We start from the raw sequence: 57,671 nt of genomic DNA on the forward strand, positions 1-57,671 counted from the left end.
ACAAGGCAGAGTTTGAAGTCACTATGGGCTATGGAGCAGAAGAACAAAAAGCATCAGTTCAAAAAACAGTGATTGTTTTTGGTGCTAATCCTAAAGCATATGTCACGGTTGCTCAGTATGATACGTTGGAATTTGACTATCCTCCGAAGAATTTATTTTCAAAATTTCAAACGCTTGACAATGGGACTGGAGAAAGCGCTACTTACCAATTTGTTGATGAAAATGGAAATGAGATAGACACTTTTGATACAACGGTAGTTGGTTTTCAATGGGCGTATGTAAAAATGACGGAGTCTAACGATGAATCGATTTCAACGATCATCAAGGTTCCAATCAATGTAACCAGTGAAGATACGACAGCGTTGTTAAAAAATAAAGTCATGGTCAAATCGGACGCTAAGGTTCTTTTTTACCCAGATGAAACACAAGGTAAAAGCAAAGAAGAAATACTTGAGATGATTAAATACAGGGTAGAGTTGAGTGCTTGGAATATGAGTACAGGAGAAGAAATTCCAGCGTCCTTCGTTGATACGACTACTGTTAATAATTCTGTGGGCTCCTATACTGGAACCATTAGAGTCGAACTAAACGGAGAATCTGCAACTACAACGCGAAAAGTGATTGTCTTTGGTGCTAATTCACAACCATATGTAACGATTGGTCAAGATGAGTATTTAGAATTAATTCCGACCAATCTATTTAAAAAAATTCAAACAGTTAATGACGAAAGTGAAGCAAATGCTTATTTTGAATTTGTTAACGAAAATGGTGAATATATAGGAAATGTTGATACGCAGACTGTGGGTTTTCAATGGGCCTATGTAAAAATGACTCAAGTAGATGACGATAACGTCTCAACGATCATCCAAGTTCCCATCAATGTAACGAGTGAAGATACGACAGCGTTGTTAAAAAATAAAGTGATGGTCGAATCAGATACGCAGACTCTCTTTTTTCAGCATGAAACAAAAGGAAAAAGCAAAGATGAACTGATTGACTTGGTAAAGTCACGAGTACATGCAAATGCTTGGAATATGAGTACAGGTGAAATGGTTCCAGCTTCGGTTACGGAAACGACTATGGTCAATAATTCAGTGGGAACATATACTATAACAATTAAAGTGGAACTAGATGGAGAAGTTGAGACTACAACACGGCAGATTACAGTTTTTGGTGCTGACTTGAAATCACCTTATTATGCTAAAGTAGAGCAAAATGAATTGTTGGATATGGGGAACAATGCTAGTAACCTATTTTCAAAATATCAATCGGAGACAAGCAATACTGCTGATTCCGCTTATTTTGAATGGGTCAATGAATCTGGTGAACCAACTGAAGATGGTAATTTTGATAGCAGACAAGTGGGATTTCAATGGGGTTATATTAAAATGTCAGAAATGTATAACGATGAAATCTCAACGATTATTCCAATTCCGATTACTGTGACTTTTGAAAAACAAACAGTTATTGTAGAATCAAAAGCAGGGCTTAGTTTTGAAAAGAACAGACCGTTTACTCCAAATGAATTTAAAGATAAAACAGACCAAGAAATCAACGAAGTATTAACAAAAGCGTTATCGCCAAAAGCGTGGGATTTGACTTCAGGAGAGAAACTAGAAGCTCGGATTACCCAAACAATGATTGATGAGTCTAGTTCAGGTTCTGTAGAGGTATCTGCAAAGGTTACATTGAATAATCAACAGTTAACGTATAACTTTAAGATCTATATTATTCCTGCTCAAATATTTGAAGATGACGAGATCGATAGTTGGACAAGTATCCAACTAGGTTCCATTGAAGGTGTGATTACTAATCCAATAAACGGCTCTCAAATGGGGTTTCCCAAAAGAGGTATCTCGACAAATTCAGAAGAAGAGGCCGAGCATGGATTCATCATCAAAGATGCCAATAATGTCGGCTACGTTTTTAGTGGTGGTGAAGGACGGGTCTCAGATATCCCGGGAGTGAATAATAAAGCTTTATATAATAGTGGCAGCGAGTGGTCTACTTGGGATGGCTTAGGACAAGCGGGAATTACTCCGCATATAACCTTTAGCTACTACCTACGAAAAGACAATAAACTAAAGCAAATTTTATTGGACGAAAAAAATGAGATTCTCTATGTGTATGATTTATCTTTGAATAGAAACTTGAATTTTAGTATTCATTTGAATATGTATAACATGGGGGATAAAGCAAAAAAATTTTCAATGCTAGAGTCTGTAGATACAGATTATTATACGGATAGTGTGCCGATATACGCTTTGGAAAATAATAGCGGTTTTTATATGGAACCGTCATCTGAATCAAGGTTTTCAATTAAATTAAAAGATTCTAACGGTAACTGGTTATCTGGCTATACAAAATATATAGTTGGAGGCTATAGTAGTATTGGTGTAGCTGGTTCAACTAATTATTTTGGAAATGATTTTATGAAAACAGGTGATGAAAGTCAAAATTACGCGGCAGGAGAAGTTATTATATCTGGTGTCGATTCTGCTTATCAATTGGGTGCACCTTGGAAAAATATTGCCCCTAAAAAGGCACTTGAAGCAGGATATGAGGTTTTTGCTGGTGATGAAATTCCTTATATGCAGATGAAAGCGAATCCTGAGGTCTTTACTGTTTATCAAGACCACAACACAGATTTTGATATTAAGTACAAGTTAAGTGAGATTCCTTATGTTGGTGATCGTGGTACCGTCTATATAACGTATCCTAACGGTAAAGAAGTGACAATGCCATTTACTGCAAATAGTAATAAAGAATTTAATGGGAAATTTAAGATACCAAGAGCTGAATTGCCAGAGAAACTAAATGAAGAACCAGGCACAATAAAAAGTTATAAAACTGGATTGCTAGCGATTAATGATACGGAAGGCTCCTATAAAGGACTTCCATCACAAGACTATTCCATTACAATCAAAGCATATAACCTTGGTGCAAAACCAGTTCCCCAGATTATTCAAAAAGGGGAAGAATTTAAGAAAAAAGCATCAGAATTAATACAGAATGCGGTTATACTACCTGGTCATACCCCTTCATATGAATACGAAGGAGATATGCCGGATACTTCCGTTACTGGTTTAACAAGTGTAACTGTGCGGATGACCGATAGGGATCAACCAGAAAAAACAACTTTAATCAAAGTGCCGATACAAGTAATAGATAAAACGCCCCCAACTAGTGGGCTTTATCTAGTGGCAAATGATTTCAGCAGTAGTGGAGAAAGTTTTCAAGAATTGCCAGAGAGCGAGCGAGACGAGTTGATTCTTAAAAAATCAGAAGCGATAGCTTGGGACATAGAAACTGGCTCAATGGATAAAATCAAGCTGTCTGTCGAATCAACGACTCTTCCAGTGAATCCTGCACAAGGAAGCTACAAGGCAACGATTAAAGCAACTAAAGACACAGAAACAATTAAAAAGACGATTACGATCGACATTCAAAGCAATCAGAAAGTCAATGTTGAATTTGTGGATGAAACAGGAGAGTCTTTACATGACAAAATTACGTTCGATAAAACGATTGGTACGACGATTGATTTAACGAAAGAAAAAGAAGTCCAAAAAGCACTTGAAACGATTCTGGCTAAAAACTATCAATTAGTGAAAAAGCCAGATAATGAGACACAAATTCCTGTCACAAGTGAAGAAAGTACCGTTCAATATCAATTTAAAGGCATGTTATATATACAGTCTTCCCCAAATTTTCTAAACTTTGGACGTAAATCATTAGGACTCCCATTTATAAAAGTAGAAAAAGCGAAATATGACAAACCACTAATTGTTTGGGATAATCGCAAAAATGGCGGCGCTTGGGATTTAACAGCAACACTAAAGAAACCATTGACGAGCCAAGAAGATCAAAGTAAAATTCTACCTTCTGCTATTCGTTACAAGGTCAGTGATTCGGAAACGATTATCTTATCCGAGAATACAACACAATCTATAGCGGAAAGAACACATGAATCCAAAGGACAGTATAACGTTAGTAATGAGTGGGATAAAAATGAAACCGGCTTATTATTAGAAGTACCTTCTGGTGAAGTGTTACAAGCTGGAGGATATAGGGCAACAATTCTTTGGCAAGTGCAATCTACACCATAATAAGCTAAAAAGAGACTTCCCTAATCGTAAGTAAAGTTGCGATTGGGGAAGTTAGTTGTTTTTAATCAATAAAACCAGAATTATTTACTGGAAAGAGTGGCTTTCAGTCGGAAGTTTCTATTATTTAAAAAGAAGATTGGAAATATTAAAATTACGTCAGCTATAAGCAAAATAACCTAAAAATTCCTCACGACCCTGTATAATAAGTTTATCGATTTATTAAGGGGGATGATCATGAAAGACGGTTTGTACTACGCAACACAATTTCGCGAGAAAAAACTGAGTGTGACAGAATGGATCGATGAGCGAGCGCAACAAGTAAAAAAGCTAAATCCTGAACTAAATGCATTTGTGGATTGGGATGCTGAATCAGCTAAAAAACAATATGAAACTAGAGGAGCAGAAAGTGGTCCTTTTTTTGGCTTGCCTATTCCTTTGAAGATGTTAGGACAAGATAAAGCAGGCATGAAATCAACGTCTGGTTCTCGTTTATTCACAGAAAATCGAGCTGCTTCTACGGATAATTTTGTAAAAGGTTTAGAGAAGTTAGGCTTAATACCATTAGGAAAAACCAATGCGCCTGAGTTTGGGTTTAAAAATATTTCCGATCCAACGATTTATGGCCCCACTAGAAATCCGTGGAATCTTGAGTATTCGCCTGGTGGTTCTAGTGGCGGTGCAGCAGCGGCGGTTGCTAGTGGTTTGTTTCCGATTGCTGGGGCAAGTGATGGCGGCGGTTCGATTCGGATTCCTGCATCGTTCAGCGGTTTGATCGGATTAAAACCAACACGTGGTAGTATGCCAGTTGGACCTGATGGCTGGCGTGGTTGGCAAGGCGCTTCGATCGATTTTGCATTGACTGTTTCGATGCGCGATACAGAAACGCTGTTCTATCATTTACGCGGAACGGAAAAAGCAGCACCGTATCAAGCACCAAAAGCTGAGTGGAGCCATCAATCAGCAGCAGATAAAAAAGTCTTAAAAATCGCTTTTTTGACAGAGTCTCCAGTTGGGACACCTGTTTCAGTAGAGGCGGTAAAAGCGACGCACAATGCAGCACATTTTTTAGAACAACAAGGACATGAAGTAACTGAAATTCCTTATCCAGTAAATGGTCGTCAATTGATCGACAGCTATTATTTAATGAATGGAGCAGAAACAGCTGCCATGTTTGAAGGGATTCAACAAGTTATTCAGCGACCTGTTACTAAAACAGATATGGAATTAATGACTTGGGGCATTTACCAATATGGGGTACAGATACCAGCGAGTCAGTATACACGTTCCCTGCAACTGTGGGATCAAGCGGCGTATAAAATGGAGCAATTATTTGAAGAATATGATGTATTGTTATCGCCGACAGCAGCGAATATCGCATCTAAAATAGATGCGGAGTTACAAAGTAATCAAATTCGTAAAGATTTGGCACAAGCAGATTCGTTATCGATTTTACAATTAAAAGATTTAATCTATGATATGTTTGAAAAAAGTTTGACGATCACCCCCTTTACTCAGCTTGCAAATTTAACAGGACAGCCGGCAATCAGTTTACCTACTCATGTAGCAGAATCTGGTTTACCGCTAGGTATTCAATTTATGGCATCAAAAGGCAGAGAAGATCTACTTTTCCAAGTCGGAAAGTTATTTGAACAAGAGCAGAAATTTTTACTACCAAAATATTATCGTGAATCATAGGAGGTTCAAATGAAGAAAGTATTAGCTAGTTTTAGTATTGTTGCATTAAGTTTAATGTTAGTTGCGTGTGGTGGAACTCAAGATAAGTCAGCTGGAAAAGATGAAAGCTGGAAAAAAGTAGAGGAGACGAAGAAGTTAACTGTTGCCACTTCTGGAACGTTATTTCCGTCATCTTATTATAATGATAAAAATGAATTGACTGGTTATGATGTGGATATCATCAAAGAAGTAGGCAAACGTTTAGAGCTTGATGTTGAGTTTAAAGAATACAATGTCGATGGGCAAATCACTTCAGTGGATAAAGGGGAATCGGATTTAGCGGCCAATGATTTCGGTTTATCTGGTGATAGAGGGAAAAAATTTATCTTATCTTCGCCGATCAAGTATTCTTTTGACAGTATGATCGTCAGAAAAAGCGATGACTCTGGGATTGCTTCTCTTGAGGATTTAAAAGGAAAGAAAGCAGCTGGAGAGCCAAATACAAACTATATGAAAATAGCCGAAAAATATGGTGCTAAGCTAGTAACCTACGATAACGCGACAAATGATCAATATTTGACAGATGTAGCGAATGGGCGGACAGATGTTATTTTAAATGATTATTATTTACAAAAAATGTCAGTAGGTGCATTGCCAGATATTCCAGTCAAGATTTTAGAGGGTGTCTACTTTAACGCGAACTTCACTGGATTTTTAATGAGAAAAGATAGTGTGGCATTAAGTAAAAAAATTGATGAAACACTAAAAGAAATGCAAAACGATGGGGCAATGAAAAAAATCTCTGAGAAGTATTTCCAAACAGATGTTTCAGTTGAACCAAAGGAAAAAGTGACAGAAAGTGTGTCAGCAGAATAGATGTATATACCAAAAATCGATGTTCAGTTAATGATTGATTCTATTCCCTTTCTTTTGACTGGTTTGCCGTATACCTTAGGCATCAGCTTAGTGACGTTTTTGATGGGGAATGTTTTAGGCATTCTTTTGACTATCTTAGGAATGTTGCCTTCAAAAGTCATCAAAGGATTTGTGCGTTTTTATATTTCTTTTTTACGAGGCGTTCCTGGTTTGGTGTTGTTGTTTCTTTTGTATTTTGGTTTGCCGTATCAATTAAGTGCGTTGACTGCAGCCTGTATTTGTTTTAGCTTGACGAGTAGCGCTTTTATTGCTGAAATTTATCGAGGTTCGATTGCAGGTGTTGAAGCAGGTCAGTGGGATGCGGCTTATGCGTTAGGATTACCGTTTGGAAAAGTGATGCGTAAAATTATTTTGCCACAAGCGTTTCGGATTTCGATCCCAGCACTAGGGAATGTTGCAATGGATTTGCTAAAGGGAACATCGTTAGCTGCGATGATTACCATTCCCGATATTTTTCAAAAAGCCAAAATCGTCGGAGGAAGAACGTTTGACTATATGACGATGTATATATTAGTGGCAGTGATTTATTGGCTGCTTTGTGTGGCAATCGGTTGGGGGCAAGGGCGGTTAGAGCAACATTATGCTAACCGTTATAAAATCAAGCCTGAAGTGAAAGTGTAAATGATTCTGTGTAAGTAGCCGAGTATTTTAAAGCTGCTTATACAGTTTTTTTTATCGTCATAATGTCTACTTATCATTCTTTTATTCTTAAAAACGAGTATAATCAATAGAAAGGGATTTACGAAGACAAAAAAGAAAGTAGGAAAGAAAATGGATATGAAAGACATAGAAGAAACAAGTCAGTTTTTAGTGACGGAGTATAAGGATAGTCTTATCAATGGGTTCGTTGAAACGCCAAGTCAATTTATGATACGAATGAATGTAGAACCAAAAGTTGAAAACTATCTACGGCCATTATTAGATCAAGTAGAACAAAGATATAAAAAAAGTTCGAAATAATAGAGCATTATTTTGAAAAGAGAAAAGAAGCTATTGGTTTATAGTTGCTATCAGTGGGAGTATCTAGAATCACTCCATGATTTGCTGAGATAGTTTGAACCAGAGTATCATGATCCCTTTTTCCTTTGATATGTGTTTTATTTGGCATATTTGTAAGTTCATTTAAAACGGCATCATTTTCTGAACTCGAACAAAAAGTATCTTCAAAATAGCTTACACGAATATCCTGAATATGTGAGTTTGTTAAAGCAATACCCAGAATAAATTCTAAGGGAATGTCGTGAAATAAAATAAGTGAGACATAACATGACGAGTTATATCTCACTTATTTTGGTGAAGTGCCAATCCCAATTCACTAGAAATAGTCAAAAAGGAAAACAAAAACTTGCTGGAACATTAGTGAGTTTTTGTTATTTTTTAGGATTTCTCATAAATTTTAATAATGATCAAAGGAATTGAGTGGCCGTAGTAATAGATTACAAGGTATAATTGAAGTAGTATTAAAATACATGGTAACTTCTATACGGAGTTAAAAGGAGAATGAAATTATGAGTTGGAGTGAGTTGAAAAAGAAAGCTCAAAGACATCTGCATGGTTATTATGGAAACTGGAGTTTGTTTGTTATTATTCCAAGTGCGGCCTTATTTATCTATTTTTTTTGTATAATGATTCTGTTTCAAGTAGTAAATAGTACGGTAGATAATTCAAATAATTATCAATCTTGGCAAAATGATTATTCGCAAAATTCCAATCGTTCTAATAATGAGTATCAAAAGGGATACGATGATGGTTATTTTGATGGCTATGATGAAGGGTATGATGATGGTCTTTATGAAGATGATTCATATGAGGATGATGATTTTGGTGGAAAAAATCTGGATTCTATTTCTCACAAGTCGATCCTCTCGCCAGTGAAAAATACGAATCGAACCGTTACGTATACGCAGACAACAACAATAGAAACTCGTTTTAGTGGTTTTTATGCCTTTTTATTTGGTCTGTTGCTAGTGATCGTGACTATTTTATATCGTGGTATGGTACAATGGGCCGCTATTGAGAATGTGGAAGGACGTCATTTTAATTTGAAGTCAATTTTTACATCCTTTATTAAAGAAAATGGTAAGCGGACAGTGAGTGCGAATCTATTGGTAACGATGTATACTGTTTTATGGTCATTATTGTTTGTTATTCCTGGTGTGATTAAACAATTGTCATATGGTATGACGAATTATTTATTGAAAAAAGATTCTGAATTAACCCCTAAAGAAGCGATGGAGCTTAGTCAGACATTGATGCAAGGCTACAAATTGGAATATTGGTTATTTTCGTACTCATTTATTTTTTGGCAGTTTGCTACAATGTTTAGTTTTGGTCTAGCAGGAATTTATGTTATTCCTTATTATAATGTGTCTGAAGTGTTATTTTTCGATCAGATTATTGCGGAAAAGCATCATTTGTTTTCTCAAGAAAAAGAAGCGGGATTTGCGGATTTTTAGAAGAATAAAGAGAAGTGAGTGGGACTTAGCTAGAATAGTTATGTCCCACTCGCTTCTCTTTATGAACCTGTACTAACAAAAGGGCTGATCAAACCAGCTAATCCTTCAATGTTTCTTGTTTGGATCATGATTGTGCCTGTACCATGAAATTCATTTACAACACCTTCACCTGTTGTAAAACCGAAAATACCAGAAGCCACTTTAATGTTGTAATCTAACGATTCTGACCAAGCGACAACGTGTTGATTGTCTACGACAAATGGCTTGGTTCCATCTAGTTGGATTTCCACGATGTCCCCGTAGCTATTGATCAATAATGATCCGGAACCGGCTGTTTCCATTACGAATAATCCACCAGTGCCACCAAAAATCGCCCCACTTAGTTTTTGACGTTTCATATTATAAGAGACACTTGCATCACACGCTAAAAACGCGCCAGTATTTAATCGCCAATGTTCACTTCCTACTTGAAGTTCTTTGATAGCTCCTGGTGTTGCTGGTGCTAAAGCGACTTTGGCTGTATCTGTTAGACCAGATGCTTTTGTGATAAAGAAGCTTTCTCCACTAGACATTGAACGACCGAGGGCACGAATTGCCCCGCCTAAGCCAGATTTTCCATTGCTATTCATTTTTCCTTCAAGAGTGATCTCACCATTGTGATAGACCATTGCACCGCTTTCTAATTGAATGCTTTCACCTGTACGTAAATCCACTTCTACTAATGGAAAAACGGTATTTTCTGTCATCTTGTATTGCATATTGCAAACCTCCTTTGTTATTTCATTTACTAGTATACCTTATCAGGAGAATGATTTCTTAGAAGTTTTTGATTTTTATACTCTTCTACTAAGGAATCGTTCTTAGTATGAGGTGTAGGTCAAATAAACGTAAGAAATAGTAAAATAATAATTGACTTGTTGAAAGGATGTTCTATAATAGAATAAAAGTTGTTGCTAAAAAATATTTTTTAGTGTTGAATATTTTTTAGTTAAGGTGATAATCAATGTGAGGTGTTTCATGAAAAAGCAGATAACCAACTGTACCGCAGTTGTATTGTGCGGTGGGAAAAGTTCACGAATGGGGTTTGATAAGTCTTTGTTGCAGGTGGACGGAGAATTTGTGCTATTAAAAACGGTGAAGCAGTTGAGAAAGCTCTTCTCAGAACTTCTGTTGATCACAAATAAACGAAGTAAATTTCCAGCCCCTTTTTCTCAAGTCGAAATACTAGAAGATCATTATCCAGAAAAAGGCCCTCTTGGTGGTTTAGTCACAGCATTAGAAATGAGTAAAACAGAGTATGTATTTTTACTTGCATGTGATATTCCGAACTTGCCTATTGATCTGATACAAGAAATGGCCAAATTTATTGGGACGCATGATGTTGTTATTTGTAAAAAAAATCATCGTTTTGAACCTTTATTTGCTTTTTATCATCGTTCTTGTTTACCTATTTTGCAGCAGCAGCTTCAGACAAATGACTGGCGTATTAGAAAAGAATTTGCTCGATTTTCAGTAAAGACGGTAGAGCTGGATGCAACTAGTGCATTAGAAAATGTGAACGCACCAAAAGAATTAACGTTATGGAAACAGCAAGAATCAACTAGATGAAAGGAGTTTCAGATGGATTTTGAAAGTAGTCAAGATGTTGTCACAAGTTTAGGAGATAAAGCAGTAGCTAAAAGTCAATTATCGTTTGTTACGCTGAGTGTATTAGGAATTATGGCAGGTTTTTTTATCGCTTTAGGGTATGTATCGTTTATTAGAATTTCAGGAACTGTACCTAAAAGTTGGGGCTCGTTCTCAACGTTTTTGGGTGGTTGTTTGTTTCCAATTGGATTGATAGCGCTTACTTTTGTTGGTGGAGAATTGGCTACAGGAAATATGATGGTCATGACGTTAGGTCTGTTACAAAAAAAAATCAACGGTCAAAGCTTAGCCTATAATTGGTTGGTCGTTTTGATCACAAATTGTATCGGTGGTATTTTAGTTGCTTATCTCTTTGGTCATATCGTTGGGCTAACGGAAGGTGCATTTTTAGAAAAGACCCTTTCGGTTGCAAAAGCAAAAATCGCAGATCCACCGCTTGTGGCCTTTGTTTCAGGGATTGGTTGTAATATTTTTGTTTGTTTAGCTGTTTATTTAGGTGCAATGGGAAAAACATATCTTGGCAAAATGTTTGGTCTGTGGTTTCCAGTGATGGTTTTTGTCGTTTGTGGTTTTCAACACGTGGTCGCAAATGCATTTATCATACCAGCTGCCATTTTTTCAAATGTTAGCGGGATTCAATGGTCTGATTATCTTATGAATACAGTATTCGTCTTTTTAGGAAATGCGGTTGGAGGTAGTTTATTTTTGGCGGTTCCATTGATGTTTGTGACGGCGGAGAAGAAGGAAGCGAGTGAGCCAGATGGTATTTACGAAAAGTATTGAGGTTCATAATATGGTTCAAATTGGTTCTACTGGACGCAATAGTGGAAAAACAACGATTGCGAAAAGAATCATTGCTGAAAATCAGGAACGTTTCACGATTTATGGGTTAAAGATCATTACGATTAGCGGTGCTCGTGGCAAATGTCAGCGGGGAGAAACTGGTTGCGGTATTTGTACGAGTATTGACGAAGGCTATGAATTGATTGAAGAACGCAATTGTAATGGAGTAAAAGATACGATGCAATTATTAAAAGCGGGATGTAAGAAGGTTTATTTACTAAAGGTATTCCATGATCATCTATTAGAAGGGTTTTTGTCTTTTCTTCAATTTGTTCCTAGAGATACATTGATTGTTTGTGAGTCAAATTCTATTCGTGAAGTTGTTAAACCAGGCTTGTTTTTGATGATGAACAATCAAAAAAGTCTTAAAAAAACCGCAGCTAATGTGATTGATCAGGCAGATATTATTTTGGAAACATCTAAGTTAGCCAATACGTTTAACCTTATCAAAACTAAAAACGGTATTCGTTTTTCAGAGAATAGCGTAGAAAATAGGAGAGTAAAAATATGAGTTCATTAAGTTTAGCAGAAAAGGAAGCGATTATTTTAGAAAATGATTCAGACCCACAACGTATTTTGAACATGTTGATTGCCATGCAATTTGCCTCTGAAGAAGGATATATCGATGAGGAAACAGCCCAATTAGTGGCAGATCGATTGCATTTGTCTCTAGCCAGAGTCTATGAGATTCTAAGTTTTTATGCCATTTTGAAAACAGAACCGCAAGCAAAATATGTACTTAAAATCTGCAATAGTACGCCATGTCTGTTTACTGGTGGGGATATGTTGTCAGAAGTGTTAGAAACGATTTTGGAAGTACCTGCAGATCAACCAACACCAGATGGTCTATTTATGTATCATAGTATTCCATGTATCGGAGCTTGTGACAAAGGACCCGTAATCAAAATCAAAGATACTGTATTTGCTGATTTGACGGAAGCGAAAGTTTATCAATTGATCGATGACCTCCAGCACGGATGTTATCAAGAGCTATAGGAGGAAGAAAAATGATCAAACGAAATCAACCAGTTTTATTAGAACGTATCAGCAAAATGAAACAGGCAACAGATGTTGAAGAGTACCAGAAATACAATGGATTTTCAGGTTTGTTGAAGGCGACAGAGATGGATAAAGAAGCTATTTTGTCAGAATTGGATTTAGCCCATTTGCGCGGTCGTGGTGGAGCCGCTTTTCCGTTGGGGAAAAAATGGCGGCATTTATATGGTGCTAAAGGGGACACGAAATACATTGTGTGTAATGCCGATGAAGGAGAGCCTGGAACGTTTAAAGACAAAGCGCTACTGGAACATGATCCGTTGAGTGTGATCGAAGGTATGGTGATTGCTGGATATCTTTTTTCAGCTAAAGCAGGTTATATCTATATGCGCGGAGAATATCGCAGAATTCAGAAAATTTTTCAAGAAGCATTGGATAATGCAGAAAAAGCTGGTTTCTTAGGAGAAAATATTCTAGGTATTCAAGGCTTCAATTATAAAATCACAATTATTTCTGGTGCTGGTGCATATGTTTGTGGTGAGAATTCAGCACTTTTAAATTCAATCGAAGGCAAAACTGGCAGACCAAGAGTAAAACCACCACACTTAGCAGATGTTGGGTTGTATTTGCAACCTACCTTAGTAAACAACGTAGAATCATTTGCAGGGATTCCAGTTATTTTACGTGAAGGAGGACAAGCGTATCGTGATCTTGGCACCGAAGATGGGGGTGGTACAAAATTGATTTGTTTATCTGGTCATATTAAAAATCGTGGATTGTATGAAGTGAATCTTGGCACCTCGCTACAAGAGATTCTTTATTCAGAAGAATACGGTGGTGGCTCATCTACTGGACGTCCATTAAAGTTTATTCATTTCGGTGGACAATCTGGACCAATCGGAGCCGTTCAAAATCTGGAAGACTGTGTCTATTCTTATGAAGGGTTGTGGGATAAAGGATTATCTATCGGTTCTGGAGCAATCGTTGTGATGGATGACCAGGTAAGTATCGTTGACTATCTAGTGAACGTAGCAGCTTTTTTTGCACATGAATCTTGTGGAAAATGTACCCCATGCCGTTTAGGAACAACACGAATTTTAGAACTTTTGACAAAATTTAATACCCAAACCGCTGTTGAGGGAGATATTGAACGTTTGGAAAACATGTTGACACATGTGACAAACCTTTCTGCTTGTGGGTTAGGCCAATCAGTTGCCAATCCAATGAAAAGTGGATTAGTTTATTTTTCTGAGGAATTTGAAGAGGGGATTCGTGAGACGGTAGCACCAGTAAAAGGGGGGCTTTGGTAAGATGGAAACAACAATAAAAACAGCAACGGTAACAATGTCGATCGATGATCAGTCGATCACTGTACCAAAAGGAACAACAATATTAGAAGCTGCCACAATGTTAAACATTGATATCCCAACACTTTGCCATCTAAAAGAACTGGCGCCGGATGGGTCATGCCGGATGTGTACGATTGAAGTCGAAGGCGGCCGAAAAGGTGGTTTGACCACAGCTTGTACAGCTCATTGTCAAGAGGGAATGGTAGTTTATACAGCTTCACCAAGAGTCAAGGATTCTCGTCGCTTCGTTTTAGACTTATTACTAAGTAACCACAAATTAGACTGCTTCTCTTGTGGTAAAAATGGCGATTGTAAGCTTCAAGACTATTGTTTGGATTATGAAATTGAAGAGACCAGCTTTAAGGATGGGAAACGGATGCCTTGTCATCAAGAAGATACGAGTAATCCCTTTTTTGATTATGATCCAGAAAAGTGTATTATGTGTAGGCGTTGTTCCAAAGTGTGCCAATTACGTCAAGGGCGAGATGTGATCAGCATTTCTAGACGTGGTTTTGATACGAAAATGACACCAAGTTATGGAGCAACTTTTGATCAGTCACTTTGTGAGTCTTGTGGAAATTGTGTTTCTGCTTGTCCCACAGGTGCCTTGGTTAGTAAAGACCATAAAGCATATCGAGAATGGGAGACGAAAAAAATTCCAACAACCTGCCCTCATTGTGGGACAGGTTGTCAAATGAATCTCGTTGTAAAAAACAATAAATTAGTTGGAGTAGAGCCGATCAATGGTGCTGCAAATAAAAATCTTTTATGTGTTAAAGGTAAATTTGCTTCTTATAAATTCGTTGGCTCAGGCGACCGATTGACTGAACCGTTGATTAAACGTAATGGTATTTTTGAACCTGCGACTTGGGACGAAGCGTTGACCTTAGTGGCAGAGAAATTTAGTCAACTGAAAGCGGATCATGGTTCGGATTCCTTAGCTGGATTCTCTTGTTCTCGGTCAATCAATGAAGATAATTATGTCTTCCAAAAAATGATACGGGCAGCCTTTGGGACTAATAATGTAGATAATTGTGCTCGTGTTTGTCATTCTGCTTCTGTGCATGGTTTAGCTCATACACTGGGATCTGGGGCCATGACTAATCCAATCGCTGATATTACGACCGATGTCGATGTGATTTTATTAGTTGGGTCAAACCCAGAAGAAGCTCATCCTGTGATCGGTTCACAAATTCGTCAAGCGATGCAGCGTGGTACGAAAGTAATTGTCGTTGATCCTCGTAAAATCGATTTGGTGAAAAACTGTGAACTTCACTTACAAATTCAAGCTGGAACGAACGTAGCATTCGCCAACGGCATGATGCATGTGATATTAAAAGAAGGGTTAGCTGATCGTACTTTTATCGAAGAGAAAACGGAAGGTTTTGAAGCACTAGAACAAATTGTCGCAGATTATCCTCCTGAAAAAGTAGCTGAAATTTGTCATATCGAAGCAGAAGATTTGATTAAAGCAGCCAGATTATATGCGAAAGCTGAAAAAGCACCAATCATCTATTGTCTAGGGGTAACAGAACATTCTACAGGAACTGAAGGTGTTATGAGCATGTCGAACATGGCAATGCTAGTTGGAAAACTCGGTAAGCCAGGTTGCGGAGTTAATCCATTGCGTGGACAAAATAATGTACAAGGTGCTTGTGATATGGGCTGTATGCCGTATGATTTTCCAGGTTATCAAAAAGTGGCCAATCCAGAAGTGATGAAGAAGTTTGAAGAAGCGTGGGGCGTTACGTTAAATAAAAATGTAGGCATGACTTCCACACAAGTCTTACCTGCTGCTGCCAAAGGAAAGATTAAAGGCCTGTATATTTTTGGTGAAGATCCGATCGTAACGGATCCTGATACGAATCATGTACGTAAAGCGTTAGAGCATTTGGAATTTTTTGTCGTTCAAGAATTATTCATGACTGAAACAGCGGCATATGCGGATGTGGTGCTGCCAGGAATCAGTTATGCTGAAAAAGACGGAACCTTTACGAATACGGAAAGACGAGTTCAACGAGTGCGGAAAGCGATTGAGCCAAGAGGTGAGGCAAGAGAGGATTTCGATATTTTCTGTGATGTAATGACCCGCCTAGGTTATCCCTGTCATTATGATTCAGCCAAAGAAATCATGGATGAAATTGCAGCCGTTACCCCAACCTTTGGTGGAATTAATTATGATCGATTAGAAGAAACCGGAGGGCTGCAGTGGCCTTGTCGAACAACAGAAGACCCTGGGACACCGATCATGCATGTTGGTGAATTTACCCGAGGAAAAGGCTTGTTTATGGCGATTCCATATAAGAAAGCGAGAGAGCTACCCGATGAGAGCTACCCATATTTAATGTCTACGGGCAGGATGCTCTATCATTACAATACTCGAGCGATGACAGGTCGAACAGAAGGAATCAATCAAATTGCTAATCGTTCGTATATTGAGATCAATACAATAGACGCTAATCGGCTAGGGATTCAAGAAGGCGACAAAGTCACTGTTAAATCTAGAAGAGGAACGATTGAAACCTATGCTGCTGTTGGGAATCGGGTCTTTCCACAAGAAGTCTTCATGACCTTCCATTTTCCAGATGGAAATGTCAATGAATTGACCAATGCTGAATTTGACGACATCGCAATTATTCCTGAATACAAGGTATGCGCTGTTGATATTACACCTATTAGGTAAAGGGAGTTGGTTCAATGATCGAAGTGGAAGAAGCCAGAGAAAGAATTCAACAAGTTTTGGCTCGACAAAAAGAAGTAGAATCTGTTTCTATTTTAGAAGCAGCGGGACGAATATGTGCTGAACCTGTTTATGCAAAAGTAGCGGTACCCCATTTTCCAAGGGCTGGAATGGATGGCTATGCGGTTGTTGCTAGTGAGACGCATGGGGCTAGTTTAGAAAAACCTATTAGTTTAAACGTAATCCATTCTATTTTTGCTGGAGACCCAGAACAAGAGAGCACAAAAATGCCTGGTACAGCTGTTAGAATCATGACAGGAGCATTGATTCCAGCACCTTATGATGCAGTAATCAAACAAGAATGGACAGATTGCGGCAAAACAGAAGTCAAAATTTATCGAGAAATCATGGCAGGACGGAATTACGGTATTATAGGAGAAGATGTCCATGCCGATCAGAAAATCTTTCCAAAATATCAGTTGATCAACAGTCGTGTGGTTGGTATTTTGGCTGCCCAAGGAATTGAAACAATCAAGGTTTTAGTGCCGATGAAAATTGGCATTTTAGCGACTGGCAGCGAATTGATTTCTTTAGGAACTACTCTTACTTCAGGTAAAATTTATGACAGTAATTTGTATACTCTGGCTTCTTTCATTCAATCAAGTGGTAGTAAAATCATTTTTAAAGAGCATTGTTCAGATGACAAGCAGGAGATTTCCCGGATTATTCGAGACAGAATAACTGAAGTGGACGTATTGATTACTACGGGAGGTGTTTCGGTAGGGGAAAAAGATTATGTTCCTCAAGTAATCAACGATATAGGAGGAACGCTACTGTTTCATTTTGTGAATATGAAACCAGGAACGCCGATCATGGCAAATGTTTATCAAAATAAGGTTATTTTAAGCTTGTCAGGGAATCCTTTTGCAGCTGTAGTCAATCTTCATTTGTTTTATTGGTCACTATTGGCTCATTTTATGAATTGCCCTGAATTAAATCTAAAAAAACGTAAAGTTCAATTAATGGAAGAGTTAAAGCTATCAAATATTCGTCGATTTATTCGGGCGTACGAGGAAAATGGTGTTGTTTCTTTAAACACAAAAGTACATTATTCTTCAGCATTCCATAACACTCTTGAAACAAATTGCATAATTGATCAACCAGCTAAAAAGAAATTGAAAAAAGGCGATTATGTGACGGTTTACTATTGGAAATTTTAGTCAGTTAATAAAAAATATGATAGGATTGAAGTGCTTAAATCAGAGAACCGAGAAGGTACGGTGGAACATCTATTCATACTTTGTTGTGTTTTACAGCAATAGGAGGGAAGCCACAAAAATCATTTTTTTAATTTTAGCATACTTCTAAAGAGAGGGTTCTGCTTCTCTGAGATTGGAACGTGACTCGTAGAGTTGTGTTTCAGTCTCTTTTTTTTGACTAAAAAAAATTATTTATATCAGATTGTTTTTTTTTAGTTAGAGTGCTAAACTTAAAGGAAAGATCGTGAATTTTATAACTATCTAGTTGAAAATGAAAGCGTTTTAAGGAGGGCTTAAATGAAGGAAACGTTGCAATTTACCCACATCACTGACCAAGGGCAGGCTCGTATGGTAGATGTTTCAAAAAAAGAAGCGACTGAAAGAACAGCTATAGCTTATGGAGAAATTCATATGAATAAAGAGGTCGCATTAGAAATTAGAAATCAGACAATAAAAAAAGGGGAAGTACTGCAAGTCGCTAGGATTGCTGGGATTATGGCGGCAAAAAAGACCTTTGAACTGATTCCACTTTGTCACGTATTAGCTTTGACGAAATGTGAGGTAGATTTCAATTGGAAAACGGATCAGATTTTATCTGTACATTGTGTAACAAAAACAGTAGGACCTACAGGCGTTGAGATGGAAGCTTTGACTGGAGTAAATATTGCTCTTTTGACGGTTTATGATATGTGTAAAGCAATGGATCGTGAGATGAACGTCACGAATATCCGTTTAGTCGAAAAATCTGGAGGTAAAAGCGGACATTTTATTTCAACAAATCAAGACATTGACTAATGTTACAGGAAAGGCGGATTTAAAATGAAGGACTCTTTTAATCGTGAAATTGATTATGTACGTCTATCTGTAACAGATCGTTGTGATCTTCGGTGTACTTATTGTATGCCAGCGACAGGCATGCGTTTTCTAAAAAAGGAGGCTGTTTTAAGCTTTGATGAGATTTTATTTTTGATCAAGACTTTGGCAACACAGGGAATCAAAAAAGTGAAAATCACTGGTGGTGAACCGTTAACAAGAAATGATACGGTTGCTTTGATCAAGGCAATTAAAGAAATCAAAGGAATTGAAAAAGTAACCATAACAACTAATGGGATTCAACTGGCAAAGTATGCAAATGCGTTAAAAGAGGCCAAGTTAGATGGTATCAATATCAGTATTGACACGCTGGATCCAGAAGAGTTTCGTACGATTACCAGAGTTGGTGAGTTGAAACGAGTGCTATCAGGATTGGAAAAAGCAGTTGAAGTAGGTTTACCTAATATCAAAGTTAATACAGTATCTAGAGGAGAGCTTACAGAAGAGGCTATTTATAAAATTGCGGCACTTGCTAAAACAAATCCGATTCATGTCCGTTTTATTGAGTTGATGCCGATTGGTTTAGGAAAAGGGTGTCCAGGAAAAACGCAAGAAGACATTTTTTCTGTACTGGAATCAAGGTATGGAAAGCTTGATCCATTCGAACAACGCTTAGGAAATGGCCCAGCAAGTTATTATTCTTTAGCAGGGTTTAAAGGGAAGGTTGGGTTCATCAGCGCTATAGGTCACTGTTTTTGTGCTCAGTGCGACAGGATTCGGATAACAGCAGATGGATGCTTAAAAACCTGCCTACATATGGATGGAGGGTGCGATTTAAAAGCTGCTTTACAGACAAAAGACGAGGAACTATTATTACAACAAATTTTTTCAGCGATACAGCAAAAACCAGAGAAACATCATTTTCTAGAGAATCAGGGTGATTCTCGATTGATGTCACAAATTGGAGGGTAATCATTATGGCAGTAGGAGAAATTATTGGAATCAATATTAGTGAACGACGAGGAACACAGAAAAAAGAAATATCAGAAGTGGATTTAGTCAAAGGTTTTGGGCTAGAAAATGATGCTCATGGTGGAAATTGGCACCGCCAGGTCAGCTTACTATCTTTTGAAAAAATCACAGAGTTTAATGAACGAGGTGCTCGTGTAGGCAATGGTGCTTTCGGTGAAAATATCATTGTCTCTGGGGTAGATTTACGCCAATTACCTGTTGGCAGCCAAATTCGTATTGGGCAGGCAGAATTAGTTGTTACTCAAATCGGGAAAGAGTGTCATAAACATTGTCAAATATATGCTCGTGTGGGGGACTGCATTATGCCAAGAGAAGGGATTTTTGCAGTTGTCGTAGTAGCAGGACATATCAAAAAAGGGGATAAATTAGAAGTTGTATAAAGTAGGGATCGTCACATTAAGTGATTCAGGATATCAAGGTTTACGGGAAGATGAATCTGGACAAATCATAAAGCAATTGATTCAAGATCAATTTCAAGTGGTGAAGCAAACGATCTTACCAGATGAGATGGCTCAATTAAGTTCATTGCTGATTGAATGGTGTTCAGTTTGTGATTTAATCCTAACAACAGGTGGGACCGGACTAGGAATTCGTGATATTACGCCAGAAACGACGTTAAAAATAAGCGAAAAAGAGATTCCGGGTATTAGTGAAGGAATGCGCATGCAAAGTATTCAAAAAACGCCATTCGCTATGTTAAGTAGAGGGGTCGCAGTACAACGTGGGCAAACTCTGATCATCAATTTACCAGGCAGCCCTAAAGGTGTGACTGAAAATTTAACCTATTTACGCCCGATTTTGCCTCATGCCTTAGATATTTTAACAAATCGAAAAACGGAGCATTAAGTGGAGGAAACCAAATTGAACATTATAAAAACAGTTGATGCTGAAGGGGTAATCTTGTGTCAAGATATTACTAAAATTGTAAAAGGTGAGTTCAAAGGGGCACTTTTTTCAAAAGGACATCAGGTTAAGGCAGAAGATATACCAGTGCTGCTTAGGTTAGGGAAAGAGCACCTATTTTTGAGCTCGGAAGAGTCTGAAATGATCCATGAAAATGAAGCGGCCGACTTTTTATATCATTTGATTGCAGACAAATTTATGCAGCCAACACCTATTTCGGAAGGGAAAATTGAAGTAGTGGCTAAAGTAGAGGGATTATTGAAAGTCGATCAAGACTTGTTACTGGCGCTAAACTCGATTGAAAAAATTGCTGTTGCGACTCTGAAAAGCAATCAAAAGGTTTGTGCAGGACAAACAGTAGCAGGGACACGAATCATCCCTTTAGAAATTGCACCAGAAACGTTATTTCAAGCGGAAAAGTTGGTTGGGCATCAAACGGTTTTATCATTGATTCCGTTTAAGCCAGTAACAATAGGGATTGTTACGACTGGAAGTGAGGTGTTTAATGGATTGATCACAGATTCTTTCACCCCAGTTGTTAAAGATAAGTTGTCTGATTATCCAACAGTTTCGATCAAATTTCATGAAGTCGTCAATGATGATCCAGTCTTGATTACAAAAGCAATCGAAAAAATGTTAGCAGCAGGTGCAGATATTGTTTTTTGTACTGGTGGGATGAGTGTGGATCCAGATGATCGTACACCCTTAGCGATAAAACAAACGGGAGCGGATATTATTTCTCATGGCACCCCAGTTATGCCAGGTTCGATGCTGTTGCTCGCTTATTTGGACGGAAAAACAATTGTAGGATTACCAGGTGGAGTCTTGTTCTGTGAGCGTACAGTTTTTGATATATTATTGCCACGCATCGTTGCGCAAGACACGATTACGAAACAAGAAATTGCGGCTTTGGGATATGGCGGTTATTTATAAAATAATGGTGAAGGAGAAGCAACGATGAAACTAAATCACAAAATGGCAATCATAGGACTGGTGTTACTGACATTTTTGTTGCTAACAGCATGTGCATTGAATAAACAAGGTACAACAGTTTCTTCTAGTTCAAAGGCGCAAACGGAAAAGCATCATTTATTGATCGCAGCAGCAGCCAGTTTGGAATCAGTCATGGAAGAACACATCATCCCAGCTTTTGTTAAAAAATATCCAGAAGTTACAATTGAAGGGAATTATGATAGTTCTGGAAAGTTACAAATACAAATTGAAAAAGGCTTAGAAGCAGATGTATTCTTTTCAGCATCAACGCAACAGATGGATGCCTTAGTTTCACAAAATTTAATTGCTAAAAAAAGTGTCGAACCATTAGTACAAAATCAACTAGTAATGATCATTCCGAGTTCCTCAGACGTTGATTGGAAAGATTTTAGTGATTTAGAGAAAGCGGAAATGATCGCAGTAGGAGATCCAGCAAGTGTTCCAGCAGGACAATATGCTGAGAAGGCCTTGAAAGCTTTAGGCAATTGGGCGTATGTAAAAAAACACGCTAGTTTCGGAACGAATGTTACTGAAGTCTTAAATTGGGTAGCTGAAGGCAGCGCTCAAGTAGGATTAGTTTATGCAACAGATGCTGCATCAAATGACAAAGTAAACGTTGTGGCTACTTTACCAGAAGGTACTTTGAACGATCCAATTATTTATCCAGTTGGTTTGGTTGAAAAATCGAAAGAAAAAGCAATAGCAGAAGAATTCATCGCCTTTTTAAAAAGCGATGAAGGGGCAAAATACTTTGAAAATGCCGGTTTTATTCTAAAGAAGTAGGTGATGTTAATGGATTTGAGTCCAATTATTATTTCGTTTCAAACAGCAATCGTTGCAATCCTGTTTACCTTTTTTTGTGGCACATTCATCGCTTACCTTGTATTTCGTTTGAAAAATCAAGGACTTAAAATCTTCTTCAACAGTTTATTGACCTTACCGCTGGTATTACCACCAACGGTTTTTGGTTTTTTTTTACTGGATATATTTGGCGTTCAGCAACCAATAGGTAAATTTTTATTGGATTTTTTTGCTGTGAAGGTCGTTTTTTCTTGGGTAGCCACGGTAATTGCTGCACTTGCCGTATCGTTTCCTTTGATGTATCGTTCCGCGATTGCTGCATTTGAGCAAATTGATCCAGATTTATTGGCTGCAGCTCAAACATTGGGTTTTTCAGAAAGAAAAATTTTTTTCAAAATTGCATTACCCTTAGCAATCAATGGGCTTTTAGCAGGAGGCGTGCTAGCTTTTGCTCGAGGCTTGGGGGAATTTGGTGCAACAACAATGTTAGCAGGGAATATTGCTGGAAAAACCCGAACACTCCCATTAGCAATTTATTCAGCAGTGGCCGCTGGTAATTGGTCCTTGGCACAAAAATATGTTGCAATCATTGTGATGATTTGTTTACTGATTTTATGTTTGATGGAACTATTTAGTCGAAAATCTCGGAGGATGTAAGGATGAAACTTTTTGTGGATATTCAAAAAAAATTACGAGATCATCAGCTAAAGGTAAAATTTGAAATCGAATCGACTACATTCGGGATTTTAGGCGCATCTGGTTGTGGGAAAAGTATGTTGCTTAAATGTATCGCTGGTATCGAAACACCTGATTCAGGTCGGATATATCTAGGGGATCGAGTGTTGTTTGACAAAGAAAAAAAAATTGATTTGCCACCTCAACAACGTAAAGTAGGGTTACTATTTCAGCAATATGCGCTGTTCCCGCATTTAACGGTGTATAAAAATTTGAGCAGTGTGACAAAAAATCATGCCTTGATTCTAGAATTGCTAGCTATATTTCATTTAGAAAATGTTAAGGACAGTTACCCCAGACAGCTTTCTGGGGGACAAAAACAACGAGTTGCTTTAGCTCGAATCTTGGCATCCGATCCTGAGTTACTGTTATTAGACGAGCCTTTTTCTGCTTTGGATACTTCTTTAAAAGAAGAACTTCAACTAGAAGTTCAAAAACGCTTATCCAACTTTAAAGGAAACGTATTGATTGTTAGTCATAGTCTAGATGAACTTTATCGACTTTGTCCGCTACTTGGTATCATGACCGAATCAGGTCTTGTAAAAGGGGAAACTACAGACTTGTTCAAGCAACCTCAAACGGTTGAAGCTGCTCGATTGACTGGTTGTAAAAATATTTTTCCTATTAAACGAATCGATTCTCACACAGTGCAAGTTTATGGGGTGAAAACGCCTTTGATCGTTACGGCAGAAGTTCCTGTGGCGTGTCGTTATATTGGCATTAGAGCACATGATATGTTAGTGAATGATAGTGGAGTCAATCGATTGGACGTAAAGTTTGTTAGTAGTCAGAAAACGCCTTTTGAACAAAATGCTTGGTTTGTTTGGAATGAACTTGATCTTTGGTGGAAGGGAAGCAAACAGATTGAAGCGAATACCATTAAGCATTTCAGTCTTTCACCAGAGGCAATTATGGTATTGAAATAAGGAAATAATTTGTTATTTAAAGTGTAAGTGGTTTTGTATCTATCTATTTTACGTTACAGCTGACCAGTTGGGTCTTTACTCTATTTAGTCAAGACAACCTTCTAACTTTATTCATATATTGTTCATTGAAATGACAAGTCTAAGACTCCCCCTTAATGATAAAATAGTAGATGGAAGATTGTGGAAATACAGAGCAATCAAGAAAAATAGGAGAACAATAAATATGGGGACAATTTTAGAAATAACGGGAGTGACCAAATGTTTTGGTGAGCAGAAAGTTTTAGATGAACTTGATTTTTCGTTGAATGAACCTAAAGTTATTGCCTTAGTGGCACCAAATGGTACAGGGAAAACAACGTTATTAAATAGCATTGCAAATATTGATCAGATAGATTCAGGGGCGATTCAAATATTTGAACAGCCAAATACAGAGTATTCTTTGTTTTATAGAATGTCGTATTTACAGGATGCCTCTATTTTATATGATCATTTAACTGGTTGGGATCATTTGGAATTTGTCCGTAAAGAACAAAAAAAATCCAAAGAAGAACTTCAGCGATTGGTTGTAGAGCTGGAAATTGCAGATTTCCTGAAAAAGAAAGTTAAACATTATTCGTTAGGAATGAAGCAACACTTACTATTAGCGATATCTTTGATCAATCAGCCTGAGTTAGTTTTAATGGACGAACCGTTAAATGGTTTAGAGCCAGATAGGATTATCAAAGTGCAAAATAGTATTCGAGCGTTGGCTGATAAGGGTGTGACGGTGATCATTTCTTCTCATAATCTTGAGGAAATAGAAAAAGTGGCGGACCAGGTGCTCTTTCTTTATAAAGGAAAATTGATTGGGAAAGAAGAGAGCATGATCGATGCGATAGAATATACAATCGTTTTAAAAGATATCGAAAAAGTACTTTCTTTTTTATCGAGAATCGATGTTTTATGTACAAAACTATCTGAATACAAATTAGTTGGAACATTTTCCAAACAACAATTTACTGTTTTTCAATCTTTTTGCAAAGAGCAGGATATAGAATTATTTGATTGTCAGATGACAAATAATCAGTTAAAATCGATTTATTTTAATTTGTATGGGCAAAAACAGCGAGGCTCACTATGATTTTTGAATGGAAAAAATGGATCAAAAATCCTAAGAATGCTATTTTAATAGGATTTATGCTCCTGTCCGTTGTTGTTTCCTTAACGAATCTTTATTATAAGAACTTAGGAGAAGAGCAGTCGGTTTTTGAACACTTAAAAGCAATCAATGATGAAATCAAGCCACCTCAAGGTTATTCTGGACCACGGGAAAAGTATAAATTATTGATGGTTTTAGATGAAAATGGAAAGCTGGCCTCTAACAAAGAACAACAGCTGCATAAAATTTTGGTCGATATCATGTATCTGTTAGAAGAGGAACGTACCGCCCAACTGGAGAAAAATTGGTTTGAAAAAAATAAGATTCAATTAGAGCGCTTAACCTTGCAACAGAACTATCTAGATCTGGGTGGTGAACCATGGCGCAATGAATCCCATATTGTCGAACAGATAGCTCGAAATCAGTGGCTTCTTGAACAAAAAATTCCTACTACAAACTTAGAAGCCGGACAACAAGGTTTTTATGTTGTCTATCATTTGCTAAGTTATTGGATGAATTTTTTTATTGTGATTATGATTGGTTTGTTCTTTTTCGACTTTTTAACGAGAGAATATGAACAGAAACATTATTTATTTATGGCGGTTCAGCCAATCAATGGTAAACAATTTTTTCAGCGTAAATATGTTGTAGCTGTCAGTATTTTTATCGGTGGTTTGACGACAGTACTCGTTTTCTCTTTTATTGTGGCAAGTATCTTACATGGGACAGGCTCATTGATGTATCCAATCATAATTTATCAAGGAACAACCTTTAAATTGATTCCGTTATGGAACTTTTTAGTCAAAACGATCAGTTTACAGTTGCTCTTTATCTTATTTTCAATCAGTTTCCTACTGCTTTTATCGAAGTGGTTGAAAAAATCCTTAGCAGTATTAGGAGTATTCCTAGTGATTATGCTTGTTCCATCTATTTTAGAATCATTGATCCCAAAGATTCAGAGAATCAGTGTTGTTCTACCTTTTTTCTATATGGATACGAATACTAAAGTAGCGGAATTTAGTGACCGTTTTTTCACCTCTTATTTGATTCAATTGCTCGTTTTAATGAGCTGGAATCTGGTTTTGGCTCTGATTTGGCGGTTGAGCTGGAAGTAAAAAACTAGTAGGCGTATAAAACGTATTTATTTTTACTGTTAAGTCTTTTTTGACCATGACTTTATTTTTAGTTAATGAACCTTTAGGACAAAAAAGAGCTTATGAGTAATTATTTAGCAGGGAGTGAGTAGTTAGTGAATGAGGAAGAGTTTATTTATTATGTTACTGTAGCACTTAAAAATTTAGGGTATAACAAAGCGGGGATTTTTAATGTTGAAGGAGAAATCAAGAGACTTATCAAATTATATTCTACTGAAGAGATCAAGGCAAAAGTAGCAAAAATGAAATGAATGAGGTGCTGATTCCAGCATTTATTTAGATTTAGAGCCCGAAGCAAAACTGATTTTTAGTTTTGACTTGGGCTCATTTTTTTGTCTTAATTTGTACGGATAGCATAAGAATCTAACAGGATTCTTGCCATGACAGAGAGCGGTAAGCGGGAACGAACTTCGTATTCTGGAAAATAAGAACCTTCTGATTTAAATCCCGTGAAGACGATTTCAGATAATTGTGCTAAAGAACTACTTGAATTAGCCGTTAACGTGATTGTACTAACTTCGTTTTTTAGACAATTTTTTACTGCTGTGACTAATTCTGCTGTTTCACCATTTAAAGAAATTAGAAGTACAATATCATTTTTGGTGATTTTTTTACTCATACTCGTGATAATATTTGGGTCTGCATGCAGTTCACAATATTTTCCTAAAAGTTGAAATTTTACTGTCATTTCTTGGGCAATTAGTTCAGAAAAACCACGGGCAAAAATAACAATTTTTTGAGCAGCTTTGATTTTTTGAATCGCATCTTCGATACTCCCACTATCCAACCGATTAATCGTACGAATGACCTCTTGTTCATTTTTTAAAATCGCTCGTTTGATTTCTGCATCTATTTTTTCAACACCAGAAAAATTGATAGTCGTATTTGATTGGTCTTTTAGATAATGTTTAAACGAAGTAAAGCCTTCATACCCCTTCTTTTTCATGGCGCGAACGATCGTTGCAGTAGAAACATTGGCTTTTTCGCTTAATTTGACGATAGAATAATTTGGGATATCAACAAGATGTTTGTCGATAAAATCCCATAAATATTTTTCCGATTCACTTAGCGCTTTTTCCATGATAATAAATCCCCCAATCTACTCCTATTCTTCTTATCATCTTACCATTTTTACGACAGATAAATAAAGATTGTATCGTTTTTCAGAGGATTCTTATGATTATGAAAACATTTACATATAAAAATGTCCGATAATACAAGTGTGATGAAAGGGGGAGCAAAATGGTTCAACTTTATACTTGTACGATGAATTTAGCAATTGATTTATTTATTGAAACAGATGAAATGAAACCTCATGTGGTCAACCGTACGATTGAAGATGATATCCAAGCAAACGGGAAAGGAGTCAATGTCTCATTGATTCTAAAAAAATTGAAAACGGATAGCACAGCCCTTGGCTTTAGTGGAGGATTCACGGGTCGATACATTGAGGATTATCTACATGAACAAGGAATCGCTACACAGTTTATTCATGTGTCAGAAAACACGCGAATCAATGTTTTTACTCAAGTGAATCAGGAACAAACAGAATATAAACTTGTCAATAAAGGTCCGAAAATCCCTAGTGAAAAAGTCCGCGAATTATTAAATAGGATCACAGAAATTGAAGCTGGTTCTTATCTCTGTGTTTCTGGCAGCTTACCACAAGGAATTGCTGAAACAATTTTAGTTGAAATAAGTCAAATTGCGCAGAAAAATAAAATCAATTTAATTGTGGATAGCAGTTATAACAGTGTGATGGATTGTTTGAAGTATCATCCTTATCTGCTTAAGCCAAATGAAGATGAATTGGCTAACTGGTTTGGTCAAAAAGAAATTTCTTTAGAGGAAAGTCCAAAGTATTTACAGCGTTTGATCAATCAAGGAGCGCAAAGAGTCTTACTATCGTTTGGCGGAAAAGGGTGTTTTTATGCAGATAAGGACAGAATTATTTATGGGAATGCTCCTAGAGGAAAAGTGGTAAACACAGCTTGTGCTGGCGATACACTACTCGGTACTTTTCTTAGTGGTTTATTAAAAAATGAAGCATTGGATGTGTGTTTGAGACACAGCATTGCTGCGGGCAGCTCGACTGCTTTTAGAAAAGGACTAACCGATTTTAGTGATATAGCTGTTTTAGAAAAACAAATTCAAATTCAAACAATAGAAGGGAAGAGCTAATATGACAAAGTACCAATTGATTGCGGCAACTGGTTGCCCTACAGGAATTGCACACACCTATATGGCGCAAGAAGCTTTAGAGCAAGCTGCAAAAGCCAAAGGCATCACGATCAAGGTTGAAACGCACGGACAGATCGGTATTGAAAATGAATTGACAAAAGCCGAGATTGAAGCAGCGGATGCAGTAATTATCGCAGCGGATAAAGATGTCCATTCAGAGCGGTTTACAGGAAAGAGAGTGATCGAAGTACCTGTCAGTAAAGGGATCAAAGAAGCTGGGCAATTGATCGATGATGCATTAGCGGGCAAGGGAAAAATTCTTGGTGGTAATCAATCGCTCGATGTAGATTCGCTAGAGGAAAAAGAGAGTGAAGTAAAAGGGATTGGACATAGTATTTATAAAAATTTGATGAATGGTGTTTCTCATATGCTGCCTTTTGTTGTAAGTGGTGGGGTACTGATTGCTATTTCATTTTTATGGGGGATTTATTCAGCTGATCCAGAAAGTGCGCAGTTTAATCAATTTGCAGCGACTTTAAAAGAAATCGGTGGATTAGCGATGGGCATGATGGTACCGATTTTATCAGCCTATATTGCAGAAGGGATCGCAAAACGCCCAGGTTTAGTAGTTGGATTTGTGGGTGGATTAGTGGCAAGTAATGGTGGGACAGGCTTTTTAGGTGGAATCGTTTCAGGTTTTTTGGCTGGATATATCGTTTTAGGATTAGTGAAAATATTTAAAGTTTTACCAAAATCGTTAGATGGTTTAAAGGCAATCTTTTTATACCCAGTTTTGGGTGTTGCAATCACTGGATTGATCATGTACGGAATTGCAGGACCAATGTCAGCAATCAACGAAGGCATGATGGATTTTCTTGCAGGTTTTGAAAACTCAAGTCCTTTAGTTTTAGGAATCATTGTTGGGTGTATGTGTGCATTCGATATGGGTGGTCCTGTGAATAAGGCGGCATATGTTACCGGAACAGCACTTTTAGCGCAAGGAAATACCAGCTTTATGGCTGGCGTTTCAGCAGCTTGTATCGCACCGCCATTGATTACAGGCTTTGCAGTTTTATTTTTCCGCAAGTATTTTGATACAAACGAACAAAATGCAGGACTAGTCAATTTCATTTTAGGTTCGACCCATATTACAGAAGGAGCAATTCCCTTTGCAGCAAAAGATCCATTACGGGTCTTACCAACGATGATGTTAGGGTCATCAATTGCGGCTGTTTTGACTTATCTGTTTAAAGTTCAAGTGCCAGCTCCGCACGGTGGATTTTTAGTCTTACCTGTTGTGACGCATGGCTTGCTTTGGGTACTCGCAATATTAGCTGGTTCGATCATTGGCGGCTGTTTATTAGGACTCATCCAAAAACGCCGAATCACAAAAATAAACGCAACAATTTAATTGATAGAAAGAGGTTGGAGCGAAATGGTTTTAGTAAGTGCACAACATGTTTTTATAGAAGTAGCATTGGATACAAAAACAAGTGCTCTGCAATTTTTAGCAGAATCTGCAAGGAAATTGCAGCTCACAACAGATAGTTCAGCTGTACTAACAAGTTTTAATGATCGTGAAAAAGAAGGTAGTACAGGCATGATGGATGGTTTCGCAATTCCACACGCAAAAAATCCAACCATTAAAGAAGCAAGTGTATTGATCGTAAAAGCTAAAAAGCCAATCGAATGGGATAGTTTAGATGGTCAGTTAACAGAAGTAATCATTGCCTTATTGATTCCTGAACATGAGGCAGGAACGATACACCTTAAACTATTATCAAAAGTTGCTCGTTTATTGATGAAAACTGAATTTAAACAACAATTGAAACACCTAGAATCGAGTGCGGAAATCGCAACATATGTAAATCAACAATTAATTGAGGAGTGATGAATGACAATGAAAAAAATGACAGAATCCAAATTAGCTTCAATGAAACGAATGTGTAATGAAGCTGGGATCATCGGGGCACTTGCGATCGATCAACGAGGCTCTCTAAAAAAAATGATTGAAAGTGCTAGTGCATCAGAAGTTGGAGAAGAAGCCATTATCTCCTTTAAGGAAATTGTTTCTCGTGAGCTTACACCGTATGCTTCCGCAATTCTTTTAGATCCTGAATATGGACTACCAGCTGCAAAAGTTAGAGATAAAGAAGCCGGTTTATTAGTTGCATATGAAAAAACTGGTTATGATGCCAGTCAACCAGGTCGGTTACCTGATTTATTAAGTGAGTGGTCAGTTAAACGTCTGAAAGAAGCTGGTGCAGATGCTGTGAAATTTTTATTGTATTATGATGTGGACGAACATAACGTGATCAATGAACAAAAACATGCTTTTATAGAACGAATTGGTTCAGAATGTGAGACTGAAGGATTGCCCTTTTTCTTAGAATTAGTTTCTTATGATGCGGTAATAACAGATGGATCAAGTAAAGAATATGCCAAAATAAAACCGCATAAAGTCATTGAAATGATGAAAGAATTTGGTAAACCACGATATAATGTCGATGTTCTAAAAGTAGAAGTTCCTGTAAATATGTCCTTTGTAGAAGGCTTTGGAGAAGAAACGTGTTATTCAAAGGAGATGGCTCAACAACTATTTAAAGAACAAAGTGAAGCAACGGATCTGCCGTTTATTTTTCTAAGTGCAGGAGTTAGTAGTGAATTGTTTCAAAAAACACTATATTTTGCAAAAGAAGCAGGTTCGACATTTAATGGTGTCTTATGTGGAAGAGCAACTTGGAAAGATGGCGTAATACCATTTGCTCAAAACGGAAAAACGGCTGCTGAACATTGGATGAAAACAGTAGGAAAAGAAAACATCGAATCGTTGAATCAGGTATTGAAAGAAACAGCAACACCTTGGATGGACAGATAACATTAATTTAGGTAAAAAAACGAGCCGATACACTCGCGGCTCGTTTTTTTGCCTAAATCAGTTGTAAATAATCAAAAGTTTGATAAAGTAAATGGTAAGAGGAACACTTGGAGGCAAAATATGAGCATGTATTTAGAACGACCAGAATTTGAAGGGAATCTTCTTTTTAGAGCGTTTACGAATGATGGGATGACGATCGTTTATCCTCATTGGCATAAAGAAGTTGAAATCATTTATTCAATACGTGGAACGGTCAATATCGGCGTAGGTGATGAAATTCTACATGTAGCAGAAGGAGAAATCTATTTTTTTGCCAGTGGGGAACCACATTATTTTTTAGCTTCTCCCGATAGTGAACGCATCGTTTATCAGTTTGATTTAAGTCTGTTTGACGAGAAAAATTTGAAATTAGCGAAAGATTGTTCATTGATCGAATTATTCGAAACAGGGGAAAAACACAGTTTAAAATGGTCAAAGTCTTTAATAATAGATACGAAGAAACTACTACAACAATTATTTGAGGAATATGGGAATCAACACGTGGGAAAGAACTATGCGCTTTTTAGCTTGTTATTTCAGTTGGTCACAACCTTTTATAGAAGACTTCCGCAAACGCAAACGAAAGTTAAAAAAGGGGCCAAAGCTTCTACTATAAAGTATAAAGAAAATTTAGAACAGCTAGATCGGATTTTTACCTACGTTGAAAATCATTATGAAGAATCGATTACATTAGAAGAAATCTCAAAATATAGTGGCTTTAGCTCTTATTATTTTACTCGTTTTTTCAAAGCGAATACAGGTACAACTTTTATGAGCTTTTTGGCAGAGTACCGAATCAATCAAGCAAAATTTATTTTAGCGAATGAAAAAGTTCCTATGATCGAAGTGGCTGAAAAATCTGGTTTTGCTAGTGTGAAGACGTTTCATCATGTGTTTAAAGAGCAAGTGGGGATTTCACCTCTGAAGTATCGAAATAAAATTATAGAATAAAAACAACCGATAGACGGATTATTTAGTCTATCGGTTGTTTACTTTTTGATGATCTATTGCGTTATAGGGTAAGTAGGGCTAAAAAATGATTTCCACTAGACTGAAGGGAAAAATCGGTTTCGTCATACTGATGAACGATTTTTATTACCGTGCTAAGACCGTTTTCTTTATAGTATTTTTTGGGAATTTTTAATGGTTCAGTCACTTTTGCTACTTTATTTTCAGGCTGAGTTGTATTTGTTAATTCAATATAAAGTACATTAACTTCTTTTTTTATGATCATATATAAACTTTTTTCTTTGCCGTTTTTGGTTTCTTTCACAGCAAAATCAGATAAGTCTGATAGACAGTGGAGAAAATCAATCAAGCGAATCGAAATGTCATGTTCTTGAATTATATCAGGTACGACAAGATGAAGTTTGATTTGTTCTTTATTACACATTTCAATGAGATAAAGCAACAAGCCTTGCACGGATGGGATAGGTATATTTCCCAGATCTTCATAAGAATCATCATCTAAAAAATTTCTCGAATAATCAGTGATTGAAGCAATGTAGTTAAGGGCTTTTTTATTTTCACCTTGCTCAATATAATCGGATAAACTCAAAAGAATATTTCGATAATCATGTCTAAATTCATCTGAAATAGTAATTTTTTCCAATTCCTGATTATACTGTTCAAATAAAACTTCTTTTTTTAATTGTTCTTGATAGTACTTACTATATAAATAAGCAGTACTATAAACAATAAGATTTAAAGTGAGCAGTAAAATGGTCAGGTAAAAAAAAGATTCTACAAAAAAATGAGTAACGGCAATTTGTTTAAGTAAAGCAAAAATAGCCAGAAAGAATAAAGCAATCATTGATTGTAGCTTGTAGCTTTTGCGAATATGCAAAATAGAATCAGAAATCATATATTTTTTATCGACCTTTTTAACCACTATGATTAATGAAAAAAGACATACTTGTTGAGCAAGCAGTGAAAATGGAACCAAAAACTGTCGTTGAACTGCATCGATATAATGTAATTGAAACATAATATCCAACAAGTTATAAGTAAATAGCCATGAAATAATGACTAATGAATTAATCAAAAAAGGAGTGAGGGCCATCAAGATCCAACTGCCTGTACGTTGTACAATAAAAATTGCTGAGGTGGCAAAAAAAGTGAACAGTAGTAAAAAGACATACGGCGTTCTAATAAAAAAACTAATAATGATGACTAAAATCAATAGACAAGATAATAGAATCGATTGTTTTTTATCAATATATTTTTTATTTAGAAGAGCCCAAACAATTTGAAGATAATTTATAGCATATAATTCTGTTGCTAAGTAAGTTTCCATAAATTTGTATGCTCCTTTTAGTAGAAAAAACATAGCTTTGTATTATCATATCAAAAAGTATTAAAAGGCACAATTTATAGCTAGTATAATGAAAAAATATTCTTTTTTTTGTAATTTTAGACGATAAAGATATGAAAAAAAGAGAGTGTAACATAACTCTTCGAGTCATATCACACTCACTTGTAATCCAGATAAACGATAGCATCAAAAACAATTCTCTCTTATTTTCCAGAGCTCAGCACTTTTGTTTCATCTTCTTTTTTTAGTAAAGAATTGTTGTTTTTTAGTTTGGGCACTGAAAAACTGGCGATAAAATAGTTGTCTTTTTTAGCGACTTGATAACTGGCTTTTTTGTATTTATCAATCAATTTTGCCAGAATAAATAATCCTTTTCCCTGGTGATTTTCTTTGGTTGAAAAATTATTTTGCAAAAGTGACTGAAAAGAGATATTACGATCATCCTTATACGTATTTTTAACCGTTAATTTTACAAACTGTGAATCACCAGTAATAGTAATCTCAATCAGTTGCAAATCGGATTCTTGAACTGCTTCATACGCATTATCTAATAGAATAGAGAAGCAACGAATAAAATCAACGATGTTCATATCAATATCTGTAAGCTTTTCAGTTATTTGAATTTTTGGCTGGATATTTATTTCTGAACATCTTTTAAGAAAGCTAGTCAAAAGACCTTGAATCGGAGGATTATGAATCACAGCGATTGTTTTATACAGATTAGGTGTAAGCAGTGAGTTTGAATAATCAATAATCGAATGAAGCAAACCAAGAGCTTGTTTCGTATCGTTTGTCTCTAAATATGAAGTCAGTCCAATCAAAAGCTGTTTATAATCATGACGAAACTCATTGGAACGTTCAATTTTTTCTCGCTCTTGCTCATACTTTTCTTTAAGGATACTGATATATTGTTGTTCATTTTGCCGCTTAACGACAAGCAAAATATTCCAGCTAAGAAAAGCTGTAAAGCAAATAATCATGAAGGTACTATAAAAAAAAGAAGCTGAGAATCCTTCTAAAACACTAAGTTGCTGTAATCCAACCGTAAAAAATAAGAAAAATAGAAGTAAAACAGATACAAATCGATATTTCTTAGGTAAAAGATGAAGAGTAGCTGTCACACCAAATCGCTTATTTAAATAGTTAGCAAAAATCACAAGTAAATAAAAAACGAATTGCTGCAAAAAAATCACAAATTTTAAGTATGTCGAGTGCGTTTCAGCTGTTATCCAATGATTGATAAACAAAATATCCCAAAAATCTAATGTCAAAAGCCAAGAGAGCAACACGATCGCATTTTCAAAGCTTAAAAATAGAGCTGGTGTCAACCAATTTTGGACTCTTTTTACAGGGAATGAAAATTGCAAAAGAAAAAAAGGAATCAACAGTAAAATCACAAAATGATCATCAGTCAATGTACCTACGACAAACTGGATAATCAAAATAATGCTTAATAACATGGTTTCTCGAAAAGACAATATCTTTTTATAGGCGAATAGCCAAAGAAGTTGTAGTAAATTTAGTGATAGTAAAGAAATGAAGAATGGTCTATCTAACATATTGATACTCCTGCAACCCTTTTTTGACTTTATCAATGATCCTAGTTCCTACAAAAAGATCTTTGTCACCAGTGAAAGTAATTGTACCGTTTTTACGATTGATTGACGAAATATTTTCAAGATTGATCACATAAGATTGAAGAGATGTAAAGAGATAGGGTTGTTTTAAGTTCGTTTTGATTTTACCAATTTTTCCTTCTATGATTAACTCTTCTGAAAGAGTTTTGATTAGCACTCGGCTTTTTAACCCCTTTAATGATTCAATATATAAAATATCCTTACAATTCAGATAAATTGCTTCATATCCATTCATAAACGTCGTGATGTCTTGATCTTGCCTCCAGGTCGCTTTAGTGAGACTTTCAATTTTCAACAATACATTTTCAATAGTGGCTTTTAGCTCAGTTGAATCAACTGGATTTTTTACAAGATAGCCAAGTGGAAAAATCTCACTATTGATAATGGAAATCGCCTTATCTTCAAAACTAGTTAGAAAAATAATCGAACATTTTGAATTGATTTCTCTGATTTTATTAGCTAAATCAATACCTGAATATTGCATTTTTAAATCAATATCTAAAAAGAAGACATCATTATCAGAGATGTCCAATGTTGGAATATCTTCCATAAATAGTAAATGATTGTCTAAAGGAGATATTTTGTAATGAAAAGAATTGGAGTGGTAGTTTTCAAGATAATGAATAATTCTTTTTCTATAAAGATTATCATCTTCAACTACATAAATCGTTGTATTTACAGTCATTATTTCCCCTCCTAGAAAAATAAATATTTAAAAAAAATAATTTTAATATATTTTAGAATAGAATGATAGAAAAAGAAAGGTTTAAATAGATTAAAAACGAAAAAGACTGTATATGTAACAAGACAGCGCTTACTTGAAACTTTTAAATAGAAGAAAAATAAAATTTCTAAATAAAAAAGTTAAATGTAATTTGTTAGCGCTTACTTGTTGTTTTATTTGTTATGAGGTAATTGTACTATGAATGAGTTCATTGATAAACAAATATGAATGCCTTGTACAAAAAATGTATGAGCTATTCGTTTAGTTAGCTGAGTTTACACTGTGTTTCTAGTTGATTTCATTATTGTAAATCGCAAAAAAACATAAGTTGAAGATTGCTTCTTGTTGTGATCGACAAACTCAATTTTTAATCGTAACGAAACGAACTCACGTAGTTTTTATGCATAGAAAGGAAGTTAAAATGATTACGCATTTTAAAAAAATCTCAAACTATTGTCGATATGTCTTATTGGCGAGTGTTTTACTACTTATCTTCCCAAACCATTCATTGGCTGCTGGGAAAGAGCCTGATCCATTAGGATTTGTCGTGCAAGCAATTAGACCAGATACACAACTTGAAATAAACAAATCCTATTTCTTTATCGAAACGAAACCTGATGAATCCCAAGTGTTGAAAGTAAAAGTCAAATCAACGCAAAATGAGCCAACTAAAATAAAAGTTTTCGTTTCAAATGGTACAACAGGCTCAACTGGGAAAATTGAGTATGATGAACCGACAAAAGAACTAGATGCAAGTTTAAAAGATCCCTTAACTGAAATTGTTCAAATAAGTGAACCTGAAATAGAGTTAGCGAGTTTTGAGGAAAAAATAGTTGAACTAGTAGTGACACCTCCTAAACAAAGTTATGAAGGAGTTAAGTTAGGTGCTGTTGTCTTTGAAACGGTTGAAGATCAAGAGAAAACCAAAAAACAAACGATTTCTAATAAATATCAATACAAAATCGGCTTGGTCACGACTGAAACTGGAGAAGAATACAAAAACGCTAAAAATCTAGAACTAGCATCAGCCAAATTAGGATTGCATTTAGGGCGTAAACAAGTAGCAGCTGTCATACATAATCCTGAACCAAAAATTGCTGAAAATCTAAAAATTGAAGCAACAGTTACTAAAAAAGGTTCAAAAAATATTCTGAAAAAACAAACAGTAGAAAATGCTCGAATGGCCCCAAATAGTACTTATGAATTTTCGGTAGATTGGGGAGTAGACGCCATCGAATCTGGTGACTATACATTAAAAGTTCATACACAAAATGATGAAGAAGATTGGAAATGGGAAAAAGACTTTAGCGTTTCAGGTGAAACCGCAAAGAAAATGAATGAAGAGACTGTCTTTAAATTAGAATCACCTGATTGGTTGCCATATGTTGTTATGCTTGCTATTGGATCACTTATAGCAGTCATAGTAGTTTTGTCCGTTAGAAATAAACGTTGGAAAAAAATGATTCGCGAACGAATGAGAAAAAGAAAAGCGAAACAAGCAAAAAGAAAGAAGGCTGAACAAACAAAGAATAAAAAGAACAAACGAATGAGGGAGTGAAATAAATGAATCGGGGCCTAAAAAAAATCTCAATGAAACGATTACTTCTACTAATAATCGTTTTCGGTTTCACTTCTGTTTTTGCACCAACCGCATCTGCTAATCAACTAGGTGAAGGAGATGTGGGCATAACATTTAAAAAAACAGAAGATGACACACCGCCACCACCACAGCCACATGATAATACACCTACAGCGGATGATGATCAGCCCATCAATAAACGTGTTCGTTTACCAAATACTGGAGAAGTAGTGAAACAACTGACCTTCTTGGTTAGTGGCATGATCCTAATCGTAATCAGTTTTGCGATCGTTTTAGATAAACAAATTAAGGCTAGCAGTGATTTATGAACTTGAAAGAAAAAACATTATTTTAAAAATGAAAGAAAGGAGAACGTTTTATGAGAGTCTATCTTTGGCTGTATATATTAGGAGCTTGCGGCACAATTTCTTTAGGAATGTTCCTCTTCTCCTTGAATCGAGACAGCATTTTATTAAAAAAATTAAAATTAAAAAAATCTAAAATATTGGTGAATTGGCTATTATTAGCCGTATCAATCATCTGTTTTCTTTTGATGATTTATGCCTTTATATATATACAAAAGCAAATCAATATTTTTAATCAAAGTTAAATAGGTATCGGTAGCTTCAACAGCTTACTACGACAACTTCCTTGCAGGTAGAATATGTTAGGAGAAATTAAATGAATAAAAAAGTATTTGGAACATTAATTTTAGGTTTATCTGTTGGGGCAGTATTGTTACCAACGACTGCTAAAGCAGCAGAAAGAGAAACAGATACAGGAGTAGGGATTGGATTTAGCACAGATAATCCAAGTACAATTGTTCCTGGACCGTACGATGAAGCATTAAGTTTGATGGCTAAACCTACAGCCTTCAAATTTGGTACAGAAAACGAAGCAAGTGCACTAAGTTCAGTATACTATCAACAACTGGCTGAAAAACAATACATCGCAGTATATGAAGATCGTGAAGCAGATCAACAAACAAATTGGGAATTGTCCGCTAAAATGTCTGATCTTGTTAGCACAACAGATGCATCGAAAAAATTACTTTCAACACTAACTTTGAACTCAGCAAATATTTCTACGTTTGATTTGGATAGTCAAAGAGATAAAGAGACTGGTAAATTGCCAAGTACTATTTCTACGCTACCAGATTTAACAAAATATGCTGAAGATAAAGTAACTGGTTTTACTAAGGTATCTCTTGAAGCAGGTGCTTCAGGTAGCCAAAATATCATGGTTGGGAAAAAACCAGGATCTAAAGGATTTGCTGCTGAAATTAGAAATGTTCAGTTAGCTGTTACTTCTAAACAAAAGGACAAAATAGCTGGTCAACAATTTACAGGTACAGTTAGCTGGTCTTTAGCAGACGTAGAGTAATTAGAACATATAATACAATACAATAAAAAAAAACACAATAAATAATATTTAAGCTTGAAGGAAGTTGTCGTAGTAAGCTGTTGAATAAAAAGTAATGGGGGAATTTTATATGAATAAAAAAATAATATCTAGTTTAATAGTATCACTATCGTTTGGTACCGCACTTTTACCAGTTACAGTAAAGGCAGATGAGTTAAAATCTGACGTAACAGTCTCTATTGATGCTGGAACAGGAGCGGGACCTGCAGAAGAAGAAATATCAGAAAAAACACCTCGTGATGGAGAATTTATCATCAAAGCAGTGTCAGACTTTAATTATCCTTCTGTTCCTTTAGGAGAAACAAGAGCTGCAACGATTGCCAAAGATAAAGCATATGGGATTGAAGTCGTTGATGTAACGGGAAACGGCACTGGTTGGAACGTCAAAGTAGCGATGGACTCATTCAAAGTGAAAGGCGGAGTAAATGACGGAGAAGACTTGAAAGGCTGGGAATTAACGATTCCAACAGCTGAAGTTACCTCAAAAAGTGCGTCTATCCGTCCTGAAAATACACCAGTTGGAAAAGAAGCAAAGATATCAGGTACTCTATCAAGCGTAGTGTTCAAAGCTGATGAAGGCAAAGGAATGGGCCGTTATACAAATATTTTTGAACGATATGCAGATAATCAAGAACCAACAAGAACAACAGGTGTTCAATTATCAATTCCTAATACAGCACGTAAAGCAAGCTATATCGGGAAACTGAACTGGACATTAACAAATACACCAAATTAAAGCAAAGATAAGGAGTGTTTGTTGGTAAATCAAAAATGGAGGATAGATAATAGTGAAATCAAAATATTTAAAAGTTGCTTTAGTGGGTTTAGTTATATCACCAGTTTTTGTAGCAGAAACTGGATTAGCAAAAACCAGCGACGCTTTAAAATCAGATATTGATGCAGTCATTATCGAAGGGAAAGAGAGCCCCGTTCCTCCATCGTTTGGTCAAGATCCAGAAGATCCAGCAAACAACGGTACGAACAGTTCGGGCTTGTTAAAAATCGATCGAGTTCCAAACTTTAGTTTTGGGAAAGTCGTTAGAAGCGGGTTGTATCAAGAAGAATATGCAATCAATTCTAATCCATATATTCAAGTGTCAGATTTAAGAGGCAACTTAAGTGGATGGTCACTTTACGCGAAGATTTCTAACTTTGTTTCCGAACCCACATCAAAAGATCAAAAAAGATACTTATTGAGTGGCGCAAATTTAACAATACAAAAAGGAGATATTCAGGAACACAACTCTGAGTATGCAGCTCCTCCCAAAAGCCACTCTGTTTCTTTGAACAAAGATTTACAAAAAGTGATGTCAGCAGATCAAAATGCTGGTCAAGGGGTTTGGGCAACAAGATGGAAAAGTGAAAAAGGGGTAAATAAAAAGATTAAACTGGATATTTTGCCTAATACTGCTAAGGCAGGGAGAGATTATACTGCAACAATCTCTTGGAAATTAGCAGATGTTCCAAGTGCAGAAAATTAGATGGAGAGTAATAAATGACATTTTTTAAAACAATAAAGTATTGCCTGACAATAGTTTTTATGGTGACACTCATAAGTATTTGTGATCGCGCATATGCGGATGGAATGGGCTATTCAGTTCAAGCGGTCATTCCAGAAAACCAAATCGATCAATCGAAAACGTACTTTGACTTGAAAATGACCCCTGGACAAACCCAGAATATAGAGTTAGAAATAAAAAGTTCTAGTGAAGAGACATTAAACTTAGCTGTAGTACCATACATAGGCACAACCAATCAAAATGGAGAATTAGAATATAGTGTTGAACCTGAAAAAAATGACTCAACCTTAGTTTATCCAATTACTAGGCTCATCTCAGGGCAACAAAAAGTGACACTAAAACCGAAAGAAACCAAAAGAGTGACTTTTACTTTAAAAATGCCGAAAAAAGCATTTGAAGGAAAAATAGTTGGAGGATTTAACGTTTACGATGAGGCAAATGATGCAACAAACGAGTCAAAATCAAAGAAAAATGACGTTCAAATAAAGAATGTTTTTTCTGTTGTGATTGGGATCCAATTACGGGAAAATTTGGATAAAATCAAACCAGAACTCAAACTAAATACAGTTAAAGCAAGTTTATTCAATTACCGAACCGCAATTACTGCAAATATTCAGAACATCAAATCTGATTTTGTTAAGGATTTAGCGGTCACAGCAAAAATCAGAAAGAATGGTTCAAGTAAAGTCCTCTATGAAGCAGAAAAAACGGAAATGGCAATGGCTCCTAATTCCAACTTCAATTTTCCAATCTCATTAGAAAACCAAGAATTAGCCGCAGGAAGCTATGATTTAGAAATTGTGGCCCATTCAAATGAAGATGAATGGGCGTTTACTAAAAAATTTACAATCTCTGATGAAGAAGCTGCTCGTTTGAATGAAGAAGCTGTTGAACTTGAACATGAAACGAGTAATAAATTGATATGGATCATCAGCCTAGCAGTAGGCTTAATTACTATTCTTTTATTAGTAATTTTCTTCTTAGTGTGGCGTCGTAGAAAGTAAGAGTAATCAAAATTGGTGGTGAATAAATAATGCAAGGGAAAAAAACATGTTGGGTTTTATATGTTGCTTTATTTACGGCAAGTTTATTAATTTTACCGAAAATAAGTTATGCGGACATTAATGTGACTGGATGGAGCCGGTTTGGATATTTATCAAATGAATATATTCTAAATAATCAGGGAATTGCTTCTAATCTGACGACAGGAGAACAAATTGATCTTACATCGAATGTTGTTAATTTAAACTATTTTGGGAAAAATATAGAAGACGATGCTAGAATTCAAAATTCTGTACCGAAGTTAGACCAATATATTCCTTTTTCTAAAGGTCAAGAGTTACGGCTTAAAAATATAGGTATCTATAAAGGAAAAGATTTGGAAATTAGAATTAAGTCCTTAGATACCTTGTCTGTAATGATATCCTCTAGGGAAAAGAGTAGTATGTTATTGGATTTTCAGAACTCGAGTTCTTCAAAGGTGAAAGATACACCCAAAATAAGTTATTTTTTGGTAGATCAGGAATCGGGACAAGTAATAAATGATAACATTAACGCCATGATGCCTATCAGGACAACCTCAGGATGGAGGAACTATATAGAAGCTATGGTTATCCAAAAAAATATTGCGTTAATCGTTTCAGATAAAGGCCAAGAAAAAAATTTACTTAGATCTAAATATAACGGTGATTATAGTAGCATTGCTATAGGAGGAGCGATGGTTAATGCTCAAGTATTTGATATGAGCATGCTACATCGTCTAAATAAAGAGATAGTGTTAGGCTCATATGTGGATGAAGGATTTTTTAGTACCAGTTTTAGTTTATTTGATTCTAAGGCTAAAATAATCAGCCCTCAAGATTATAATAAAGTGTCAGTTAGATCAACTGACACTGGATCGGGTAATTCAAGTTATATAATTGAGCAAGAACTTCCTGAACAAGAAGTTACAGCCTATTATCCTGAAAAACTTGAACTAGATTATTCTAAAGAAGCAAGCGATTTAAAATTGTCAAAACCAACAGTTTATTTTGGAAATGAGGCAATTGCAGAGACTGAGTACAATTATTTTAATAATAAAGTGACGTTTCCAAAGAGCTTTTTACAAAAATACGCAGGAAAAAATATTCAAATAAAATTCAAAAGTGCAATCGATTATTCAACGAAACAGATGTTATCGTATTACGACAAAACTAAGCAGAAATTCAATTTTCCGCTAACACTGAAAAGTACCAGTACAAAAAACGCTGTTAGTAAAACAGAAATGGAAGTGACCAATGATGGAATAGTTACATTTCCTTTAGTATTAACCGCACAAGGGGCTAATAAAACGGTAGCGGTTAAAAGTTCTACTGATAATTATAATGTAGCTGAGTTTATCAAGAATTTGTCTAGTAATTTTCCAAATGATACAGTTATTCCAACGTTTAAAAATAAAGTCGAGTTTAAAACCATAGGTAATGTGAATATCCCCATAATGTTGAAAAGTGAGTTATTAGGAATAGAGAAAGAAATAACAGTTCAAGCAAAGGTGGAACAAATTGTTATCTCATCGTTTTTTGAAAATCAGGCATGGTTGATTGAAGAAATAAATCGACAACTTGCGCCTAAAGCAATAGATAAAGATTTGACCATGGCCGATTTACTAGAAATAAGGTCAATCTCAAATCGAACGGACGCGAGCTTTGCAGGACAACATATCCCCAAGACTATTACGGCATTAGCAAATTTAGAAGTATTAGAATTAAAAGATAAGCATCTTAGTGGGAAATTACCAGATGAGTTAGGCGACATGATAACGTTGAAGAAATTATCAGTATTCGGAAATAGTTTTTCCGGAGGAATTCCCCAAACGTTAACAAAACTAGAAAGTCTGGAATTTCTGGCGCTAGATGACAACAAACTGACAGGAACAGTTCCTTCTGGACTTGAAAAATTAACGAAACTAAAGCAAGTGTATATCAATAAAAATGCACTCGTTGGGATTCTACCTACATTTAATTTAGGACCATTTTACAATTTTAGCATACGAGACACTCAGTTAACGTATAATGAAAAAAATAGTCCAAGTTTCATTAGTAATGAAACTCAGTACCAGCAAACATTTGCTGTAGGGAAGAATAGTCTATCCTTGACAGGCATTAAGAGTTTTTTAATTTCGGATGACGGAGCAATCATAAAACCATTTGATCCGACCAATGAAGGTTTTCTTAACCTCCGTGCACAAAAAAAGGATATGACAGAGGTTGAGCTGTATTCAGGACATACATTTAAAATTCTGAATAAAGAAGATGGCCAAGTACTGTATGATGGGCAAGCAATTAAAAATACGGAAATTAAAATTGACTCTGATACAATCTATCAAGTAGTGATGGATAATGCTGAGAAAAATCCAAACAACATTACCGAATTCGAGGCAAAACTTCGCGAATATAAGCTTAGTGAAGTGCCTAAAACGTTATCGTTGGATTTGACATTAGGTGATTTAGCACATCAACCAGTAAAAATTTCAAGTAAAGATAGTTTAAGTGTGTTTGATAATCGCCTGAATAGCCAATGGCAATTAAAGATTAAGCCGAGTGAACTGAAAAGCCAAACGAGAACGATGTTGGGAAATTACTTTTATAAATCAAAAGAAGGTAAACCGGTAGAAATTCTAGCTGGAGACTCGTTTACAACAATTGAAAGTGGAATAAGCGATTCAAAAGCAGGAATAATAGATATATCAAAAGAGTGGAATGATCAAAGTGGATTATTTTATAAACAGTCAATAAATGGCAACTATAAAGATAGCTATACTGGAAGAATTGAATGGCAATTAGTAGATGCGCCAACAGGTTGACAAATGTGAAAGAATAAAGTAAAACTGTCGAAATAAATAGGAAGAGCTTAGAGAAAAGTTTCTCTGAGCTTTTCTATTATGATGACATTATCTATAAAGTTCGCATAAAATATATAATTGTCGTTTGGCAGCGCATTCAAGTTGTTTTTTTTATCTTTAAATAAGTGTAATATACATATAATGAAATATATTTTATTTAAAAAACATAATTGCTATTTTTTTATTTTATAATTTTTAAAACTAAAAATATAAGTACATTAGAAAAGGGAGGGCAAATCATGTATACGATTGGATACTTGATGGAGAAAAAGCTAGAAGAGAACGCACACCTAAATTATTTAACAGGTAAAGGGTGGAGCTTGTCGGAAATTAATATAATGGAACAAAGTTATCCAGATAATTTAGATGCTATCGTTATTTTTGGAGAGACGATGTCAGAAATATGCTGTTGTTTAATGGAATTAAAAAAACATGTAGAAGTGCCTATTTATTTACTATCTGTAAGTGATGAATCCCGTTCAAATATAGTATACCTACAATTAGGTGTCGAAGCTTGTTTTCCTATGAAGATGGAGGCAGAGGAACTTTATTATACGTTATCAAATTTACTTACTCCCTATGCAAATAAAAGTAGCCATTTTTCAATGAATACATCAAATTCATCTCAAAAAAAGGAAATTGAGCTAATCCCTAGAAATTTAAGTGTACTGATTGATGGGAAAAAGGAAATTTCTTTGACCAAAAAAGAATATTATGCATTAGAGTTATTATATAATAGTCCAGGTCAAACCATTTCTTACGATGAGCTTAAAGAAAAACTCTGGGCTTCAGAATCAAACAGTGAAGATAAAAATTATCGAGTTGCAAACTTAATGTTTCATTTACGCAATAAAATAGAGACGAGTAAAATGAATCCACGTTTTATCAAAACAGTTCGTTCTAAAGGATACATGTTGGATATGAAATAAAAAAGAGTCCTTGCATTTTATCTTATTTGATGTTATTCTTATCACTCTTAAAATGTAATCATTACGATTTAGAAGGGGTGAAAGAAAAAATGGCTAAAAAATCAAAAATTGCCAAAGCAAAACAGCAACAAGCATTGATTGAAAAATACGCTGAACAACGCATTGAGCTAAAAGCCAACAAAGATTACGAAGCTTTAGCAAAATTACCAAAAGATTCAAACCCAAATCGCTTGAAAAATCGCGATTTGATCGATGGACGACCAAGAGCATATATGCGTAAATTCGGCATGTCACGAATTAATTTTAGAACGTTAGCACATCAAGGACAAATTCCTGGTGTTCATAAAGCAAGCTGGTAAAGAAACCGACAAATTGACGCAAAGAGGTGATTGGATGGAAAAACAAGATCTTTCAAGTGCACGTAGACGATTGAAGTGCACAAATCGAAAAACTAGAAAACGAGCATTGAAAATCATTCAGCAATATAAACGGGAGCAAAGACATCGAGTGATGACTTCTGGTAGTGTTGGCTGAGTGTTTCACGAATCGAGTAAAAAAATGAAGTTCTTCCTTTTTATTATAGAAGGGAAGAGCTTTTTTTGTTTTTTAGTGGGGTTATTAAGATTACATTTTATTCGATTATTTAGGCAGTCTGCTTTTATTTATGTGATTCATAATTAAGAGAACTTCTCTGCAATTTTTGGTAAAGTGATGGAAATTATCCGTTTTTGTGATTCACAAGTAATGAAGCTTCGCTCCCTTTGGTCGCCAAGTACAGTTCATCATCTGCTCTGGCAAAGCCAGTCGAGGTGTTTCACAAGTAATGAGACAACGCTCCTTTTAGTCGCCTTGTACTGTTCAACATCTATTCTGTCTACTTTGTAGCCAGTCGAGGTGTTTCACAAGTAATGAGACAACGCTCCTTTTAGTCGCCTTGTACTGTTCAACATCTATTCTGTCTACTTTGTAGCCAATCATAGTGTTTCACAGCAATATCCAGGAATTTTTCAGTAACAATCTAGGAAGAAAGCTCTTTCAAATTTTTGTATAGTAATAGTGTAGAAGTGGAACCGTTTTATTTTTCCACAAAATAATATAAGTAGATTACTGGAGGTTTTTGAATGACGTTGAAGGTCGGAATTATTGGTTGCGGCGGGATTGCGAATGGCAAACATTTACCCGCGCTTGCACAAGTGAAAGAAGTGGAGCTAGTTGCTTTTTGCGATTTGATTAGTGAACGAGCAGAAGAAGCCAAAATGCATTATGGAACGTTGACTGCTAAAACATTTACAAATTATCAAGAGATGCTTGAAGAAATGGAGTTGGATGTGGTTCATGTTTGTACACCAAATAGTACACACGCAGAATTATCAATTGCTGCAATGGAAGCTGATTGTCATGTGATGTGTGAAAAACCAATGGCAAAAACAGCTGCTGAGGCGCGCAGTATGATCGAAGCAGCCAATAAGACGGGAAAAAAATTGACGATCGGGTATCAAAATCGTTTTCGAAAAGATTCGACGTACTTGCATGAAATTTGTGATGAAGGCGAATTAGGCGAGATTTACTTTGCCAAAGCACATGCCATTCGTCGTCGTGCAGTGCCAACTTGGGGTGTTTTTCTTGATGAAGAAGCGCAAGGTGGTGGACCGTTGATCGATATCGGGACGCATGCCTTGGATTTGACACTATGGATGATGAACAATTACAAGCCTAAATATGTTGTAGGGAAAGCGTACCATAAATTAGCTGAGACAGAAAATGCTGCGAATGCTTGGGGGTCTTGGGATCCTAAAAAGTTCACCGTTGAGGATTCAGCTTTTGGTTTTATCATGATGGAAAATGGTGCAACGATCTTTTTAGAATCTAGTTGGGCATTAAATAGCTTAGATGTAAAAGAAGCTAAAACCACGTTACATGGCACTAAAGGTGGTGCAGATATGAATAATGGTTTAACGATCAACGGAGAAGACCACAGCACACTTTTTGAGAAAAAAATTGAATTAGAACCTGGTGGTGTTGATTTTTACGATGGTACAGGGGACAAACCAGAAGTTTTAGAAGCACAATCTTGGATCGATGCGATCTTAAATGATACAGAACCTATCGTTAAACCAGAACAAGCTTTAGTTGTGACAGAAATTCTTGAAGCAATCTACAAAGCATCCGAGACAAATCAGCCTGTATATTTCAATTAAATCAAGATTATCTAGCTTCATGAGCCAGCATCTCGGAAAAAAGATAAAACCTGAATGTGACAAAAAACGTCACAGTCATGTTTTCCTATTTTTCATCAATGCTAAACGGCCCATTCAGCTTTTAAATTATCTAGCTTCATGGGCTAGTACTACGTTTTGCTTCGATCACATCAATTCCTAAGAGCTAAAGCTCTAAGGATTGAAGGTCTCGGAAAAAAGATAAATTATGAATGAGGCAAAAAGCGCCTCAGTCATAATGTCTTATTTTTCAGTCGAGACTAAACGAGCCCGCTACGCTTTTAAATTAGGAGGAAAAAAGATGATCCAAGTTACAGTATGGAATGAGTTTCGTCATGAGAAAACAGATGAAGCTGTAAAAAAAGTTTACCCAGCTGGTATTCATCAACAGATAGCTAATTTTTTAAAAGAAGAAGATTTTTCTGTTCGAACGGCTACCTTAGACGAACCAGAACATGGTTTAACGCAAGACGTTCTAGCGAATACCGATGTTTTGATTTGGTGGGGACATGTGGCGCATCAAGAAGTATCTGATGAAGTGGTTCAACGTGTCTATCAATGTGTGTTGGAAGGCATGGGGCTAGTGGTTCTTCATTCAGGTCATATGTCGAAAATTTTTATGAAACTAATGGGCACCTCTTGCGATTTAAAATGGCGAGAAGCTGAAGAACATTGCCGCATCTGGACAGTAGCACCGAGTCATCCAATTGTTGAAGGTATTGGGGAATACATTGAGCTAGAAAAAGAAGAAATGTACGGCGAACATTTTGATATTCCAACACCAGATGACTTGATTTTTATTAGCTGGTATCCTGGCGGAGAAGTCTTCCGTAGTGGTTGTACCTATCATCGTGGCAATGGAAAAATCTTTTATTTTCAACCAGGACATGAAACGTATCCTTCTTATTATAATAAAGAAATTCAAAAAGTCATTAAAAACGGCGTTCGTTGGTGTAAACCAACACAAAATGCTTATCCAAATTACGGGCATCACGAACCATTAGAATCTATTACGAACGAGAAAGGAACTAAACAATGAAATTAGGTGTATTTACTCCATTATTCAATAATTTAAGTTTTGAAGAAATGATTGATACAGTCTCAAAAGCAGGATTAGAGGCAGTTGAAATCGGAACAGGGGGATCTCCTGGAAATGCGCATTTAGATATTGATAAATTATTAGCAAGTTCTGACGCTAGAAAAGAGTATTTAGCAAAACTGGCTGACAAAGGTCTAACGATCAGTGCTTTGAGCTGTCATAATAATCCAATCTCGCCACTGAAAGAAACAGCACAAGAAGCAGATGAATTAGTACAAAAAACAATCAAACTTGCTTCATTAATGAACGTATCAGTTGTTAACGGTTTTTCTGGTATATCAGGAGGAAATTCGACGGATACCCAAGTCAATTGGCCTATCTTACCTTGGCCAATAGAATACGATGATAATTACAATTATCAATGGGAGAAAAAATTGATCCCTTATTGGAAAAACATTAATACGATCGCAGAATCTGCTGGTGTGAAAATTGGGATTGAATTGCATGGTGGGTTCTTATGTCACACACCTTATACAATGCTAAAATTACGTGAAGCAACGGGTAAAGCAATCGGCTGTAATTTAGATCCAAGTCATTTATGGTGGCAAGGAATCGATCCAGTCGCAGCCGTGAAAATTTTAGGTGAAGCAGATGCAATTCATCATTTTCATGCGAAAGATACGTATTTAGATCAAGACAATATCAATATGCATGGACTAACGGATATGCAGCCATATGGCAACGTTAAAACTCGTGCATGGACTTTCCGTTCAGTAGGCTGCGGTCATGATTTAAACGTCTGGTCAGATATTATCAGTGCACTGAGAATTTACGGCTATGACTATGTTTTAAGCATTGAACATGAAGACCCAATTATGTCTACAGAAGAAGGGTTGAACAGAGCAATTACTAATTTGAAAAGTATCATGATCAAAGAACAACCAGCGGAAATGTGGTGGGTATAGTCAAGGAAACAACGCTTCATATAGTCGCCTTGTACTGTTTAACATCGATTCACTGTGTTCTTCGTGGTTCACAGCAGAGCTGAACGAACTCGTTCAGCTCTTGAGCAAATTAAAAATTTTTCCAAAGAGGCTTTTTATCTTTGAAGAAAATTTGTCTATTTGCCGAAAGAACTAGTTCGTGAAGCTGGGTGTCAAAGAGAAGAATACAACAGTTTCTGAGCACCTTTTTCACTAAGCAAAACCAATCATTCTCAAGACTAGAAAGGACGCAAAACAATGACAGCAATCAATTTTGCCGTAATCGGCTATGGTGGTATGGGCTCCTACCATATCCACAATATTATGCCCAACGAAAACGAACGGATCCATGTCGTCGGAACGTACGACATTTCTGGCGAACGACAAAAAATCTCCAGTCAGCATAATCATAAAATTTACCACTCGCTAGAAGAAGTGCTTAAAGATGAAACCATTGAAGCCATACTGATCGCGACACCAAATGATTCCCATAAAGACTTAGCGATTCAAGCATTAAAAGCAGGAAAACATGTCGTCTGTGAAAAACCAGTGACGATGAATGTAGAAGAATTAGATGAAATCCTAAATGTTGCCAAAGAAACAGGTCAAACCTTTATGGTTCATCAAAATCGTCGTTGGGACCCTGATTTTTTAATCACGCGGGAACTATACAAAAATCAACTAATCGGAGAAGTATTCCAAATCGAATCACGTGTTCAAGGAGCTAACGGAATTCCTGGTGATTGGCGCCATGAATTAAAACACGGAGGCGGAATGCTTTTAGACTGGGGTGTTCATTTATTAGACCAACTATTATTTCTAGTCGATAGCCGTATCGAAAAAGTCTCTGCTGATTTAAGCTATATTCTTGGGGGCGAAGTTGATGATGGTTTTATCACCTATATTATTTTTGAAAATGGCATCCGAGCAATTGTTGAAGTGGGCACAACCAATTACACTAAACTACCACGCTGGTATCTAAAAGGAACCCAAGGCACGGCAATCATTCACGATTGGGATTTAACGGGTGAAATGGTGGTCGAATCAGGGAAACAAGATATTCAAGCACCAAAACCAATTCAAGCAGGTGTCGGTCTAACGAAAACGATGGCACCGCCATCAGAAGAGGCAACAGAAACAAAAGCTTTACCACAAGCAACTGCTGAATACGATACATTCTATAAAAACTTTTACAATGTTGTAAGAGAAAAGGCCGAACCTGTAGTTAAAAATGAAGAAGTTCGGCAAGTAATGGTGCTGATTGAAGAAATTTTTAAAACTGCGAAAAGATAGATAAGTCTAAGGTAAAGTTTCCTAGAAGAGGGAGCTTTACTTTTTTTTCGTCTAAGCATAAAATATTAAAGGACGCTTTACGAAAGAGAAAAGGGAGAATGGTGTGAAGAAAAAATTACAAATACTCAAGAAAAAACCAGTCAAGTATTCACTGATAGTCATAGGATTACTGTTACTGGTTTTAATTAGCAACTTATATTTGCAATGGTGCCAAAACGAATTGTCGCTAGACTTAATGTTTAAGTTTGCCTTTTCATGGCATACAGAAAAATTTATTCTAGGTAGCCTAGTCTTACTGATCTTTTTACTATTCTTATGCAGTTTAGCAGGATCACTGATTCTTGGAAGTGTGCTTTACGCAATTATGATCGGTATTTTAGGTTTTGCTGATTATCAAAAAATGTTTTACCGCACAGAACCGATTTATCCAGATGATCTAAAAATGATCACTGAATTTGGTCTATTAAGAGAAATGATTGGCACGATTCCTTTCGTGATTATTTTATTGATTGCAGGAATTGGCTTATTCTTTTTCGGAAGAGCTATTTACAAAAGTCGCTTATTGTCGAAAAAAATGCAGATTATTCGAATTTCAGGTTTGATGATTACAATGGCGTTATTGATGTATATCAGTAATTTTAACAACCCCAATAATCTATTAAGGAAAGCGTATAATGAAACTGCTTTGTGGATTCCATATAGTCAAAAAATGAATTATTATAATACCGGCTTTATGGGCGGTTTTTTATATAACTTAAAAGTTGATGCTATGGACAAACCAGAAAACTATTCAAAAAAGACCATCGAAGATATCACAACAAAATACACAAAAACAGCTCAAAAGACAAAAGATTCATTAGAAGAGCAACCGAATATTATCTTTGTAATGAGCGAAAGTTTTTCAAATCCGCAACATTTAAACGGTGTGACCGTCAATAAAGATCCATTAAAAGCCTATTACGATATTGCTAAAACAACGTATAGTGGTCGAATGCTCTCACAAAATTATGGTGGTGGAACCGCAAATATTGAATTTGAAGCTTTAACCAGTTTCTCTATGGAATTGTTCAATCCTCAACTGACGACACCTTATACAATGTTGATCCCGAAAATGAAAGAAATTCCGTCGATCGTTTCACTTTTAAATCAACAAGACTATCGGACAACAGCTATTCATCCGTACAATACATCAATGTATAAGCGCAAAGATGTCTATCAAACAATGGGCTTTAATCAATTTATCAGTGAAGAGACGATGAAATACACACAAACACTTGAAAATAATCCTTATATATCCGATGAGTCGGCCTATAAAGAAGTACTAGATTTATTAAAAGAAGAGCAACATCCACAATTTGTTCATTTAGTGACGATGCAAACCCATATGCCATACAGCGATAAATACAAGACTTCCGATTATTCTTCCCGTAGTCTAGGCAATAAAAAAGCAATCGACAGCTATATGCAAGATGTTGCCTATAGTAGTGAAGCATTGAAACAATTTACAAACGCATTGAAAGAGCTGAAAAGACGAACCTTAGTTGTTTTTTGGGGCGATCATTTACCTAGTATCTATTCAGATGAAATCAAGGCAGACAACGATGAAGTAAACCTGCATCAAACGGAATTTTTACTGTATGACAATCAAGGGAAACTTAGTGAAAAAAGCACCCACGATGCTATTACCAGTCCTTTTTACTTTGCTCCTTCATTATTTGAACAAAGTGGCATGGAAATGCCTGGTTTCTATCAATTATTATCGGAATTAGAAAAACAAGTACCTGCTTTTGAAAAAAGCTTCTATTATAAAGATAAAAAATGGAATAAGTCACTTGCTCTTAATAAAGCGCAAGAAGCATTGTATGAAGACTATCGTTTGATTCAATATGATATTGTTTCTGGCGAGCGTTACAGTTTAAAAAATGATTTTTTTAAATAAAAAAAGGAGTACGCACGATGAGTTTTAAAAAGAAAGACAATCAGACTTACTATAACCCTATTCGACGAGCTGTCTTACAGCATCAAATGATCCAACCAGGAGATAAAGTAGCGATTGGCATGAGTGGTGGGAAAGACAGCACAAGTTTATTGTATTTTTTAGATATGATCAGTAAACAGCAACGTTTAGGATTCGAATTTGAAATTGTTCCAATCACATTAGCAATGGGGTTTGATATGGATATCAGCCCCTTGCAGGAATTTGTAGAAGGATTAGGCTATGAACTAGACATTGTGCCAACTAATATTGCCCAAGTTGTATTTGATATTCGAGAAGAACGCTCACCTTGTTCTCTTTGCGCTAAATTGCGTCGAGGTATTTTGTATAAGCGTGCCAAAGAAGTTGGATGCAACAAAGTGGCTTTAGGTCATCATCTGGATGATGCCATTGAAACGTATTTTATGAACTTTTTATTTCATGGACAAATGGCAAGTTTTGACCCAATCAGTTATCTATCAAAAACGGATATCACATTAATTCGACCACTACTTTATGTAGAAGAGAAGCAGATTATTCAGTTTATTCAAAGAGAAGAGCTTCCAGTCATTTTTAACCCGTGTCCAGTTGATAAGAAAACCAAACGAGAAGAAATCAAGCATTTGGTTAATGAATTAGCTCAAACATATCCTGATATCAGAGAAAAATTTATTATGGGCATGGAGCAAGGAGTAGCTGAGAATTTCTGGACGAAATCGTTGCAATCAGTTGAAGACTAATTAATGACAAAAGAAAGGGAGCAAATGAAAAAATTAATCGTGTTGTTTTTGTTGGTATTGGTAGGATGTTCAAAGGAAAAAGTACCTAAAGAGCAAGAAGAAACGGCTAAAATTGATTTTAAGTTTGAAGGAAAAAAATTAATGATCGCTAATGATTCAGAGAAGGTATTAACCGTTTTTGAATCTGAAACAACGTTTTTAATAGAAAAAAATAAAGAATGGGTTTTAACCGATAGAACGACAGGACTTCTTGCAAGATCAGGTGGTGCTTTGAGTAAGTCTGTTTACGAATATGATTTAACAAATGAACTTTCTGAAATTGATTCAAACAAAGTTAAAGTAACGGTGTACTATACACTTGGCTCAAGTGGAGCAGGTAAAACATATGCAAAAGAACTTCTCTATGAAGAATAATTCTTACATTAACGAAAAAGCAGAGCACCTCACGCATTAACTGCTAGGTGTTCTGCTTTTATACTCAATTATTCAACACATTTTTTCAAGGTTTCTTTTATAGAAGCAACCACATCAAAATGTGTTACATTCAAAGTAGGGAATGTATCATTAGGATCTAAATACAAATCATATTCTTGCATCATTGCTGTTTTTGTGGAATGAATCCCATGTTCCAAACCTGCTTTAGCCGCTTCAGCGTCAATGCCTTCATAAATCGCTCGGACATCATCGTAAGAAACGACAGGGACTGTTGTTTCTTGTCCTAAAGCTTCTACCATCATTTGATAAAATTCTTGATAGCTCATATTAGTATCACCAATTGCGTAGGTGCTGCGATGTGTCCCATTTTCCATAGCGCCAACAGCTGCTTGCCCTACTTGCTCTACTGTGACCATTGCAGTGCCTCCTTTTAGTGCAGGGAAAATCGCTTGTCCTTTGATTTGATCTGTAAACATTTTCCATAACGGTTCACGGCCAGGCATGGTACCGAAGATATAAGGTAAACGTAAAGAAGTGACAGCCATACTACCGTCACCTTCAGCGAAAGCAACTTGTTCTTGTAATAAGCGCATCATCGGGTAACCTTCTAGTTTTAAGTCAGTTTCAGGTAAACGCTCAGCAAATTCTGCAAAGTAAGAACCAAAGACAACGAAATTTTTCACACCTGCTTCTTTAGCTAAATAAGCTAAACGTTGAGTTGGTAACACATTTTCTTCATAGAAAAATTTAGAAGCAGGACTTTTTGGAACGACTCGTTCATCTGCACCAGCTGCATAAATAAATCCTTCACAACCTTCAAGCATCTTCAAAACAGCCTCATCTGTCATGTCATTGATATTTCCCAAAGTTACGGAAACATCACTAGAAAATAAATCTTCTGCGGGCATCGGCGGTAAAGAAATCGTAGCTACTTCATAGCCTTTTTTCAATAATTCTTCCGTAGTATAATACCCTAAAAAACCAGTTCCACCTAACACAAAAATTTTTTTACTCATGAGTAAAACCTCCTGAAATATAATTGTGATATGAATCACATGTACAATTATAGTATAATCGGAATGAAATGGAAATGTTGGACACAAGAATTATAATTCTTATCCTATTTGAACAAAGGAGTAACGCTATGAAAAACAAGCTTCCTTATACGGGCATTAATTATTATGGTTTTGAATTAACAAAAGCTGATTTTATCGTAAGAAACGAACGCTATAAGACTGAGACGACTAAGACTAGCCGGATGTCTGTACAATTCTTTTTTATAAAAAGCGGCTCAGGAAAGATCCAAATCAATAACCAAGAATATGTTCTACGAAAGGGCAGTGTTCTTTGGTTATTTTCATATCACGTGTACCACTTTGTTGAAATTTATGAAGAAATCCAAGCAATCACTTTTGAGCTGTCTTTAAATGTTTTGATGTTGTCTTCCTTGACCACCCGCTCAGTAGAACAACATATGAATTTTTTTGAGTATTGGGATACACCTGTACTTGAGTGTGAAGAAGCAGATTTTTCTTATGTCCTAACGATCTTTAACCATGCGCTTAAAGAATATGAACAACAAGAGCGACTCTATGATGTATCGTTGCTTGCTGATCTGTATCAGGTAATCGTTTGGTTTGAAAGAACTGCAAGACATCATTGGAACCGTGAAAAACCAATTCGTGAAATCAGCTCAAAAATTTTGTTGTATCTTCATTTTCATTATAGAGAAGAGTTGTTACTCAATGAAATAGCCGCTAAATTTAAAAGTACCCCTCAAACAATCAATCGAGGCTTAAAGAAGCTAACAGGTAAAACATTTGGAGAAAATCTTATTGAAGTTCGTATCAATAATGCTTTAGCAATGCTAAAGTTTGAAGAGTTAGATATCGCATTTATTGCTGACTTTATTGGCTATCGGTCAGTTCCTAGTTTTAACAAACAATTTAAGGCTATGACAGGTTATTCACCTACAGAAATGAAACAAATCCGATCCTCTGACAAGAAAATAAATTCATTTCGTTTTCAAAATAGTTTACCCTTTGAGATTTATACGTATATTAATCAACATTACAGCGAACCTATTTCGCTTCAAACTGCGGCTAAATATTTTTACTCTAGTCCGACTAAAATCGATCAAATTGTTTTAGATGAATTTTCGATGACCTTTAATGCGTTGGTAGAATATAATCGAATGCTATTTGCCCGTTCACTTTTGCTCAGTTCCTCTAAAAAAATTAGTGACATAGCTGAAGCTTGTGGGTATCGATCAATCCGAACGTTTAACCGTAACTTTTTGACCTTTTGGGGAAATACACCAAGAAAATACAAAGAGTTATTAACGATGAAAAAGAAATAAGGATGAAGCGAAAAAACAAGGAGGGATTGTGCCATTTGTCATTGATATTTCAAGGAAATAAAAGTAGGTAGTGTTGAAAATAAACTGACTATCTTACGAAAAGGGATGAGTGATTATGGAAAAAGTGAAAACAATTGTAATCAGTCTTCTTGGACTAGTTGGTGCGATTCGTTTGTTTGGAGGAGGTGTCCTTTTTGCGTTTCTTTTTATTCTTTTATTTATATTGTCCGTTTTATTAGAAGCTATCACAAGCCGAAGCAAGAAAACTTCATCTATTTAACGATCAAATCATCTTCCCCTGATTGGTCAGTAATTCTAGAACAATTAGGGGATTTTCTTGCTTAAATAGAATTAATAGAAGCTACTCCATGATGAATCAGCTAAGTCTTTTTCAAACTAAACAGAAATTTTTCTGAAAATCAATACGATTTCATTTGAAAAACACTAAAAGAACAGGTATAATTAATTCAGCAATAATTATTGGTGAAAGACTTGTCCGTAGCCATTTTATTATTTCATGAGGGAGTAACTGGCGGCATCAGCTGCGACAACATCACCAACTCCGAAAGAAATTTCTGGTGTTGTCTTAAACGGTGAGACTTATGTATGTTCTATTTAGCATACAGAGGTCTATTTTTTTTCGTTTTGCTACGAACCAATAAGTTCAAAAACGTGTTCGTTTCGCTATAATGAAGTAAAATAGATTTAAGTAGCTGCAAATTATAAGGAGGAAGAACATGTCAGAAGAGAAAAAGGTTCAATTATCTGAAGCGTTTTACACGCAATCGGATGAAGAGGTCTTACAAAAGTTTGATACGACAGTTGAAGGATTGTCCGATCAAGAAGCCAAAAAAAGGTTAGAGAGTTATGGCGCCAATGCGTTAGATGAGGGGAAAAAGAAATCGATCGTTGTTAAATTCTTTGAACAATTCAAAGATTTCATGATCATCGTATTACTATTTGCCGCTGTCATTTCAGCAGTCTTCTCAGGGGACTTTGTTGATTCTATCATCATTTTACTTGTGGTGATCTTAAACGCTATCTTCGGTGTGATCCAAGAAGCCAAAGCGGAGCAAGCAATCGA

General features: G+C 36.0%; 55 protein-coding genes (2 of these 55 cut by a window edge). 49 read left to right on the forward strand and 6 right to left on the reverse strand.

All coding sequences use genetic code 11. From position 1 onward, the window contains the following. The 6 genes from I580_RS08125 to I580_RS08150 all read left to right on the forward strand — a co-directional run. A protein-coding gene (locus I580_RS08125; RefSeq protein WP_010771477.1) for a MucBP domain-containing protein crosses the window boundary here: on the forward strand, positions 1 to 4,109 show its 3' portion. 745 nt of this gene lie to the left of the window's left edge; 4,109 of the gene's 4,854 nt are visible here — the last part of the coding sequence; its start codon lies beyond the left edge, outside the window; its stop codon occupies positions 4,107 to 4,109. A gap of 234 nt (positions 4,110 to 4,343) precedes the next feature. After that, positions 4,344 to 5,804 (forward strand): amidase, encoded by a 1,461-nt coding sequence (locus tag I580_RS08130; protein WP_010771478.1) that lies wholly within the window; start codon positions 4,344 to 4,346, stop codon positions 5,802 to 5,804. A 9-nt stretch (positions 5,805 to 5,813) separates the two neighbouring features. Next, a complete protein-coding gene (locus I580_RS08135) occupies positions 5,814 to 6,659 on the forward strand; it encodes a transporter substrate-binding domain-containing protein (RefSeq protein ID WP_010771479.1) in 846 nt (281 codons plus the stop codon). After that, positions 6,660 to 7,340, forward strand: a complete 681-nt coding sequence (locus I580_RS08140; RefSeq protein ID WP_010771480.1) for an amino acid ABC transporter permease — start codon at positions 6,660 to 6,662, stop codon at positions 7,338 to 7,340. A 150-nt stretch (positions 7,341 to 7,490) separates the two neighbouring features. Then, a complete protein-coding gene (locus I580_RS08145) occupies positions 7,491 to 7,679 on the forward strand; it encodes a hypothetical protein (protein WP_010771481.1) in 189 nt (62 codons plus the stop codon). A gap of 548 nt (positions 7,680 to 8,227) precedes the next feature. After that, the gene (locus tag I580_RS08150; protein ID WP_010771482.1) at positions 8,228 to 9,175 is read left to right on the forward strand and encodes a DUF975 family protein; all 948 of its coding nucleotides are present in this window, start codon (positions 8,228 to 8,230) and stop codon (positions 9,173 to 9,175) included. Positions 9,176 to 9,234: 59 nt separating this feature from the next. Here the strand turns inward: I580_RS08150 and I580_RS08155 are convergent, their stop codons facing one another. Further along, positions 9,235 to 9,933, reverse strand: a complete 699-nt coding sequence (locus I580_RS08155) for a TIGR00266 family protein (protein WP_010771483.1) — start codon at positions 9,931 to 9,933, stop codon at positions 9,235 to 9,237. Between the two features lie 259 nt (positions 9,934 to 10,192). Here I580_RS08155 and mobA point away from each other — a divergent pair, with 259 nt between their 5' ends. From mobA to I580_RS17070, 18 genes are all read left to right on the forward strand, one after another. After that, positions 10,193 to 10,783, forward strand: a complete 591-nt coding sequence (gene mobA, locus I580_RS08160; RefSeq protein WP_010771484.1) for a molybdenum cofactor guanylyltransferase — start codon at positions 10,193 to 10,195, stop codon at positions 10,781 to 10,783. A gap of 12 nt (positions 10,784 to 10,795) precedes the next feature. Beyond that, complete coding sequence (locus I580_RS08165; protein WP_010771485.1) at positions 10,796 to 11,605, forward strand: formate/nitrite transporter family protein; 810 nt, start codon at positions 10,796 to 10,798, stop codon at positions 11,603 to 11,605. Further along, positions 11,583 to 12,176, forward strand: a complete 594-nt coding sequence (locus I580_RS08170; RefSeq protein ID WP_245558650.1) for a hypothetical protein — start codon at positions 11,583 to 11,585, stop codon at positions 12,174 to 12,176. Before I580_RS08165 ends, I580_RS08170 begins: the two co-directional genes overlap by 23 nt. Continuing rightward, positions 12,173 to 12,661, forward strand: a complete 489-nt coding sequence (locus tag I580_RS08175; protein ID WP_010771487.1) for an NADH-quinone oxidoreductase subunit NuoE family protein — start codon at positions 12,173 to 12,175, stop codon at positions 12,659 to 12,661. The genes I580_RS08170 and I580_RS08175 overlap by 4 nt, the downstream gene beginning before the upstream one ends. An 11-nt stretch (positions 12,662 to 12,672) precedes the next feature. Next, positions 12,673 to 13,971, forward strand: coding sequence for a complex I 51 kDa subunit family protein (locus tag I580_RS08180; RefSeq protein ID WP_010771488.1), 1,299 nt, complete (start codon positions 12,673 to 12,675; stop codon positions 13,969 to 13,971). 1 nt (position 13,972) lies between these two features. Beyond that, a complete protein-coding gene (gene fdhF / locus I580_RS08185; protein WP_010771489.1) occupies positions 13,973 to 16,693 on the forward strand; it encodes a formate dehydrogenase subunit alpha in 2,721 nt (906 codons plus the stop codon). Between the two features lie 14 nt (positions 16,694 to 16,707). Next, on the forward strand, positions 16,708 to 17,910 hold the full coding sequence (locus tag I580_RS08190) for a molybdopterin molybdotransferase MoeA (RefSeq protein WP_010771490.1): 1,203 nt from the start codon (positions 16,708 to 16,710) through the stop codon (positions 17,908 to 17,910). Between the two features lie 336 nt (positions 17,911 to 18,246). After that, positions 18,247 to 18,744, forward strand: a complete 498-nt coding sequence (gene moaC / locus I580_RS08195; RefSeq protein ID WP_010771491.1) for a cyclic pyranopterin monophosphate synthase MoaC — start codon at positions 18,247 to 18,249, stop codon at positions 18,742 to 18,744. A 24-nt stretch (positions 18,745 to 18,768) separates the two neighbouring features. After that, positions 18,769 to 19,734 (forward strand): GTP 3',8-cyclase MoaA, encoded by a 966-nt coding sequence (moaA, locus tag I580_RS08200; protein ID WP_010771492.1) that lies wholly within the window; start codon positions 18,769 to 18,771, stop codon positions 19,732 to 19,734. A 5-nt stretch (positions 19,735 to 19,739) separates the two neighbouring features. Then, complete coding sequence (locus I580_RS08205; RefSeq protein WP_010771493.1) at positions 19,740 to 20,174, forward strand: MOSC domain-containing protein; 435 nt, start codon at positions 19,740 to 19,742, stop codon at positions 20,172 to 20,174. Further along, positions 20,167 to 20,640 carry a MogA/MoaB family molybdenum cofactor biosynthesis protein gene (locus I580_RS08210; protein ID WP_010771494.1) on the forward strand — a complete coding sequence of 158 codons (474 nt, stop codon included), beginning with the start codon at positions 20,167 to 20,169 and terminating at the stop codon, positions 20,638 to 20,640. Before I580_RS08205 ends, I580_RS08210 begins: the two co-directional genes overlap by 8 nt. Positions 20,641 to 20,655: 15 nt before the next feature. Next, entirely contained in the window at positions 20,656 to 21,630 is a 975-nt protein-coding gene (locus I580_RS08215) for a molybdopterin-binding protein (protein ID WP_010771495.1), read from the forward strand. Between the two features lie 24 nt (positions 21,631 to 21,654). After that, a complete protein-coding gene (gene modA / locus I580_RS08220; protein ID WP_010771496.1) occupies positions 21,655 to 22,473 on the forward strand; it encodes a molybdate ABC transporter substrate-binding protein in 819 nt (272 codons plus the stop codon). 9 nt (positions 22,474 to 22,482) lie between these two features. Beyond that, positions 22,483 to 23,148 carry a molybdate ABC transporter permease subunit gene (gene modB / locus I580_RS08225; RefSeq protein WP_010771497.1) on the forward strand — a complete coding sequence of 222 codons (666 nt, stop codon included), beginning with the start codon at positions 22,483 to 22,485 and terminating at the stop codon, positions 23,146 to 23,148. 2 nt (positions 23,149 to 23,150) lie between these two features. After that, positions 23,151 to 24,152 (forward strand): sulfate/molybdate ABC transporter ATP-binding protein, encoded by a 1,002-nt coding sequence (locus I580_RS08230; RefSeq protein ID WP_010771498.1) that lies wholly within the window; start codon positions 23,151 to 23,153, stop codon positions 24,150 to 24,152. Positions 24,153 to 24,375: 223 nt separating this feature from the next. After that, entirely contained in the window at positions 24,376 to 25,272 is an 897-nt protein-coding gene (locus tag I580_RS08235) for an ABC transporter ATP-binding protein (RefSeq protein ID WP_010771499.1), read from the forward strand. Then, positions 25,269 to 26,405, forward strand: coding sequence for an ABC transporter permease subunit (locus tag I580_RS08240; protein ID WP_010771500.1), 1,137 nt, complete (start codon positions 25,269 to 25,271; stop codon positions 26,403 to 26,405). Before I580_RS08235 ends, I580_RS08240 begins: the two co-directional genes overlap by 4 nt. Before the next feature lie 134 nt (positions 26,406 to 26,539). Beyond that, a complete protein-coding gene (locus I580_RS17070) occupies positions 26,540 to 26,695 on the forward strand; it encodes a hypothetical protein (protein ID WP_010771501.1) in 156 nt (51 codons plus the stop codon). Positions 26,696 to 26,781: 86 nt separating this feature from the next. Here the strand turns inward: I580_RS17070 and I580_RS08245 are convergent, their stop codons facing one another. Next, positions 26,782 to 27,525 (reverse strand): MurR/RpiR family transcriptional regulator, encoded by a 744-nt coding sequence (locus I580_RS08245; RefSeq protein WP_010771502.1) that lies wholly within the window; start codon positions 27,523 to 27,525, stop codon positions 26,782 to 26,784. 161 nt (positions 27,526 to 27,686) lie between these two features. Between I580_RS08245 and pfkB the strand changes: the two genes are divergently transcribed. The 5 genes from pfkB to I580_RS08270 all read left to right on the forward strand — a co-directional run bounded on the left by pfkB (position 27,687) and on the right by I580_RS08270 (position 32,493). Then, positions 27,687 to 28,625 carry a 1-phosphofructokinase gene (gene pfkB / locus I580_RS08250; protein WP_010771503.1) on the forward strand — a complete coding sequence of 313 codons (939 nt, stop codon included), beginning with the start codon at positions 27,687 to 27,689 and terminating at the stop codon, positions 28,623 to 28,625. Position 28,626: 1 nt separating this feature from the next. Next, complete coding sequence (locus tag I580_RS08255) at positions 28,627 to 30,036, forward strand: PTS fructose transporter subunit IIC (protein WP_010771504.1); 1,410 nt, start codon at positions 28,627 to 28,629, stop codon at positions 30,034 to 30,036. Positions 30,037 to 30,060: 24 nt separating this feature from the next. Next, complete coding sequence (locus tag I580_RS08260) at positions 30,061 to 30,516, forward strand: fructose PTS transporter subunit IIA (RefSeq protein ID WP_010771505.1); 456 nt, start codon at positions 30,061 to 30,063, stop codon at positions 30,514 to 30,516. Positions 30,517 to 30,525: 9 nt separating this feature from the next. Continuing rightward, positions 30,526 to 31,503 carry a tagatose-bisphosphate aldolase gene (gene lacD / locus I580_RS08265; RefSeq protein WP_034860246.1) on the forward strand — a complete coding sequence of 326 codons (978 nt, stop codon included), beginning with the start codon at positions 30,526 to 30,528 and terminating at the stop codon, positions 31,501 to 31,503. 120 nt (positions 31,504 to 31,623) lie between these two features. Next, a complete protein-coding gene (locus tag I580_RS08270; protein WP_010771507.1) occupies positions 31,624 to 32,493 on the forward strand; it encodes an AraC family transcriptional regulator in 870 nt (289 codons plus the stop codon). 61 nt (positions 32,494 to 32,554) lie between these two features. Here the strand turns inward: I580_RS08270 and I580_RS08275 are convergent, their stop codons facing one another. From I580_RS08275 to I580_RS08285, 3 genes are all read right to left on the reverse strand, one after another. Continuing rightward, positions 32,555 to 33,838, reverse strand: coding sequence for a hypothetical protein (locus I580_RS08275; RefSeq protein WP_010771508.1), 1,284 nt, complete (start codon positions 33,836 to 33,838; stop codon positions 32,555 to 32,557). Between the two features lie 221 nt (positions 33,839 to 34,059). Next, on the reverse strand, positions 34,060 to 35,415 hold the full coding sequence (locus I580_RS08280) for a sensor histidine kinase (RefSeq protein WP_010771509.1): 1,356 nt from the start codon (positions 35,413 to 35,415) through the stop codon (positions 34,060 to 34,062). Further along, positions 35,405 to 36,178: a LytR/AlgR family response regulator transcription factor gene (locus tag I580_RS08285; protein WP_010771510.1), complete on the reverse strand. Its 774-nt coding sequence runs from the start codon at positions 36,176 to 36,178 to the stop codon at positions 35,405 to 35,407. Before I580_RS08285 ends, I580_RS08280 begins: the two co-directional genes overlap by 11 nt. A gap of 460 nt (positions 36,179 to 36,638) precedes the next feature. Between I580_RS08285 and I580_RS08290 the strand changes: the two genes are divergently transcribed. The 17 genes from I580_RS08290 to I580_RS08370 all read left to right on the forward strand — a co-directional run bounded on the left by I580_RS08290 (position 36,639) and on the right by I580_RS08370 (position 54,207). Then, positions 36,639 to 37,775 carry a WxLIP family cell surface protein gene (locus I580_RS08290; RefSeq protein WP_010771511.1) on the forward strand — a complete coding sequence of 379 codons (1,137 nt, stop codon included), beginning with the start codon at positions 36,639 to 36,641 and terminating at the stop codon, positions 37,773 to 37,775. Positions 37,776 to 37,780: 5 nt separating this feature from the next. Beyond that, positions 37,781 to 38,125 carry an EF2685/EF0750 family sortase-dependent surface protein gene (locus I580_RS08295; protein WP_010771512.1) on the forward strand — a complete coding sequence of 115 codons (345 nt, stop codon included), beginning with the start codon at positions 37,781 to 37,783 and terminating at the stop codon, positions 38,123 to 38,125. Between the two features lie 352 nt (positions 38,126 to 38,477). Next, a complete protein-coding gene (locus I580_RS08305; protein ID WP_010771514.1) occupies positions 38,478 to 39,179 on the forward strand; it encodes a hypothetical protein in 702 nt (233 codons plus the stop codon). A 109-nt stretch (positions 39,180 to 39,288) separates the two neighbouring features. Further along, positions 39,289 to 39,954 carry a WxL domain-containing protein gene (locus I580_RS08310; protein WP_010771515.1) on the forward strand — a complete coding sequence of 222 codons (666 nt, stop codon included), beginning with the start codon at positions 39,289 to 39,291 and terminating at the stop codon, positions 39,952 to 39,954. Positions 39,955 to 40,006: 52 nt separating this feature from the next. Continuing rightward, positions 40,007 to 40,699 carry a WxL domain-containing protein gene (locus I580_RS08315; protein ID WP_010771516.1) on the forward strand — a complete coding sequence of 231 codons (693 nt, stop codon included), beginning with the start codon at positions 40,007 to 40,009 and terminating at the stop codon, positions 40,697 to 40,699. A 14-nt stretch (positions 40,700 to 40,713) separates the two neighbouring features. Continuing rightward, the gene (locus I580_RS08320; RefSeq protein WP_010771517.1) at positions 40,714 to 41,742 is read left to right on the forward strand and encodes a WxLIP family cell surface protein; all 1,029 of its coding nucleotides are present in this window, start codon (positions 40,714 to 40,716) and stop codon (positions 41,740 to 41,742) included. Between the two features lie 29 nt (positions 41,743 to 41,771). Continuing rightward, positions 41,772 to 44,579, forward strand: coding sequence for a hypothetical protein (locus tag I580_RS08325; RefSeq protein ID WP_010771518.1), 2,808 nt, complete (start codon positions 41,772 to 41,774; stop codon positions 44,577 to 44,579). Between the two features lie 278 nt (positions 44,580 to 44,857). After that, positions 44,858 to 45,547 (forward strand): winged helix-turn-helix transcriptional regulator, encoded by a 690-nt coding sequence (locus I580_RS08330; RefSeq protein WP_010771519.1) that lies wholly within the window; start codon positions 44,858 to 44,860, stop codon positions 45,545 to 45,547. Positions 45,548 to 45,636: 89 nt separating this feature from the next. After that, on the forward strand, positions 45,637 to 45,906 hold the full coding sequence (gene rpsN, locus I580_RS08335; RefSeq protein ID WP_010771520.1) for a 30S ribosomal protein S14: 270 nt from the start codon (positions 45,637 to 45,639) through the stop codon (positions 45,904 to 45,906). Between the two features lie 34 nt (positions 45,907 to 45,940). Next, complete coding sequence (locus I580_RS17075) at positions 45,941 to 46,081, forward strand: putative metal homeostasis protein (protein ID WP_167324170.1); 141 nt, start codon at positions 45,941 to 45,943, stop codon at positions 46,079 to 46,081. A gap of 587 nt (positions 46,082 to 46,668) precedes the next feature. After that, complete coding sequence (locus I580_RS08340) at positions 46,669 to 47,745, forward strand: Gfo/Idh/MocA family protein (protein ID WP_010771521.1); 1,077 nt, start codon at positions 46,669 to 46,671, stop codon at positions 47,743 to 47,745. A 319-nt stretch (positions 47,746 to 48,064) separates the two neighbouring features. Further along, a complete protein-coding gene (locus tag I580_RS08345) occupies positions 48,065 to 48,802 on the forward strand; it encodes a ThuA domain-containing protein (protein ID WP_010771522.1) in 738 nt (245 codons plus the stop codon). Continuing rightward, positions 48,799 to 49,767, forward strand: a complete 969-nt coding sequence (locus I580_RS08350) for a sugar phosphate isomerase/epimerase family protein (RefSeq protein WP_010771523.1) — start codon at positions 48,799 to 48,801, stop codon at positions 49,765 to 49,767. The genes I580_RS08345 and I580_RS08350 overlap by 4 nt, the downstream gene beginning before the upstream one ends. A 276-nt stretch (positions 49,768 to 50,043) precedes the next feature. Beyond that, positions 50,044 to 51,078, forward strand: coding sequence for a Gfo/Idh/MocA family protein (locus I580_RS08355; protein ID WP_010771524.1), 1,035 nt, complete (start codon positions 50,044 to 50,046; stop codon positions 51,076 to 51,078). Positions 51,079 to 51,181: 103 nt separating this feature from the next. After that, on the forward strand, positions 51,182 to 53,017 hold the full coding sequence (locus I580_RS08360) for an LTA synthase family protein (RefSeq protein ID WP_010771525.1): 1,836 nt from the start codon (positions 51,182 to 51,184) through the stop codon (positions 53,015 to 53,017). Positions 53,018 to 53,034: 17 nt separating this feature from the next. Further along, positions 53,035 to 53,793 (forward strand): tRNA lysidine(34) synthetase, encoded by a 759-nt coding sequence (locus tag I580_RS08365; protein WP_010771526.1) that lies wholly within the window; start codon positions 53,035 to 53,037, stop codon positions 53,791 to 53,793. 24 nt (positions 53,794 to 53,817) lie between these two features. Beyond that, on the forward strand, positions 53,818 to 54,207 hold the full coding sequence (locus I580_RS08370) for a hypothetical protein (RefSeq protein WP_010771527.1): 390 nt from the start codon (positions 53,818 to 53,820) through the stop codon (positions 54,205 to 54,207). 68 nt (positions 54,208 to 54,275) lie between these two features. Here the strand turns inward: I580_RS08370 and I580_RS08375 are convergent, their stop codons facing one another. After that, positions 54,276 to 55,244, reverse strand: a complete 969-nt coding sequence (locus I580_RS08375; protein ID WP_010771528.1) for an NAD-dependent epimerase/dehydratase family protein — start codon at positions 55,242 to 55,244, stop codon at positions 54,276 to 54,278. A gap of 128 nt (positions 55,245 to 55,372) precedes the next feature. Between I580_RS08375 and I580_RS08380 the strand changes: the two genes are divergently transcribed. From I580_RS08380 to I580_RS08385, 3 genes are all read left to right on the forward strand, one after another. Continuing rightward, positions 55,373 to 56,587 (forward strand): helix-turn-helix transcriptional regulator, encoded by a 1,215-nt coding sequence (locus I580_RS08380; protein ID WP_010771529.1) that lies wholly within the window; start codon positions 55,373 to 55,375, stop codon positions 56,585 to 56,587. Between the two features lie 115 nt (positions 56,588 to 56,702). Further along, entirely contained in the window at positions 56,703 to 56,867 is a 165-nt protein-coding gene (locus I580_RS17080; protein ID WP_010771530.1) for a hypothetical protein, read from the forward strand. A gap of 457 nt (positions 56,868 to 57,324) precedes the next feature. Next, positions 57,325 to 57,671 carry the start of a cation-translocating P-type ATPase gene (locus tag I580_RS08385; RefSeq protein ID WP_010771531.1) on the forward strand. 2,365 nt of this gene lie beyond the right edge of the window, so 347 of the gene's 2,712 nt are visible here — the first part of the coding sequence; the start codon lies at positions 57,325 to 57,327; its stop codon lies beyond the right edge, outside the window.

The organism is Enterococcus caccae ATCC BAA-1240 (assembly GCF_000407145.1).
Lineage (GTDB): Bacteria > Bacillota > Bacilli > Lactobacillales > Enterococcaceae > Enterococcus_L > Enterococcus_L caccae.

Bases quoted from the DNA above. Each gene is read 5' to 3' on its own strand.
- I580_RS08140 (WP_010771480.1), top strand. From the start codon at position 6,660: ATGTATATACCAAAAATCGATGTTCAGTTAATGATTGATTCTATTCCC.
- I580_RS08380 (WP_010771529.1), top strand. From the start codon at position 55,373: ATGAAAAACAAGCTTCCTTATACGGGCATTAATTATTATGGTTTTGAA.
- I580_RS08345 (WP_010771522.1), top strand. From the start codon at position 48,065: ATGATCCAAGTTACAGTATGGAATGAGTTTCGTCATGAGAAAACAGAT.
- I580_RS08310 (WP_010771515.1), top strand. From the start codon at position 39,289: ATGAATAAAAAAATAATATCTAGTTTAATAGTATCACTATCGTTTGGT.
- I580_RS08285 (WP_010771510.1), bottom strand. From the start codon at position 36,178: ATGACTGTAAATACAACGATTTATGTAGTTGAAGATGATAATCTTTAT.
- I580_RS08230 (WP_010771498.1), top strand. From the start codon at position 23,151: ATGAAACTTTTTGTGGATATTCAAAAAAAATTACGAGATCATCAGCTA.
- lacD (WP_034860246.1), top strand. From the start codon at position 30,526: ATGAAAAAAATGACAGAATCCAAATTAGCTTCAATGAAACGAATGTGT.
- I580_RS08235 (WP_010771499.1), top strand. From the start codon at position 24,376: ATGGGGACAATTTTAGAAATAACGGGAGTGACCAAATGTTTTGGTGAG.
- I580_RS08205 (WP_010771493.1), top strand. From the start codon at position 19,740: ATGGCAGTAGGAGAAATTATTGGAATCAATATTAGTGAACGACGAGGA.
- I580_RS08330 (WP_010771519.1), top strand. From the start codon at position 44,858: ATGTATACGATTGGATACTTGATGGAGAAAAAGCTAGAAGAGAACGCA.
- I580_RS08240 (WP_010771500.1), top strand. From the start codon at position 25,269: ATGATTTTTGAATGGAAAAAATGGATCAAAAATCCTAAGAATGCTATT.
- I580_RS08295 (WP_010771512.1), top strand. From the start codon at position 37,781: ATGAATCGGGGCCTAAAAAAAATCTCAATGAAACGATTACTTCTACTA.
- pfkB (WP_010771503.1), top strand. From the start codon at position 27,687: ATGGTTCAACTTTATACTTGTACGATGAATTTAGCAATTGATTTATTT.
- I580_RS08190 (WP_010771490.1), top strand. From the start codon at position 16,708: ATGATCGAAGTGGAAGAAGCCAGAGAAAGAATTCAACAAGTTTTGGCT.
- I580_RS08245 (WP_010771502.1), bottom strand. From the start codon at position 27,525: ATGGAAAAAGCGCTAAGTGAATCGGAAAAATATTTATGGGATTTTATC.
- I580_RS08180 (WP_010771488.1), top strand. From the start codon at position 12,673: ATGATCAAACGAAATCAACCAGTTTTATTAGAACGTATCAGCAAAATG.
- I580_RS08290 (WP_010771511.1), top strand. From the start codon at position 36,639: ATGATTACGCATTTTAAAAAAATCTCAAACTATTGTCGATATGTCTTA.
- I580_RS08270 (WP_010771507.1), top strand. From the start codon at position 31,624: ATGAGCATGTATTTAGAACGACCAGAATTTGAAGGGAATCTTCTTTTT.
- I580_RS08150 (WP_010771482.1), top strand. From the start codon at position 8,228: ATGAGTTGGAGTGAGTTGAAAAAGAAAGCTCAAAGACATCTGCATGGT.
- I580_RS08175 (WP_010771487.1), top strand. From the start codon at position 12,173: ATGAGTTCATTAAGTTTAGCAGAAAAGGAAGCGATTATTTTAGAAAAT.
- rpsN (WP_010771520.1), top strand. From the start codon at position 45,637: ATGGCTAAAAAATCAAAAATTGCCAAAGCAAAACAGCAACAAGCATTG.
- I580_RS17080 (WP_010771530.1), top strand. From the start codon at position 56,703: ATGGAAAAAGTGAAAACAATTGTAATCAGTCTTCTTGGACTAGTTGGT.
- I580_RS08365 (WP_010771526.1), top strand. From the start codon at position 53,035: ATGAGTTTTAAAAAGAAAGACAATCAGACTTACTATAACCCTATTCGA.
- moaA (WP_010771492.1), top strand. From the start codon at position 18,769: ATGAAGGACTCTTTTAATCGTGAAATTGATTATGTACGTCTATCTGTA.
- I580_RS08135 (WP_010771479.1), top strand. From the start codon at position 5,814: ATGAAGAAAGTATTAGCTAGTTTTAGTATTGTTGCATTAAGTTTAATG.
- I580_RS08145 (WP_010771481.1), top strand. From the start codon at position 7,491: ATGGATATGAAAGACATAGAAGAAACAAGTCAGTTTTTAGTGACGGAG.
- I580_RS08165 (WP_010771485.1), top strand. From the start codon at position 10,796: ATGGATTTTGAAAGTAGTCAAGATGTTGTCACAAGTTTAGGAGATAAA.
- I580_RS08320 (WP_010771517.1), top strand. From the start codon at position 40,714: ATGACATTTTTTAAAACAATAAAGTATTGCCTGACAATAGTTTTTATG.
- modB (WP_010771497.1), top strand. From the start codon at position 22,483: ATGGATTTGAGTCCAATTATTATTTCGTTTCAAACAGCAATCGTTGCA.
- I580_RS08280 (WP_010771509.1), bottom strand. From the start codon at position 35,415: ATGTTAGATAGACCATTCTTCATTTCTTTACTATCACTAAATTTACTA.
- I580_RS08155 (WP_010771483.1), bottom strand. From the start codon at position 9,933: ATGCAATACAAGATGACAGAAAATACCGTTTTTCCATTAGTAGAAGTG.
- I580_RS08375 (WP_010771528.1), bottom strand. From the start codon at position 55,244: ATGAGTAAAAAAATTTTTGTGTTAGGTGGAACTGGTTTTTTAGGGTAT.
- modA (WP_010771496.1), top strand. From the start codon at position 21,655: ATGAAACTAAATCACAAAATGGCAATCATAGGACTGGTGTTACTGACA.
- I580_RS08275 (WP_010771508.1), bottom strand. From the start codon at position 33,838: ATGGAAACTTACTTAGCAACAGAATTATATGCTATAAATTATCTTCAA.
- fdhF (WP_010771489.1), top strand. From the start codon at position 13,973: ATGGAAACAACAATAAAAACAGCAACGGTAACAATGTCGATCGATGAT.
- I580_RS08260 (WP_010771505.1), top strand. From the start codon at position 30,061: ATGGTTTTAGTAAGTGCACAACATGTTTTTATAGAAGTAGCATTGGAT.
- moaC (WP_010771491.1), top strand. From the start codon at position 18,247: ATGAAGGAAACGTTGCAATTTACCCACATCACTGACCAAGGGCAGGCT.
- mobA (WP_010771484.1), top strand. From the start codon at position 10,193: ATGAAAAAGCAGATAACCAACTGTACCGCAGTTGTATTGTGCGGTGGG.
- I580_RS08130 (WP_010771478.1), top strand. From the start codon at position 4,344: ATGAAAGACGGTTTGTACTACGCAACACAATTTCGCGAGAAAAAACTG.
- I580_RS08255 (WP_010771504.1), top strand. From the start codon at position 28,627: ATGACAAAGTACCAATTGATTGCGGCAACTGGTTGCCCTACAGGAATT.
- I580_RS08305 (WP_010771514.1), top strand. From the start codon at position 38,478: ATGAATAAAAAAGTATTTGGAACATTAATTTTAGGTTTATCTGTTGGG.
- I580_RS08355 (WP_010771524.1), top strand. From the start codon at position 50,044: ATGACAGCAATCAATTTTGCCGTAATCGGCTATGGTGGTATGGGCTCC.
- I580_RS17075 (WP_167324170.1), top strand. From the start codon at position 45,941: ATGGAAAAACAAGATCTTTCAAGTGCACGTAGACGATTGAAGTGCACA.
- I580_RS08370 (WP_010771527.1), top strand. From the start codon at position 53,818: ATGAAAAAATTAATCGTGTTGTTTTTGTTGGTATTGGTAGGATGTTCA.
- I580_RS08325 (WP_010771518.1), top strand. From the start codon at position 41,772: ATGCAAGGGAAAAAAACATGTTGGGTTTTATATGTTGCTTTATTTACG.
- I580_RS08340 (WP_010771521.1), top strand. From the start codon at position 46,669: ATGACGTTGAAGGTCGGAATTATTGGTTGCGGCGGGATTGCGAATGGC.
- I580_RS08170 (WP_245558650.1), top strand. From the start codon at position 11,583: ATGGTATTTACGAAAAGTATTGAGGTTCATAATATGGTTCAAATTGGT.
- I580_RS08350 (WP_010771523.1), top strand. From the start codon at position 48,799: ATGAAATTAGGTGTATTTACTCCATTATTCAATAATTTAAGTTTTGAA.